This is a genomic window from Sphingomonas morindae (genome assembly GCF_023822065.1).
GTDB classification, from domain to species: domain Bacteria; phylum Pseudomonadota; class Alphaproteobacteria; order Sphingomonadales; family Sphingomonadaceae; genus Solisphingomonas; species Solisphingomonas morindae.
In genome coordinates this window covers 459075-516745 of sequence record NZ_CP084931.1, presented here as the reverse complement: position 1 = coordinate 516745, position 57671 = coordinate 459075, and the positions used below count along the sequence as shown (strand labels likewise).

The window sequence follows — 57671 nt, the reverse complement described above, 5'->3', positions numbered from 1 at the left end:
CTTCCCAGTCGCTATGCGTGCTGTTCTTGGGCAGCATCACCTCGTCGTTCGGCCCGGTCAGGCTCGACAGCGCCTTCATGAACATCACCGGCTCGGTGGGAATGGGGAGGCCGGACTCCTTGGCATGGTCCGCATAGTTGAGGCCGATGGCGACGATCTTGCCGATGCCCTTCACCGGCACGCCCAGGCGCGGCGTGCCCTCCACCAGCGGCAGCGTCGCGGGATCGGCGCCGCGCGCGGCGGCCAGCGTCGCGGGGGTGATGTCCTCGACCAGCGCCGAAAGATCGCGCAGCCGGCCCTCGCCGTCGATCAGACCGGGCCGTTCGGCACCACGCGATCCGTAGCGGCAGAATTTCATGCGATATCGTCCTTGGCTGGGAGCGGAAAACCGAGCCAGCGCAGGAAAATAGCGCGCTTGCCGGGGCGGTGCGCCGGTTCTAGGAACCCCCTGTGATGACGTCAACGGCGACCCTCGCTCCGTCCGGCGCGCTCCGCGCCCGCCCGATCCCGCGCGCATGAAGGCCGCCTCGGCGCTGGATTATCGGGCGCTCGCCCGGCGCCGCCTGCCGCCCTTCCTGTTCGAATATATCGATGGCGGCTCCTATGCCGAGGTGACGCTGCGGCGGAACGTGGCCGAGCTGGAGCGGATCGCGCTGCGCCAGCGCGTGCTCACCGATGTCTCGACGATCGATCTCTCCACCAGCCTGTTCGGCGAGGCGATGGCGATGCCCGTCGGGCTCGGGCCGATCGGCCTGGCGGGGATGAACGCGCGGCGCGGCGAGCGCCAGGCGGTGCGCGCGGCCGAGGCGGCGGCCATCCCTTTCGCGCTCTCCACCGTCTCCTGCTGCCCGCTGGCCGAGGTCGCCGCCGCCGCGACGCGGCCCTTCTGGTTCCAGCTCTACATGATCCGCGATCGCGGCTTCATGGAGAGCCTGCTCGACGCGGCGCGGGCGGCGGGCTGCACCACGCTGATCTTCACCGTCGACATGCCGCTGCCCGGCGCGCGCTATCGCGACGTGCATTCGGGGCTTGCCGGCGCGCCCGGGCTGCGGGGCGATCTGCGCCGCGTCTGGCAGGGCGTCACCCATCCGCGCTGGGCCTGGGATGTCGGCGTGCGCGGCCGGCCGCACCAGCTCGGCAATGTCGCGCCGGTGCTCGGCCGCGATAGCGGGCTCGAGGATTTCCTCGGCTGGATGAAGGCCAATTTCGATCCCTCGGTGACCTGGCGCGATCTGGAGTTCATCCGCGCGCGCTGGGACGGGCCGCTGCTCATCAAGGGCATTCTGGATGCCGAGGATGCACGCGCGGCGGTGGCGCTGGGGGCGGACGGGATCATCGTCTCCAACCATGGCGGCCGCCAGCTTGATGGCGTGCCCGCCACCGTCACCGCGCTGCCGGCGATCGTCGAGGCGGTGGCCGGGCGGATCGCGGTGCTGGCGGATGGCGGGGTGCGTTCGGGGCTGGACGTGGTGCGCATGCTCGCGCTCGGCGCGCAGGCGGTGCTGCTCGGGCGCGCCTGGGTCTATGCGCTGGCGGCGGCGGGCGAGGCGGGGGTCGCGCATATGCTGCGCATCATCGAGGCGGAGATGCGCATCGCCATGGCGCTGACCGGGCGCACGCGCATCGCCGATATCGATCGCACCTGCCTGGTGGAAGGCTGAGCGCCGCCGCGCCCCGCCGGTCCGCCGGCGCGACGACCTGACCGAAACGACCGTCGCCTCCGCACGTTACCCGGCAAAAGCGGAGGAGCGCGCCATGGCCCGATATTTGGTAGCCGATCAGATCGCCGACACGCTGCACGCGCTGGGCGTGCGCCGCATCTACGGGGTGGTGGGCGATTCGCTGAACGGCCTCACCGACGCGCTGCGGCGCAAGGGCCAGATCGAGTGGATCCATGTCCGCAACGAGGAGGCGGCCGCCTTCGCCGCCGGTGCCGAGGCGCATCTCACCGGCAGCATCGCCGTTTGCGCGGGCAGTTGCGGGCCGGGCAATCTCCACCTCATCAACGGCCTCTATGATTGCCATCGCAGCCGCGTGCCGGTGCTGGCGATCGCCGCCCATATCCCCACCGCCGAGCTGGGCAGCGGCTATTTCCAGGAGACCGATCCCAACCACCTGTTCGCGCAATGCAGCCATTATGTCGGCCCGGTCGCCACCGTGTCGCAGATCGGCCGCACGCTCGACATCGCGCTCCGCGAGGCGATCGGCAAGCGCGGCGTGTCGGTGGTGGTGATCCCCGGCGATGTCGCGCTGGCCGAAACCGAGCCGCGTAGCGAGACGCGCTGGATCGCCCCCGCCGCGCCGGTGGTGCGCCCCGCCGAGCCCGAGCTGGACGCGCTCGCCGCGCTGCTCGCGGGGGGCAAGAAGGTGGCGATGCTGTGCGGCGCGGGGTGCGCGGGCGCGCATGACGAGATCGTCGCCCTGGCGGACCGGCTGAAGGCGCCGGTGATCCATGCCATGCGCGGCAAGGAGCATGTCGAATACGACAATCCCTTCGATGTCGGCATGACCGGGCTGATCGGCTTTTCCTCCGGCTACCACGCGATGATGGCGTGCGACACGCTGCTGATGCTGGGCACGGACTTCCCCTATCGCCAATTCTACCCGACCGAGGCCAAGGTGGCGCAGGTCGATCTGCGGCCCGAAAATCTCGGCCGGCGCACGCGGCTGGACCTGGGTCTGGTGGGCGACGTCAAGGCGACGGTGGCGGCGCTGTTGCCGCGCCTGCGCCCGAACGAGGATCGCGCCTTTCTCGACAAGGCGCTCGACCATTACCGCAAGGCGCGGGGCGAGCTGGACGCGCTCGCCACGGGCACGCCGGGGCGGCGGCCGATCCACCCGCAATATCTGGCCCATGTGCTGGACGAGGTGGCCGCCGACGACGCCATCTTCACCGTCGATGTGGGCACGCCCGTGGTGTGGGCGGCGCGCTATCTGCGCATGAACGGTCGTCGCCGGCTGCTGGGCTCCTTCACCCATGGCTCGATGGCCAACGCGCTGCCGCAGGCGATCGGCGCGCAGGCGGCGCACCCCGGGCGGCAGGTGATCTCTTTCTCGGGCGATGGCGGCTTCGCCATGCTGATGGGCGAGTTCCTCACCCTCACCCAGATGCGGCTGCCGGTGAAGCTGGTGGTGCTGAACAATGGCACGCTCGGCTTTGTCGAGCTGGAGATGAAGGCGGGCGGCTTTCTGGATACGGGCACGGCGCTCACCAATCCCGATTTCGCCGCCATGGCGCGGGCCGCGGGCGTGCATGGAACGCGGGTGGAGGATCCCGCCGATCTCGCCCCCGCGCTGCGCGCCGCGCTGGCGCATGACGGGCCGGCGCTGGTCGATGTCGTCACCAACCGCATGGAGCTGGCGATGCCGCCCAAGACGACGCTCGATCAGGCCAAGGGCTTCGGCATCTACATGGCCAAGGCGATCATGAACCATCGCGGCGACGAGATCGTCGAGCTGGCGCACAGCAATCTCTGGCGGTGAGCGGCGGCGCGGTTCAATCGGTGAAGAGCGTGGCGTGCACCGGCAGCAGCGCCGCGCCGATCGTGGTGGCGAGGCCGCCCAGCTCCGAGACGAGGATCTGGGGCGGGCCCTTGCGATGGCCACCGATCCGCATCGCGCGCGGCTCGATCGCGGCGGCGAGCCGGTGGAGGATGGGGCGCGGCAGCGGACTGGAGAGGACGAAGGCGCCTGGATCGATCCAGGCCAGGCCCCAGCTCATGATCCGCGCCAGCTGCCGCCCCGCGCGCGCCACCCAGGCGTCGATCGTCGCCTGATAGGCGTCCAGCCGCTCGTCGAGATCGATCAGGCTGTCGACCGGGCAGCCGGCGGCGCGCAGCGTCGCGAGCAGGTCCAGCGTCGAGGGGCGCGGCCGCTCGATCGGATAGAGCGTGCCGATCTCGCCCGCGCTCGCCATCTCGCCGCGCATCAGCCGGCCCTCGTTGATGATGCCGGCGCCGATGCCGTGGCCGAGCAGGATCACCACCGCCGTTTCGCAGCGCTGCATCAGCCCGCCGCGGTAGAACTCCGCCAGCGCCGCCGCATTGGCGTCATTCTCGATCCACACCGGATGGCCGAAGGCTTCCTCGAACAGGGCGGCGAGTTCGATCCCGCGCCAGCCCGCAAGGCTGTCCACGGTGGAGCGGCGGCTGCCGTCGCGCGAGAGGGACGGCCCCGGCACCCCGACGCCGATGCCGAGCAGCCGGTTGCGCTCCGCCATGCGGTGCAGCTGGCGTCGCACGGTCCGCGCGAAGACGAGCGGATCGGGGCTGTCGAACGGCTCGGCGGCCTGGTCGATGAGTCCGCCCGCATAATCCACCAGCGCCACCTCGATCAGCCCGCGATGCACGGTGGCGCCCAGCGCATAGCCGGCGCCGGCGGCGATCCTCAGCGGCGTCGCCGGCCGGCCGCGCTGGCCGGGCGCGTCGCTCGTGGCTTCCTCGATCAGGCCATGGGCGATGAGATGCGCCGAGAGCCGCGTGAGCCGCGCGTTGCTGGCGCCCAGCGCATCCGCCAACCGGCCTCGGGGCAGCGGGCCATGGCGGCGCAGATGGCGCAGCAGCCGCTTCTCATCCTCTTCCAACTGGATCATCCGCCGCCGGCCCGCCTTTCTGCAAGGTTCTGATAAGCGGATTTATTTTCACCGAAAAGAATAAAAACCGTCATCCCCGGCGGGCAGAGGGCGCGCACCACAGGGCTAATCAGGGGGCAGGGCATGAACACGGTCTGGATGCGGGCGGGATGCGCGGTGCTGGCGCTGACGGCGGCGGCGACGCAGGCGCAGGCGCAGGCGCAGGGGAGCGCCCCCGAAGCCGGCGACGCGGCGGCGGCGCCCAGCGCCGCGCGCGACACGCCGGGCACCGCCGGTGCCGCGCCGGGCGACATCATCGTCACCGGCTCGGCGCGCGCGCAGCGCCGCTTCGATGTCTCCTATGCGGTCAATTCGCTGGGGCAGAACGACGTCCAGAAGCTGGCCCCGATCAACTTCGCCGATCTGCTCGGCCAGCTGCCCGGCTTCCAGGTGGAATCGACCGGCGGCGAGGTGCAGAACATCTATCGCCTCCGTGGCCTGCCGAGCGATGGCGGCCTCGTCACCTTCCAGCAGGACGGCCTGCCGCTGTTCCACGAGAATGACGGCAATTTCTTCCGGGGCGACGATCTCAACCGCTTCGACCTGATGACCGACCGGATCGAGGTGGTGCGCGGCGGCCCGGCGCCGGTCTATGCCAGCTATGCGGCGGCGATCGTCAACTCCATCACCGTCAGCGGCACCGATACGCCGCGCGGCAAGGCGCAGATCACGCTCGGCGATACCGGCCTCTACCGGCTCGATGCCTATCAGGCCGGCCCGCTCGGCGGGGATACCTATTATGCGATCGGCGGCTTCATCCGCCAGCATGACGGCTATCGCGACAATGGCTTCCCCAATGATCGCGGCGGGCAGATCCGCGCCAATATCCGCCATCAGTTCAGCAATGGCTCGCTCCGGATCACGGCGAACTACCTAAACGATCACAACGTCTTCTATCTGCCGATCCCGACCGCGGATCCGCGCGACCCGAGCCGCTCGCTCAATCCCTACATCAACTATTTCGACGGCACGCTGAACAGCCCGGCGCTGCGCGACGCGACGATCAAATATCGCGACGGCGCCGGCGTGCTGCAGAGCCGTCAGGCCGATCTCGCCAATGGCCGCCACACCGAATATGGCAATATCGGGCTGCAATATGATATCGATCTGGATGGCTGGAAGATCGCGGTGAAGGGCGGCTACACCAAGGGCCGGCTGCACTTCAACGCCTTCTACTCCACCTCCAACCCGGTCGACGCGACGAGCTTTGCCGCCTCCTATCTCACCGCCGCCCGCGCCGCCTTCGGCGCCGGCGTCACGCGGCTCGGCTATGCCATCGCCGGGGGCGGCGCCGCCTATGATCCGGCCAGCGCCTCGGGGCTGGTCCTGTCCGGCCAGTTCCGCGATGTCAGCTCGCGCTTCTATTCGGGTCAGGGCGATATCAGCGTGACGCGCTCGGCGGTGACGGGCTTCGGCACGCACGATCTCCGCGTCGGCCTCTATGCCAGCGCCTATGGCGAGAGCAATTTCGCGGCCTATCAGGATTATCTGATCGAGCTGGCGGGCAAGCCGCGCACGCTGGACCTGATCGCCTATGGCGCCGGCGGGCAGGCGCTGGGCCGCGTCACCGACAATGGCGTGCTGCGCTACACCACCACGCTCAACCAGGGCGATACCGACGCGACGATGATCGCCTTCTACGCCAATGACAGCTGGGAGGTGGTGCGCGGACTGCGCATCGATGCCGGCATCCGCCACGAACGCTACAGCTTCAAGGGCTATGCGCTGCCCACCACCCAGCTCAATCTTGGCGATCCCACCACGCTCGCCGACGATACCACCCGCGCCTTCACCGGCCAGGTGATCAACGCCAAGCTCAAGCCCGACATCACCAACTGGACGGCGGGCGTCAATTACGACCTGACGCGGCATCTCGGCATCTATGGCCGCGCGTCGCATCTCGAGACGCCGCCCTCGACCCAGGTGACCTATACGATCGCGCCGACCATCCTCACCACCAAGGCCAATCAGTATGAAGTGGGGCTCAAGGCCGCGTTCGGCCGTTCCTATCTGTACCTGATCGGCTTCTACACAAAATATGATCCGCTCAACGCCTCGTTCGTGGCCTTCAACCCGACCACGGGCCGCAACGACCAGTCGGTGCCCTTTATCGGCCAAGCCAGCATCAAGGGGGTGGAGATCGACGGCAATGTCCAGCTGACGCGCGGCCTGTCGATCACCGGCGCGCTGACGCTCAGCGATCCCAAGTACAAGAATCTCGCCAACAGCGCGGGCGCCGATCCTTCCGCCGTCAACGGCAACCAGATCGTGCGCGAACCCAAGATCTACGGCAATGTCCGCCCCAGCTACAGCTTCGCGCTGGGCGCCAACCGGATCGAGATCTATGGCCGCTACGATTATATGGGCAAACGCTATGTCGACCTGTTCAACAACACCGCGCTGCCGGCCTTCGGCACGGTCGGCGCGGGTGTGACGGCGCGGCGCGGCGGCTGGCAGCTCCAGATCGTGGGCGACAATCTGTTCGACGCCCATGGCCTGACCGAGGGCAATACGCGCACCGACCAGCTCAGCGGGCAGGGCAGCGCCAACGCCATCTACGGCCGCCCCATTTTCGGCCGCAATCTGCGCTTCGTGCTCGGCTACGCCTGGTGAGGGCGCGGCGTGGCGTGACGGCGGCGGCGCTGGCGCTGGCGCTGATGGCCATGGCGGCGACAAATGCGGCGGCGGCGGAGACGCCGCTTTCCCCTTCGGCGCCGCTCGCCGACCGCCAGGCCGAGGAGATGGGGCAGGCGCTCTATCCGCGCGTGCGGGCGCTGGCCCGGCCGCCGGCGGCGGCGCGGCTGGCGCAGGCGGCCCCGCTCGCGACGCTGTTCGCCGGCCGCAGCGCGCGGCTGGCGGCGTGCGCGGCGACGGACGCGGCCTGCCGGATCGCCGCCGCGCGCTGGCCCGAGGCGGAGCGGGCGGCGCTGGCCCAGGCATCGGGCCAGGGCGCGCCGCTGGCCCGCGAACTGGAAGCGCTGGACGGCGTGCTCGCCGTCTATGGCCTGGGCGCGGCGTCGCGCTATCCCAAGATCGACGGCCCCGTCTTCGCGGCCGACAGCGCCGATTTCGCCGACAGCCGCGCGATCGCGCTCATGACGGCACAGGCGGCGGGCTGGGGGGCGCCGGATACGCTGTCGGGCAGCCTCGGCCTCGCGCTCGCGCTGCTCGACGCCAATGGTCGAGACGAGGCGATCCGCTTCGCGCCGCTCGACGCGCGCGAGAATGCCGGCGCCGCGGCGCGTGCGCGCCAGACCGCCTGGTCACGCTATCGCTTCACCGCGCTGATCGTGCCCGGCGTCGGCCCGGAGGACATGGCGAGCGCGATCAGTTCGCGCAGCCTGTTCCACGCCACCTTGGCGGCGCAGCGCTTCAAGGCGGGCTGGGCGCCGCTGATCGTGGTGAGCGGCGCCGCCGTGCATCCGCGCGGCACGCGCTTCGTGGAGGCGGTGGAATTGCGGCGCGTGCTGGTGGAGCGGTTCGGCGTGCCCGCCTCGGCGATCGTGCTCGAGCCCTATGCCCGCCACACCACCACCAATTTGCGCAACGCCAGCCGCCGCCTCGCCGCGCTCGGCGTGCCGCTGGACCGGCCGGCGCTGATCGTCACCGATGCCGAACAGAGCGCCTATATCGAAGGCCCGCGCTTCGTCGCGCGCAATGCGGAGGAGCTTGGCTACCAACCGGGCGCGATCGGGCGGCGCCTGTCGCGCTTCGATCTCGAATTCCGGCCGAGCGCCGCGTCGCTCGCCGCCGATCCGCGCGACCCGCTCGATCCGTGAGGCGGCTGCGCCCGCTCGCCGCGCTGGCCTTGCTGTCGGCCGCACCCGGGCGCGCCGCGCCCGCCGATCTGGTCGATCCGCTGTTCGGCACGCTGGCCGATTTCGGGCAGCTTTCGCCGGCGGCGACCTCGCCCTTCGGCATGGTCGCGCTCGGGCCCGATACCGCGCCCGCCAATCATGCCGGCTATGACTATGCCGCCACGCGCCTGATCGGCTTCTCGCATACGCGCGGGGTAGGGGTCGGCTGCGGCGGGGCGGGGGGCGATCTGCTGGTGTCGCTCGACTATCAGGGCGCGCCCGCGCCGGCGGTGATGGACAAGGCCAGCGAGCGCGCGGCGGCGGGGCGCTACGCCATCCGCTATGGCGACGGCATCGCGGCGCAGATGACGGCGACGCGCGGCGCCGGCCTGCTCCGCTTCACCCTGCCGCATGCCGGGCGCGTGACGCTGCGGCTCGATCCCCGCCACAGCTATGCCCGGCGGCGATCCGCGCGCTGGCTGAGCGACGGCGCCGACGATCTCCGCGCCATGCTGGTGGCGGGCACGGTGTGCGACGCGGGCGCCTACCGGCTGTTCAGCGCCACCCGCATCCTGCACGACGGCCATGTCCTTGCGGCGGCGCTGACCGGCGAGGAGGAGGGGGTGCGGAGCGCCAGCTTCGCGGTGCGCGCGGGCGATACGGTGGAGCTGCGCACCGGTCTTTCCACCGTGGACGCGGCAGGGGCGGCGGCGGTGCGCGACGCCGAGCTTGGCCAGAGTCCGCTCGCCACGATCGCCGCCGGAACCCGCGCCGCGTGGAACGCCGCGCTCGGCCGGGTGCGGCCGGAGGGGCCCAAAGCGGCGCGCGCGCTCTTCTATTCGGCGCTGGCGCGGGTGTTCCAGAGCCCCGCCGCGATCGACGATCCCGATCGTCGCCATCGCGGCAGCGACGGCCGGATCGGCCGCTCCGCGCCCGGCGAGACGCGCTATGCCGGCTGGTCGCTATGGGACAATTATCGCACACAAATGCCGCTGCTGGCGCTGCTTCAGCCCGAACGCAGCGCCGATATCGCGCGGTCGCTCGTCGCCCTCTACGCCGCCGGCAAGCCGCGCTGGGCGACCGACAGCGAGCCCTTCCTCACCGTGCGCACCGAACATGCCGGCGTCGCGCTGCTGGACATGCGCCGCAAGGGCATCACCGGCTTCGATGCCGGCGCGGCGCTGGCCGGCATGGCGGCGGAGAGCGATCGCCTCGCCCGCGCCACGCCGGACGAGGCGATCGAGGCCGCCTATGACGATTGGGCGACCGCCGGCCTCGCCGCCGATCTGGGCGATACGGCGCTGGCGGCGCGCTTCGCGGCGCGGGCGCGCGCCTATCGGCCCGTCTGGCGCGCGGTGTTCGAGCGGCCGGGCGACGACGGCGATGTCGTCAAGGCCCGCGGCCTCTACCAGGGCACGGTGTGGCAATATCGCTGGGCGCCGGTGTTCGACCTGCCCTGGCTAACCGACACGCTGGGCCGCCCCCGGCTGCGCGCCGAGCTTGACCATTTCTTCGACGCCAATCTCTTCAACATGACCAACGAGCCCGACATGCAGGTGCCCTGGCTCTATGCCGGGCTCGGCGACGCGCAGCCGACCGCCGATCTGGTGCGGACCATCCTCACCCGGCCGATCGCGCATCCCTATACCAATGCCGGCAAGCGACCCCGCGCCTTTGTCGGGCCGAGCTTCGCGCTCGCGCCCCAGGGCATGGCGGACGGCATGGACGATGATGCCGGCGGCATGACGGGCTGGTACGTGTTCGCGACGCTCGGCCTCTATCCGCTGTTGCCCGGCGAACCCGATTATGTGGTGACGGTGCCCGCCTTCCGCCGCACGGTGCTGACGCTGGCGGGCGGCCGACGCCTCGTCATCCGCCGGCAGGGCCGGTACGATGGCGCGATCCTCGGCATGGATCTGAACGGCCGGCCGCTCGACGGCCCGCGCGTCTCGCATGCGGCGCTGCTGCGGGGCGGCGTTCTGACGGTGCGGACCGGCGCGGCGCGCCCCGCTGTCGCGCGATTGCAAGACATACCTGCTAGGGCTGGCAAGGATGAGCTCCCCTCCCCGACGCGCTGACGGACTGGCGCTGCTGGCCTATGCCAGCGGCAATTTCGGCAAGAATGTCCTCGCGTCCACCTTCGATTTCTTCCTTCTCTACCTGCTCACCGCGCGCTGGTCGGTGGCGCCGGCGGCGGCGGGGCTGGTGGTGATGCTCGGGCTGGTCTGGGACGGCGCCGCCAACCCGCTGCTCGGCCGGCTGATGGACCGCGCCGGCGGGGGGATCGACGGCTATCGCCGCGCGCTGCTGCTCGGCGCGCCGGCGGTGGGGCTGGCCTTCGCCATCTTCTTCCTCGCGCCCGACTGGCCGGCGGGGGCCATGCTCGCCTGGGCGCTGCTGCTGACGCTCGCCTTCCGCACCGCCTTCTCCTGGTGCGATGTCGCGCACAACGCGCTGATCGTGCCGGTGGCGCGGGGCCATCGCGCAACGCTCGTGTCGGGGCTACGCTACCTGTTCAGCTGCCTTGGCGCGCTCGCCATCGCGCGCGTGGCCACGCCCTTCCTCCAGACCGATCATCACGCCACGCGCGCCACGCTGGGGATCGCGGCGCTGGCGGCGCTGGCCTATGTCGGCACGCTGTGGCTTTCGGTGCTGTTCGTCCGCGCCGCGCCCATCGACACCGCGCCGCCGCACCCGGCGCTGGCGGCGACGATCGCACCGGGACGCGGCGGCGACGCGGCGCTGATCAGCCTGCTCGCGCTCGCCTTTCTCCAGGCGCTGACGCTGCCGCTCTTCGTCCGATCGCTCGCCTTCATCGCCGCCGATCTGCTCCACCGCCCCGCCTGGCTCGGGCTCGCGCTGACGCTCTTCTCCTTGGCGCAGGCGGCGGCGCTGCCGGGCTGGATGCTGCTGGCCCGCCGCCTCGCCACCCCGGCGGCGCTGGCGCTGGCCTTCGCGATCGCCGCGCTCGCCTTTGCCGTGGCGATGGTGGCGCCGGCCGCGCTGCTGCTCGCGATCGGCCTGTTCGGCATCGGCAATGCCGGGATCCAGATGCTGATCTGGGCGCTGCTGCCGGCGGCGGTGGAGCGGGCCGGCCCGCGACGCGAGGCTTTCTCGGTGGCGCTTTTCCTGTTGGCGCTCAAGGCCGGCGGCGGGCTGAGCGGCGCGCTGCTCGGGCTGGTGCTGAGCGTGCTCGGCTGGCGCGCCGCGGGCGGCTTCGCGGCGGGCGCGGGCGGTCTCTTCCTCGCCATCACCTGTCTCGTCCCGCTCACCGGCGCGCTGCTCTGCCTGCCGCTGCTGCGGCTGCATGCACGGATCGGCGCGGCACCGGCCCGGCGGCAGGCCGCCCCCGCCGGCCGCGTGCCCCACCCGCTCGCCGCGCGCGCCTGATCGCCGCACCGGTCCGGTCGCCCGGGCGCGGCACGCGCCGCCATGCGACGTTTTGCCGCCGCTCGCGTTCTCCGCCCCGCATGGTCATCACGACAGGAAGGACAGGTTCATGATCCGATCGCTGCTCATCGGCGCGCTGGCCGGCGCGCGTGCGCTCACCCCGCTCGCGGCGGTGGCGCAGGCGGCGCGGCGCGGTGCGCTGCCGCTGGATCATGGCGGCCCGGCGCTGCTCGCGCGCGGCCCGTTCGCCTGGGGCGCGCTGGCGCTGGCGGCGGGCGAGCTGGCGGGCGACAAGCTGCGCGACGCGCCCGACCGCGTGATCGCGCCCGGCCTCGCCGCGCGCATGACGACGGCGGCGCTCGCCGGTGCTGCGCTCGCGCCGCGGCGTCAGCGTGGCCCGGCCGCGCTCGCGAGCGCCGCCACCGCGCTGGGCGCCGCCTGGCTGACCTGGCGCCTGCGCCAGGCGGCGATGCGCCGCTTCGGCCAGGGAGTGACGGGGCTGATCGAGGATGGGCTGACGGTGGCCGGGAGCGCGCTGCTCGTGCGGAGCGCGCGCCGCTTATGATCGCTGACGGGGGGGCGCCGGTGCTGGCCGTATCGGGGCTGGCCAAGGCGCTGCCCGGCGGCCGGCGGCTGTTCGACGGGCTCGACCTCAATGTGCGGGCGGGCGAGCTGGTCGCGGTGATCGGCGAATCCGGGGCGGGCAAATCGACGCTGCTCAACATTCTCGCCGGGCTGGACGAGGCCGATCAGGGCGCGGTGGCGATCGCCGGCACCCCCCTCGGCCCGCTCGACGAGGCCGCGCGCACCCGCTTGCGGCGCGAACGCATCGGCTTCGTCTTCCAGGCCTTCCACATTCTGCCCTATCTCACGCTCGGGCAGAATGTGGCGCTGCCGCTGGCGCTGACCAATCCCGATGCGCGCCACGCCGCCGCCGCCGCGCGGGCGATGCTGGCGGCGGTCGGGCTCGAGGGGCGCGCCGAGGATTATGCGCGCGACCTGTCCGGCGGCGAGCTGCAGCGGGTCGCGATCGCGCGCGCGCTGGTGCATCGCCCGGCGCTGATCCTTGCCGACGAGCCGACCGGCAATCTCGATCCCGAAACCGCCGGGCGCGTGCTCGCACTGTTCGCCGGGGCGGTGCATGACGGCGAGGCGGCGGCGGTGATGGTGACGCACTCGCCCGCCACCGCCGCGATCGCGGACCGCGTGCTGACACTCACCGCGCGCGGCCTGGTGGACAAGAATGGCGGCTGAGCCGGGGATCGTCTCGGGCCGGCTGGCGCTGCGCTGGCTGATCCTGGGCGCCTGGCGCGCGCATCCCGCGCGGCTGGCGCTGACCGCGCTGGCGATCGCGGTGGGCGTGGCGCTGGGCTTCGCGGTCCATCTCGTCAATGGCTCGGCGCTCGCCTCGTTCGAGGGCGCGGTGACGGGCGTCAACGGCGCCGCCGCGCTCCAGATCCGCGCCGCGACGCCGCTCGGCTTCGACGAGACGCTCTACCCGCGCATCGCCACAGCGCCCGGCGTCGCGGATGCGAGCCCGGTGGTGCGGCTCGACGCGCAAATCGGCGCGGCGCGGCTCACCCTGCTCGGCCTCGACGTGATGCGCGCCGGCCCGATCACGCCCAGCCTGATCGGCGCGCACCCGACCGGGCCCGATGCGCGCGGCGACGGCCTGTTCGCGCCCGATGCGCTGTTCCTCTCGCGCGGGGTGCTGCGCGCCGCCGGCGTGCGCCTGGGCCAGCGGGTGACGGTGCGCGCGCGCGGCCGCGCCGTGCCGTTCCGCGTCGTCGGCACGCTGCCGGGGCAGGGCGAGCAGGCCATCGGCACGATCGACATCGCCGCCGCGCAGAGCCGCTTCGATCGACTGGGCCGGCTCGACCGGCTCGATCTCGCGCTGAGCGATCGCGCGCTGGCGGAGCGGGCGCTGCCGCCGCGTCTGCCGCCGGGGGTGATGCTGACGAGCGGCGCCACCCAGGCCGCGCAGGGCAGCGCGCTGTCGCGCGCCTATCGCGTCAATCTCGACATGCTCGCGCTCGTCGCCTTGCTCACCGGCGGTTTTCTCGTCTTCTCGGCGCAATCGCTGGCGGTCGCGCGCCGCCTGCGCGAATTCGCGCTGCTCCGCACGCTCGGCCTGCCGGCGCGACACATCATCGCCGCGGTGGTCGCGGAGGGGCTGGCGATCGGGCTGGTCGGCGGGCTGGCGGGGCTGGCCGCCGGCGCGGGGCTCGCCCGGCTGGCGCTGCGCTGGTTCGGCGGCGATCTCGGCGCGGGCTATTTCAGCGGCCAGACGGTGCGGCTGGTGGCGCAGCCGGGCGCGGCGGCCGGCTTCTTCGCGCTCGGCCTCGCGGCGGCGGCGCTCGGCAGCCTGTTGCCGGCGCGGATCGCGGCGCGCGCCGCCCCCGCCGCCGCGCTCAAAAATGCCGGCGATCTGATCGATCCGCGCGCGCCGGTGGCGTGGAAGCCGGCGCTGCTGCTGCTCCTCGCCGGCGCCGGGGTGGCGCTGCTGCCGCCGCTCTACGGCCTGCCCTGGTCCGGCTTTGCGAGCATGGCGCTGCTGCTGGCGGGCGGCGTGGCGGGGGTGCCCTGGCTGGCGCGGCGGCTGCTCGCGCCGTGGCGCGGCTCGGAGCGGCTCGGCGTCGCGCCCGGCCTCGCCTTGCGCCACCTCGCGGGCGCGCCTTCCGAGGCGGCGACCGCGCTGTGCGGCATCGTCGCCTCGACCGCGCTGACGATCGCCATGGCGACGATGGTGACGAGCTTCCGCGGCGCGGTCGACAGCTGGCTGGGCGATGTGCTGGCCGCCGATCTGTTCGTGCGTGCCGATCCCGCCTCCGGCTTCGACGCGGCGACGCGCGCGCGGCTGGCGACGATTCCCGGCGTGCGGCGGATCGCCTTCAGCCGCCAGCTGCCGCTTAGCCTGCGCCCCGATCGGCCGCCCGTCACGCTGATCGCCCGGCCGCTGGCCGGGGGCGCCGATCCGCTGCTGGTGCCGCTTGGGCAGCGCGTGCCGCCGGCGCCGGGCACCGCGCCGCTCTGGGTGTCGGAACCGGCGGCGCGTCTCTATGGCTGGCGGGCCGGCGATCGGGTGACGCTGCCGCTCGGCCCGGCGGCGCGCTTCACGGTGGTCGGCCTGTGGCGCGATTATGCGCGCCAGTCGGGCGCGCTGGTGATCGACGCCGATCGCTACCAGGCGCTGACCGGCGATGCGCTGCGCGACGAGGCGGCGATCCTGCTGGCGCCCGGCGCGCAGCCCGATCGCGTCGGCCAGGCGCTGCGGGCGCGGCTCGATCCCGCCACCCGCGACCAGATCGAGCTGAGCCGCCCGGCGGCGCTGCGCGGCTATGCGCTGGCGCTGTTCGACCGCAGCTTCGCCGTCACCTATGCGCTGGAAGCGGTGGCGATCCTGGTGGGGCTGGCGGGGGTGGCGGCCACCATGTCCGGCCAGACGGCGGCGCGGGCGCGCGAATTCGGGATGCTGCGCCATCTCGGCCTCGCCAAGCGCCAGATCCTGGCGATGCTGGCGCTGGAGGGGGCGCTGCTCGGCGCGGTGGGCGGGCTGGCGGGGATCGGGCTCGGCCTGGTGCTGGCGCAGGTGCTGATCCACGTCATCAACCCGCAGAGCTTCCACTGGACGATGGCGACGCGGCTGCCGGGCGGCACCATCGCGGGCATCGCGGCGGCGCTGATCGCGGCGGCGGCGGCGACGGCGGTGCTGGCGGGGCGACGCGCCACCGCGCGCGACGCGCTGCTCGCGGTACGGGAGGATTGGTGATGGCCCCGCGTCCGCGTCGCCACGCCCGGCTGCTCGCGCTCGCCGGCTTGCTGCTGGGCGCCGCAGCGCCTGCGCCCGCGCCCTATCCGGTGGTGCGGCCTGGCGCCGCCTTCGTCTTCCCCCGCGATCATGGCGCGCACCCCGCCTTCCGCACCGAATGGTGGTATGTCACGGGCACGCTCGCGCCCGAGCGCGGCGGTGCGCCGCTCGGCTTCCAGATCACCTTCTTCCGCGTCCGCCCCCGCATCGGCGAGGATCAGCCGAGCCGTTTCGCGCCGCGCCAGATCCTGCTGGCGCACGCCGCCTTGTCCGATCCCGCGCTGGGCCGGTTGCGCCATGCCGAGCGCGCGGCGCGCGCCGGCTTCGGGCTGGCCGGCGCCGCCTTGGGCGATGCCGATGTGCGGCTGCGCGACTGGCGGCTGCGGCGGCTGCCCGATGGGCGCTTCGTCGCCCATGTCGCGGGCGAGGGGTTCGCGCTCGATCTCGCCTTCCGCCCGCGCCAGCCGGTGCTGCTCGAGGGCGAGGGCGGCTATAGCCGCAAGGGGCCGCGGCCCGAGCAGGCGAGCTATTATTATTCGCTGCCCCAGCTGGCCGCCAGCGGCACCGTGACGCGCGACGGGCGCGCCACCGCCGTGACCGGCCGCGCCTGGCTGGATCGCGAATGGTCGTCGGACTATCTGGCCGGCGACGCGGCGGGCTGGGACTGGACCGGCCTCAACTTCGACGATGGCGGCGCGCTGATGGCCTTCCGCATCCGCCGGCGCGATGGCGGCGTGCTGTGGGCGGGCGGCAGCTATCGCGCGCGCGACGGCCGCGTCGCCCGGCTCGGACCCGGCGATCTCCGCTTCGATCCGCTGCGCCGCTGGCGCTCGCCGCGCAGCGGGGCCGTCTATCCGGTGGCGCAGCGCCTCTCGGTGCGGCTGCCGGGCGGGGTGCGACGCTGGGTGCTGACCCCCTTTTTCCCCGACCAGGAGCTGGACGCCCGCGCCGCCGGCATGCCCGTCTACTGGGAGGGCGCGGTAGCCACCCAGGGTGGCAGCGGCTATCTCGAGCTGACCGGCTATGTGGACCCGCTGCGGCTGTAGCGCCGGCCGGGACGGGCGCCGCTACGTAGTAAGGACAATTGCCGGCCGCCCTCCACCCCGCTAATGCGAATAAGTCGCACAAGCGGGGGAAGCTTGACATGTCGATCGGAACTCGGCTGCGCGCCGCCGCCCTTTCGCTCATCCTTATTCTGGCGGGAACGACGCGCGCCTGGGCGGGCGAGGGCATGTTTTCGCGCGCCTACACCACGGATCTCACGCCGGCCGGCCATTTCGAGCTGGAGCAGGTGGTGCGCACGCGCGAGGGGCGCGCCTTCGGCCAGTACGACGCCACCGATTTCCGCTCCGAGTTCGAATATGGCGTGACGGACAATTTCCAGGCCTCGCTCTATCTCAACACCAACCGTATGCATGCCACACGCACGTCGGACGATGACGACGAGCTTGGCCAGACCGGCTTCACCCGGCACAACTTCACCGTGCAGAGCGTATCGGCGGAGTTCGTCTACCGTCTGCTTAGCCCGTACAAGAACAGGCATGGCTGGGGCCTCGCCGTCTATCTCGAGCCCGAATATGATTTCCACGATCTTCATAACGGACTGCGCTACGCGCCCGGCACCTTCGCGCTGGAAACGCGCGTGATCGTCCAAAAGAACTTCATGGATGACCGGCTGATCATGGCCTATAATCTGGTGCTCGAGGCGGAGTCCATCCGTTTCGCGCATCAGCCAGACACAAATAGCGAACTCGACTGGAACAACGAGCTGGGCGTCACCTATCGTGTCGCGCCCAAGCTGTTCGTCGGGGCGGAGTTCCGGAATCATAACGAATACGGAAACTTCACCACGCATGAACATTCCGTCTTCTGGGCGGGCCCGGCTATCCATTATGCGAGCCGGAATTGTTGGGCGACGCTGGGCTGGCTGCGGCAGTTCGCGGGCAACCCCGGCCATGACGAGGAGGGCCGGGATATTGGCAACACCCTCTTCCTGCGCAGCCATGAGCGCAATGAGGTGACGTTCAAGCTCGGCCTGCCTTTCTGAGGAGCGATGATGCACGCGCGCTTTTTCCTGCTCGCCACCATCCCCGCTTCGATCGGCGCGCCCGCCTGGAGCGAAGTCTATCTCACCGTGGCGCAGGCACAGGCGACGCTGTTTCCGCAACAGACCCTCACGCCCGATGATCGACTTCTCACCCCGGCGCAGATGGCGGCGATCCGCACGCGCTCGGGCGTCGCGCCGCTGTCGCGGCGAGTGCGCAGCTGGCGCGCGCGCGATGGCGGCCGGCTGTTCGTCGACGAAGTGCTGGGTAAACATGAATTCATCACCCTCGCGCTCGCGCTCGATCCCGGCGGCGCGGTGCGTGCGCTGGAAATCCTGGAATATCGCGAAAGCTATGGCGGCGAGGTCCGGGCACCGGCCTGGCGGCAGCAATTCCTCGGCAAACGCGACGGCGCGCCGCTGGTGCTCGACAAGGACATTCGCAACAATTCCGGCGGCACGCTGTCGGCGCGTCATGTCACCGATGGCGTGCGCCGTCTGCTTGCGACGAACAGTCTTGTCTTCGCCGGCTCTTGAGCGCGCGCAACCATGGCTGGGGACGCGCGTGTCGATCCGGGTGGCAAGCCCGGACGCGGTCAAGGCGGCGGCCGCCATCGCGCACGCCTTCGCCGCCATCGCCCACATCCATAGCCGCATGAGCGCCCAGTCGCCGCGCAGCGACCTGGCGGCGATCGCCCGTCTCGCGCCCGGTGAGACGGCGACGCTCGATCCCGAAACCGCCGCCTGCCTCGCGGAGGCGCTGGCGCTTGCCGATGCGAGCCGAGGTGTGTTCGATCCCGTGCTTCCGGAGGCGGGCGGCGCGGACTGGCGCGATCTGGTGCTGCAAGGCGGGCAGGTGCGGGTGCGCCGCCGCCTGCGGATCGATCTGTCCGGGATCGCCAAGGGCTATGCGGTGGACCGCGCCTGCACCCTGCTCCAGGAGGCCGGGCTCGCTTCGGCCCTGGTCAATGCCGGCGGCGATCTGCGCTGCTTCGGGCCGGCCGAAATCGTGGCCCTGCGGCCTTATGCGCCGGCGCCACCGGCGGCGATCGAAATCGAAAACGGCGCGCTGGCGAGCAGCGACGTGGCGGGGAGCCTCGCCGAATATGGCGCGGCCTGCCATCGCCACGGCCGCACGGCCCGGCCCATGCCGCCCGGCTTCGTCAGCGTCGTCGCGCCGCGCTGCGTGGATGCCGATGGCCTGACCAAGCTTGTGCTGGCGGAGAGCGAAGCCGCCATCCCGCTTCTGCAGAGCCGCGCGGCGATCGCCTATCTGCATCGACCGGACGGAGATTGGCGCGTGATCGGCGCCGCGACCCCTGCGGCCGGTGCGCCATGCGGTTGAGACCCGGCCGCCGCCATATGCTCCAGGCGGTGCTGCTGATGCTTTGGACGAGCGGCCTGCTCTGGCTCGTCGCGCATCACTGGCTCGTCCGGCCGGGCGATTATGGGCCGCAGCCCAGTCCGCTCGAACCCTGGTGTTTGCGGGCGCACGGTCTCGCGGCGCTCGGCACCACCGGCTTTATCGGCCTGCTCTGGGCGGTGCATATCGAGCCGGGCTGGGCGCTTCGCCGGCGCCGATGGTCCGGCGGGCTGGTCTTCGCGAGCGCGCTGCTGCTGATCGCGAGCGGCTACCTCCTCTATTATGTGGGCGACGAGGCGACACGCGCCACGCTGTCGCTGGCGCATTGGAGCCTCGGCCTGGCGGCGCTGCCGCTCTTCCTGCTGCACCGTGTCGCCCCGCGCCGGCGCCGCCGACGCTAGTCCGCCACGGCGATCACCCGGCCGGCGAGATGCGCGGCATAGAGGGCGGCGCCGATATCGGCGCCGTGGCGCGGCGGGGTGACGCGGTAGCGGCCGTCGCGCGCGAGCGCGGCGGTCAACGCCTCGCGGACCGCCGGCTGGTGCGCCAGCACGCCGCCCGACCAGGAGATCGGCGCCGGCTCCGAGTCCGGGAAGCCGAGCGCGTGCCGCAGCGCATGCGCGATCCGGGCGAGTTCCGCGCCCGCATCGGCGAGGATGGCGCCGGCGACGCTGTCGCCCGCCGCCGCCGCCTGGCTGACCAGCGGCGCGAGCGCGGCGATGCCGTCGCGTCCCAGGCCGGAGGGGCCCATCACCCGCGCGCACAGATCGAGATCGGCCTCGACGCCCAGCGCCTCGTGCACCACGCGGCGGAGCGGGCCCGGCCGCAACCGTCCGTCGCTCATGCGCGAGACCGCGTTGAGCCCCTGGACCGCGATCCAATAGGCCGAGCCCTCGTCGCCGAACAGCTCGCCCCATCCGCCGACGCGCGCGGCGCGGCCCCGGCGCTGGCCATAGCCGATCGAGCCGGTGCCGGCGACGAGGTTGAGCCCGTCGCCGCACGCCAGCGAGCCGGCCCAGCCGCAGACCATGTCATTGTCGCAGCGATACCGGTCATGGCCGAGCAGCTGGCCGCACGCGGCCGCCAGAAGGGGATCGATCACCGCATCCTCGCCATAGGCGGGGAGGCCGAAAAAGGCGAAGTCGAACGCATCCGCCGAGCGGCCGAGCTGCGCGCAGATCGCCTCCACGCCCGTCTTGAGCCGCGCCACCGCCTCGTCCAGCCCGATCTGGAGATGATAGCTGGTGCCGGTCACGGCGCGCGCCAGCACCGCGCCGCCCTCGTCCATGCAGACAAAGGCGGTCTTGGTGCCGCCGCCATCGACGCCGAGAAACATGCTCACGCCGCCGGCATGTGGATGCGCACGCCCTGCACCACGCGGTTGACGGTGCCGCTGGCATTGGGCTGGTCCGGGGTCAGCCCCGCGCGCCGCGAACAGGCGAGGGCGAAGAGCTGGGCGGGGACGATATAGGGGAAGAGCAGCCCGGCATCGTCGAGCGCCGCGCCGCCCGGCACGACCAGAGTCTCCCCGGGCGCGTCGTGCGCCTCGCCTTCGGCCGTCACCGCCAGCACCGCGCCCGAGCGGCCATCACCGCGCAGCTCCGCGAGCATGTCGAGATCATAGAGGCGGGTCAGCGGATCGCTGGAGACGAACACGCAGATCAGCGTGCGATCGGTGACGATCGTCTTCGGCCCATGGCGGAAGCCGAGCGCCGAATCGAACGCGGTCGGGATGGCGCCGTCGGTCAGCTCCAGCAGTTTGAGCGCGGCCTCGCGCGCCAGCCCCTGGAAGACACCGCTGCCGAGATAGACCACGCGATCGAACCGCCGGGCCGCCAGCGCCTCCGCCACGGGCTCGGCCGCGGCGAGCGTCGCCGCCACGGCGCCCGCGATCGCCTCGATCCGCGCGTCCATCGCCGCGATCCCGCCGAGGATCGACAGGGCCGCGAGCGTCATGGCGCTGAAGCTCGAGGTCATGGCGAAGGCGCGGTCGTGCGTCGCCTCGGGCAGCACCACGACATGGCAGCGACTGCCCGCCCGCCGCGCCAGCGCGCCCTCGGCGTTGCAGGTGATGACGAGGTGGTGGACGCTGGGCAGGTGCCGGTCCGCCAGCTCGACCGCCGTCACGCTTTCGGGGCTGCTCCCCGACCGGCCGAAGGACAGCATCAGCGTGGGCCGCGCCGGATCGAGATACAGGCCGGGCGCGGAGACGATGTCGGTGGTCGCCACCGCCTCGACGCAGCGGCCGAGCCGCGCCGACAGCCAGGGCGCGAGGCAGGTGCCGATAAAGGCCGAGGTGCCGGCGCCGCACAGCAGGATGCGCAGATCGGGCCGCGCCAGCAGCGGCGCGACAAAGGCTTCGATCTCGGCGCGATCCCGCGCGAGCAGCGCCTGGGTGGCGCGCAGCGTATCGGGCTGTTGGAAGATCTCGCGGCGGGTCCAGCTCTCGTCCGGGGCGGCGGCCGCCGGGGCGGGCGCGGTGAGCGTGTCAGACATTGGCGGTGCAGGCTCCATGATAGGCATCGAGCGTCGCTCCGATATGGGCGACGACGAGATCGACGGGATCGCGCGTGGCCTCGCCGGCGCGGACGGCGGCGTAGGCGATCGGCAGATATTGGCTGAGCAGCGGCAGGGCGGGCGGATGCGCGCGCAGATTGTCGAACAGCCGCGCCTGCGCGGCGGCGATCGCGGGATCCGGCCAATAATAGCGGATGCGGTCGCTGAGGCTATATTGGAGCTGGAGTTCCAGCGCGGCGCCGCGCTCGTGATAATAGCGCCGCCAATGCTCCGGCGCCTCCATCATGCGGGCAAGCGCGACCTGGCGCAGCCCTGCGCGATCCGGCGCGGCGATGGTTTCCGCCTCGATCCGGTCCAGCGCCCAGAGCGCCTCGCGCAGCGCGAAGGTGACGCCGGGCCCGACCTTGAGGATGGCGAAATGATCGCGCACCAGCGCCGCCAGCGCGGCGGGGGACTGGTAATCGGTGGAATGCGCCTCGTAGACGATCCGCTCGACGGGCGCGATCGCGGCGCTGAGCGCCGCCGCCGCCGCCGGCCGATAATCCACCACCTTCATGTGATCGAATTCGACCCCCGGCTGCACCACGGTGGCGATCACCCGCGTCCAGGCGTCGCCGAGCCCCTGTTCGGCGAAGAGCGTGCGGTGCATCTCCAGCGTCGCCAGCGCGGCTTCGGGGCTCGTCACGGCGAGCGTGTCGAGATCCTCGGCGGCGCCGCCGGGCACGGGCACCTCGGTGCCGATGACATAGACGGGCGCGGCTTCGGCGTCGCCGTCAAAGGCCTGTTCGGCGGCGCGGCAGAGGCGCGCGGCGCGCTCGGCGATCACCCGCTCGGGCAGCGGCACCGGATCGTCGGCGCAGCTCATCGAGCAATCGAGATGGATTTTGGCGAAGCCGGCGCGAACATAGTCGGCCACCAAAATCTCGGCTTTGGCCATGGCAGCCTCGGCGGGCAGCGCGGTCCAGGCATTGGGGCCGAGATGATCGCCGCCCAGCACCAGCCGGTCGAGCGGAAAGCCCGCCGCCCGCGCGATCGTCTCGACAAAGGTCCGGAAGGCGGCCGGCACCATGCCGGTATAGCCGCCATCCTGGTTCACCTGGTTGGACGTCGCCTCGATCAGCACGAGCGGCGCGCCGGTGCGCAGCGCGTGGCGGAAGCCGGCCTCGATCACCAGCGGATGCGCCGAGCAGATCGATGGGACGCCGACGCGCTCGCCGCGCTTGTGGCGCTCGATAAGGGTTCGAATCAGATGCACTTTACGGTCCTCTTTGGACGGTCCTAGCAGGCGCCTTGTACAGCCGCAACGAACCGAAGCAAAACGAAACTACGCTGCGAGCGAGGTGCTTTCGTCCGCGGGCGCGGGCGCGGGCGCGGCGTCGGCGTCCTGTCCGTCGGGTTCGATCGCCAGCAGCAGCGACGCGGCCAGCGCGAGGCCGATGCCGATCGCCTTGACCGGCCCCGGCATCACCCCCAGCGCGACCAGCGAGATGAGCGCGGTGGCGAGCGGCGCGCCGGCATTGGCGAGCGGCGCGACGATGATCGCCTTGCCATAGCGAAAGGCGAAGACGAGCGTGAGCGCGCCGATCGCGTTGAGGATCTGGATCGCCGCCGCCAAGCCCGGGCCACGCAGCCCGAGCGGGATGGGGCGGTGGAAATCGGTCATCGCCAGCGCCACCGGGATCAGCGCGAGGCCGCTCAGCATCATGTAGAAGAAGATGCTTTCGGCCGACATGATGCGGTTGGCCGATTTCATGAAAAAGGCCTGGAGCCCCCAACAGGCCATCACCAGCAGCGCCAGCCCCAGCCAGGCGCCGCCATGGCCGCCGCCGCCGGGGGCGAAATCGAAGGTCGGCAACGCCAGCAGCGCGAGCAGGATGCCGAACGCGCCCAGCCGCCCGGTCCGCTCGCCGATCAGCAGGAAGGACAGGGCGATGGTGACGACGGGCGAGAGCGAGATCACGGGGAAGATGAGATAGGGCGGCCCGCGCGTCACCGCGTAGAAGAGCAGCATCTGCCCACCCGCGCCCAGCAGACCCACCGCCAGCCCCTGCGCGATCGCCGCGCCGCCGCGATCCAAGGCCCAGCCGCGCTGCGCCAGCATCACCAGCGCCGGCGGGATCATGGTCAGCGCCCAGACGCAATAGACCAGGGTCTCGGGAAAGCCCTGCCCGGCCGAGAGGCCCGAAAAGGCGCCCCATATGCCCCAGAGCACGACGGTGGCGAGCGCGTTGAACAGCCAGGCGCGGCCGCCGGCCTGCGGCGCCGCGCTCATGCCGAGGCCCCCGGCGCGAGCGGGCTGGCCTCGATCATCAGCGCATGCTCGAAGCGCGCCGCCAGCGTCGCGTCCGGCCCCTGCACCGTGCCCAGAGGCGCGCCGGTCAGGCTGTTCGTCAGCCGCCAGGCGCCGGACGGCAGGCCGCGCAGCGGCAGCGTACCGGCGAAGCGGTCGGCATAGAAGGCGTAATGCATCCGGCCGCCGGCGCGGATCGCATGGCCTTCGGGGCGATCAAAGCCGATATCGTAGAGTTCGCCCAGATACTCGCCCTTGGGCAGCATATTGCGCCGATAGAGGCCGATCCAGCGGCGCCACTCGGCCTCCTTCTCGGCGGTAAGCCGGATGCCGCCGGGGGGCAGCGGATCGGTGGTGTCGACCGGATCGTCCGGCCAGGTGAATTTGGTCGAGAGCACCGCGCCGATGCCATAGCTCGAGGCGAAATCGCGATGGCCGTCGCTCAGCTCCACATGATCGCCCGCAAACGGTGCCGAACGCCCCATCATCGCCTTGAAGCTCTTGCCCTTCAGCCGGATCTGCCAGGAGGAGGTGGGGTCCGAGGCGGGCGTGTGGTTCATCCCGGCGATATTGTGAAAGGCGAAGCTGTCGCCGCAGGGGCAGATTTCCATCACCGCCTCGGGATTGACGGCCATCGCCTCCTCGTACAGCGCGCGCCAGAAATCCTGCAGCTTCTCGAAGCTCTCCTCGGGCCGCTGGTGGTTGTGCGCGGGATTGTGGCAGGGCGCGACACCGTTGAGATGCTGGCCGTCCAGCTTGAGCCCGGCATAGCCCCAATCGCCCAGGATGCGGCGCACCTGCCCGCGGAAATAGTCGACCACGGGCGGATAGGCGGGGCACAGGGTGAAGGCATCCCAGAAGCTGACATTCTGCGCCGCGCCATCGCGGTCCAGCAGCAGCATGTCGGGATGGTCGCGCAGCAGATCGGTGCCGGGATCGGCGGCGAGCGGCGCCAGCCAGAGCCGCGGCCGCATGCCGGCCGCCTTCACCCGATCCGCGAACGCCTTCATATCGGCGTCGCCGCGCGGGAACTTGGTCCGGTTGAGCTTCCAGTCGCCCTCCGATGTCTGCCAGCCATCGTCCAGCACCACCCATTCCAGCCCGATCGCCTTGGCCTTGGGCATGGCGGTGAAGATTTCGGGCAGGGTGAAGCGGCGGCCATAGCCCCAGGCGCACCAGATCGGCGCGTAGCTCGGCTCGGGAACCGCCGGCGCGGCGAGCCCGCGCTCGGCCATGAGGCGGCGATAGGCGTCGAGCGGCCGGAAATGATCGCCCTCATGCACCATCAGGAAGAGCGGGGGCAGGTCCAGCGTGGCGCCCGGCGCCAGCAGCACGGGCTCGTCGCCGTCGATGGCGATGCGCGTGCCATCGGGCTGCGCCGCCACCGGCAGCGCCACCAGCCGGGGCACGCGATCGATATGGCCGACCGCCAGCCCCGCATCGGGCCGCCACACCACCGCCACCGGCGTGCCGCCGCCATAATCGGATGCATTCATGCCCATGAAGTTGCGCTGGCCGAAGCCTGGGGTGACGGGCTGGATCCAGTCCCGCCGATCGGGATAGGAGGCGCCGGCGAAGCTCCAGGCGCCGCGCGCGTGCGGCAGCAGCGTGTGGCGCGCCGCGCTCCAGCCGGTGATCTCGAGCGGCGCCGTGCCGCCATTGCGATAGCGGATGTCGAGCAGGGCGAGCCCGGGATAGCGATCGAGAAAGGTGATGCGGATCTGCTTGACTAGGCCGGCCGCGCCCGCGCCTTCCAGCTGATGCGCGCGCCCCGGGCCGTGCGGACCATCGACCGGCGCCTCGCTGTGCGCGGTGCGGAGGAAGCGATCCACCGCGCGGCCGTCCGCCAGGCGCACAACCTCGCTCGGGGCGAAGTGGGTGAGCGGCACGGTACCGCGGCTCAGCCGCGTGGCGAGCCCCGAGTCGATCTCGATCGTGAGCCGCGCATCGCCTAGGCGGAGCCTGTCGCCGACGCTGGTCGCGCCGGCGCGCACGGGGGATGCGAGGGTGAGCGCGGCGGTGCCGCCCAGCAGGCCGGCCAGGGTAGCGCGCCGCGAAAGCAGGGGATGGGCCATGAACATGCCTCTCCAGGACAGATGCCGGTGCAGTGGATCGCCGGCCTTGCTGCGGATGTGCACCAAGCTTCGGGCTTGCGCAAACCAAAACGCAACATAGACTGAGTTTCGTTACGTTTCTGTTGGAGAGAGATATGCGTGCGATCCGGACCTTGCTGCCGCTGACGCTGGCGACGCTGCTGATCGGCGCGCGCGCCGCGCCGCCCGGCTATTCCGAGGCCGATTTCACGCGCGTGCCCAAGCTCGACGCGCATGTGCACGCCAATCGCGACGCGCCCGATTTCCTCCGCATCGCCACCAAGGACGGCTTCGAGCTGCTGTCGATCAATGTCGACTATCCCGATTTCCCGCCGCTGCCGGTGCAGGCGGCGATCGCCTATAAGATGCACGCGGCGGCGCCGAACCGCTTCCACTTCGCCACCACCTTCTCGATGCACGGCTTCGGCGCGCCCGATTGGACCGCGCGCGCCGAGCGCCAGGTCGATGCCGGCCTCGCCCATGGCGCGGTGGCAGTGAAAGTGTGGAAGAATATCGGCATGATCGCGCGCGACACGGCGGGCAAGCGCGTGTTCCTCGACGATCCGCGCTTCGATCCGATCATGGCGCATCTGCAGCAGCGCGGCGTGCCGCTGATCGCGCACCAGGGCGAGCCGAAAAATTGCTGGCTGCCGCTCGACCAGATGACGACCGACAATGACCGCACCTATTTTCGCGATCACCCCGAATATTACATGTACAAGCACCCGAATGAGCCGCGCTACGAGCAGCTGATGGCGGCGCGCGATCGCTTCGTCGCCCGGCATCCCAAATTGGCGTTCGACGGCGCGCATATGGCGAGCCTGGAATGGAGCGTCGACGAACTCGCGCGCTTTCTCGATCGCTATCCCAATGCCGTGGTCGATCTCGCCGCGCGCATGACGCAGGTGCAGGTCCAGTCCAACGCGAACCGCGCCAAGGTGCGCGCCTTCTTCCTGCGCTATCAGGACCGGCTGATGTACGGCACCGACCTCACCGACAGCCCGCCCGATCCGCATGCCCGTGCGCAGAACCCGCCCGCCACGAACGATTTCGCGGGCGAGGCGGATCGCACCTGGCGGTCCGACTGGCGCTACCTGGCGACGCCGCTCAGCCAGCATGTCGGCGCGATCCGCGCCGATGCGCCGGGGCTCGCGCTGCCCCGGCCGGTGATCGACAAGATCTATTATCGGAACGCCCGCCGCTTCTTCCACCTCGGCGGGTGAGGCGGGCGGCGGTTAGGCGGCGTGGATGCGGAAGCCCAGCCGCCCCGCCGCCGCGCCGATATCCGCCGGCACGGTGCCGTCCGTCACCAGATCGTGGATATCCTCGATATCGATGATGCGGTGCAGGCAGACGCGGCCGAATTTGGAGCCGTCGGTCACCGCGATCACCTGGCTGGCGGCTTCCACCATCTTCCGGTTGAGCATCGCCTCGGGCTCGAAATGGGTGGTGATGCCCCGCTCGATATCGAAGCCGTCGACGCCCAGGAACAGCTTGTCGACGCGCAGATCGTCGAGCGCGGCCACCGTCTGGGCGCCGTAGAAGGCGCGGTTCTTCCGGCGCAGCATCCCGCCCAGCATCACGATCGTCAGCCGCTCCTTGGCGGCGAGCACCGAGAGGATGTCGATATCGTTGGTGAGGACGGTGATGTCCTCGTCATCGGGCAGGAAGCGCGCGATCTGCAGCGTGGTGGTGCCGGAATCGAGCACCACCGACTCGCCGGGCCGCACCATGGCGGCGGCGCGCCGGCCGATGCGCGCCTTTTCGTCGGCATGGCTGGAGCGTTTGGTTTCGACCGCAAGCTCGGTGGTGACATTCACCGCGTCCGCGCTGATCGCCCCGCCATAGGAGCGCTCCATCACGCCGCGCAGCGCGAGGAAGCGCAGATCCTTTCGGATGGTCTGCATCGAGACGCCGAAGCGCTGGGCGAGCGGCGCGACCTGCACGCTCCCGCGCTCGCGCACCAGCGAACTGATCTGCTGCCGCCTCTCACTGGTATCGCGCGCCATGCGGCCATCTTTCCCCGGATCAACCGGCGGGCTGATATCAGCCCGCCGTCGGCGCTTCAATCGCGCCGATATTTCGATATCTTTCCCTCGTCGCGCGCGCCGGATCAGCGCAGCAGCCGCGCGCCGACCCAGCCGACCATCGGCGGCCGGCCATCGCCCGGCGCATCCGCCGCCGCGACCAGCTCGACCACCTTGGCGCCGCCGATCGCCGCCTCAAGCGCGGGCGCGGGCGCACCGGGAGCGATGCGGCGCTCGGCCACCAGCCGGCGATCGGCATAGATGCGAAAGGTAACGGCACCACCGCCCGGTCGCACCAGCGGCGTGGCGACGAAGCGCCCGAACCCGCCCTCGGCGCGGAGCGCGAGCCGCGAATTGGCGAACAGGCCGATGCCATGGGCGGCGCCGTCGGGGCCGGGGGGAAGCGGCGCGTCGTCCGGCGTCATCCCGATCCGCGCGGCGAAGCGGCCCAGCGGCAGCGCGGTCTGCCGGCTCAGCCCGTCCGCCGCCACGGTGACGCGCGCGGGCATGGCATCGAGATAGGCGTCCGATCCCGGCGCCGGTCGTCCGGTTACGCGCAGTAGCGCCGCGCCGTGCGGCGGCAGGCGGAGCGCGATGGCGTCGCGCGCCGGCGTCCGATCGCGCCGCGCCCAGAGATCGCGCACCCGCGCCGTGCTGCCGGGCGCGAGGCCGAGCTGGCGCCAATCGACCCGCGCCAGCGCCGGCCGGTCCGATCGGTTGAGCAGCGCCACCGCGCGCGCGCCCGGCGCGGCGAGCCTTTTCACCACCGCCAGCGTGGCGCCGCTGCGATAGGGCACGCCCTGGTTGCCGGCGGCATCCTGATCCACCGCGATCACCTCGGCATTGCCCACCAGATCGAGCAGCGCCGGCGGGGCATGGCGCAGATCGAAGCCCAGCAGCAGCGGCGCGGCCATGATCGCCCACATGGTGAAATGCGCGCGCGCCTCGGTGAGATGCGCGGCATCGAACGGCGCATGGCCGATCGCGAGCATGTCGGGATCGTTCCAATGGCCCGGTCCGGCATAGAGCGCGCCATCCAGCGCGCTGTCCATATTGGCGAGCATGCTGGCCCAGCTGAACTCGATATCGGGGCTGGTGCGCCACAGATTGCCGTGCCTGGGCGCCCAGGCGGCGGCATCCGCCTCGCCCCAGTCGCAGATGGAATAGACCGCGTTCGGGCCGCCCCAGCGGCGGATCGCCGCGCCCAGATCGGCATAGAGGCGCTCCACCTCGGCCGGATCGGAGCCGGGCACGTCGCCGCGCCGGATCAGCGGCGGAAAGGCGCGATAGCTGCCGTCGCGCACCACGGGAGAATCGGCGCCGTAATCGGCGACGCCGCAGGCATCGATCTTGATATAGTCGAAGCCCCAATCGGCGAAGATGGTGCGCATGTCCGCCGCGGCATGGCCATAGCTGCCGACCTCGCGCTCGGCGACGCTGCCGATCGGATGATTGGGGCTCTTGTTATTGTCCCAGCGCTGCGCGCAGGTGTTGCGCCCGATATCGGTATAGAGGCCGGCCTTGAGCCCGAGCCGGTGAATATAGCCGACAAAGGGGCGGAAGCTGCCGGTGGCGGCGGGCGCGGTGGCAGCGGAGGGGAACATGCTGGTGCGGATTTGCAGCCGGCCATCGGCCAGCCGCCGCAACACCCAGCCATCGTCGATATTGACGAAGCGATAGCCCTTGGCGGCAAGGCCGGTGCGCACCAGCGCCTCGGCCGAGCTGCGGATCTTCGCCTCGTCGACATCGGTGCGGAAGGCGTTCCACGGGTTCCAGCCCATGGGCGGCGTGGGGGAGGCCGCGGCGGGCGGCGCGTCGATCCGGCCGGTCGGCGCGAGCGGATCCGGTGCGGCGCGCGCGGGCGCGGCGAGCGCCGCCGCGAGGGCAAGGCCGGCGAGGAGGGCGGATCGGATCGGCATGACGGGCTCCTGCACCGGCGGAAAGGGCGGCAGCGTCGCGCATCCCGGCGGGCGCGTCAACCGAGGTAGAAGGAAAACGAAACTTGCCGGCTGTCTCCGTCCTGCCCCAGCGGCGTGCCGCGACGCTCTGTTTTTTCGACGCGCGCCGAGGCTTCTGCGTGGCGCAAAGGCCACGGTGCGGCCCGTGTGACAAGATTTTGCAGCGTCCGCGAAACTTTCGTTTCTAAACGTTTGACAATGGCGTGACGCTAAAGTTAGCAAAGCGCAATAAAGCGCGCGCAGATCGCGTCACGACCTAAGATTCGGCAACAAGGGAGGCGGGCGATGCTCGGATTGAATCGGTTTCGGCAGGCGGCTTGGGCGGGGATCAGCCTCGCGGCGCTTGCGGCCGGCGGCGCCGCGGGGGCGCAGACCGCCGTATCGCCCACCGACCAGCCCAATCCCGGCACGCCGGTCCAGTCCGGTCCGGGCCAGAGCGGCGATCCGGCGGAGATCAGCGGCGATCAGGGCGCCATCGTGGTGCGCGGCGTGCGCGGCAGCCTGCTGCGCTCGATCGACACCAAGCGCGATGCGACCACCATCGTCGATGCCATCTCGGCCGAGGAACTCGGCAAGTTTCCCAATCGCAACGTCGCCGAGGCGCTCGCCAACATCCCGGGCGTGACCGTGGGCCGCGACGGGCGCGGCGAGGGGCGCAGCGTCACCGTGCGCGGCCTGGGCGAGGATTTCGCGCTCACCACGCTCAACGGCCGCATCCTCCCCACCGACGGCCCGGACCGCGCCTTCGCCTTCGACGTGCTGCCCTCCGAAGTGATTTCGGGCGCCGAGATCCAGAAGGCGGCGCAGGCCTCGCAGCTGGAAGGCAGCATCGGCGGCAATATCGATCTGCGCACGGCGCGGCCCTTCGATCACAAGGGCTTCCACGCCGCCGGCGCGGTCGAGGGCCAGTATAACCAGTTCGCGGAGAAGGGCGGGATCAAGGTCTCGGGCGTGGTCAGCACCACCTTCGCCAACGATACGATGGGTTTCCTCGTGTCGGGCACCTATAACCGCTACAAGTTCCGCACCGACAATCTCGGCGAATATTCGAGCACCGACACTTTCGACATCGCCACCGCCGCCGATGGGTCGCGGTCGATCGTCTCGAGGCCGAGCGGCGGCGTGATCGTGCCCTATTTCTACAGCGTCGGCTATGTCGTGGGCGAGCGCACACGCTGGGGCGGATCGGCCGCCTATCAGTGGAAGCCGTCCAGCAATTTCGAGTTCCGGCTCGACGGCATCTACAGCAACTATACCGACACCGAGCACAACCACCGCGTCTCGGTGGGGCTCACGCCGCTGGCCGATGATGGCAGTGTGCGCTGGGATCTGAACAATATCCAGGTCGATCAGAACAAGGTCGTCACCAATTACGCGGTGCAGCCCGCCACGGTGGACATTCTCGCTACCGACGAGCCGCGCAACTCGATCACCTATCAGCTGGGCGGCCATATCGACTGGACGCCCGCGTCGCGGCTCAAAGTCTCGGCCGATGCCTATTTCGGCCGCGCCGTGAACGATACCGGCGGCCAGAACCGCTTCGTGGTGGCGGGCATTCCGGGCTCGCGCGCGGTGGTGGCAACGCGCGACGGCGGTCTGCCGGATCTCTCCATCACCATCCCCAATGCCGATGGCACCGTCACCGATCGCGGGCTCGACCAGGCCGGCAATGATGATCTGCGCGCCCATTATATCGGCATCCAAGGCCAGAACATCTCGGACAAGACGCGCGGCGCCAAGCTGGATCTGAAATACGATGCCGATCTCGGGCCGCTGCGCTCGATCAGCTTCGGCGGCGCCTTCACGCACCGCCGCAAGGATGTCGACGTGATCGACAACCAATATACGACGGCCGAGAATTTCGCCGGCTATCCCTTCTCCTTCGGGCAGATCGGCGCCAATGTCGTGCAGTCGCCGGTGTACGACAACATCCTGCCGCGCCTCTCGGGCAATTTCCCGCGCGCCATCCCCACCTTCGATATCAACACCTATCTCGCCTCGCTCTCGGCGGCCGAGAATAATCCGAACGTGCTCAACCCCAATACTGGCGCGCCCTATCCCACCGGCTATGCCGCGCAGCAGGTGGTGCCCGATCTGCTCGCCTCTTACGCGATCCGCGAGCGGACCTGGAACGCCTATGCCCAGTTCAATTTCGGCGGCAGCCGGTGGAAGGGCGATATCGGCGTGCGCTACGTCAACACCTCGGTCGGCTCGCTCGGCTATGGCGCGACGGTGCGCAGCTATCAGGTGATCGGCGTCGGCACCGCCAATGTCGTGTTCAACCCGATCGCGCCGATCACCGGCGGCGGCGACTACAAGCGCTTCCTCCCCTCCGCCAATTTCTCCTATGATCTGGCGGATGGCCTGCGGGTGCGGCTGGCGGCGTCCAAGGCGCTGTCCCGTCCCACCTTTGGCCAGCTCTCCTCGGCCAAGGATTATTCGGCCGCCCAGTCCAACACGCCGGTCGTCACCGATGCGGGCAACCCCAATCTCAAGCCCGTCTCGGCCGACCAGGCGGACATTTCGCTCGAATATTACCCGACTACGCGCCTCGCCCTGACCCTGGCGGGCTTCTACAAGCATCTCACCAACTTCGTCACGACGCGCGCGGTGCCCTTCACGCTGGTGCCGACCGACCAGGTGGCCGGCGCCCCGGCGAGCTTCCCCTTCACCGAACTCACCTATGTCAATGGCGACAGCGCCAAGGTCTATGGTGTCGAGGCGGGCGGCCAATATTTTCTGGATAACGGCCTCGGCATCCAGGCCAACGCCACCTTCAACCACAGCCGCGCCAAGCGCGAGGGGCGGCCCACCACCGCGCTGCAGGATGCCGTGCCCTTCTCGGCCAATGCCAAGATCTTCTACGAGAAGCACGGCATCAATGCCTCGGTATCCTACCAATATCAGGGCAAGTTCACCTCGTCGCAATATAGCTATATCGATACCCTGGCGATCAAGCAGGATCCCTATCACGAGCTGGCCGCGAGTATTTCCTACGACATCCTGCCGCAGCTCACCATCTATGCGCAGGGCTCGAATCTTCTCGACCAAGCGATTCGACGCTATTCCACCTACAAGAATGTGCCGGCTTTCTACGAATATACGGGCCGCGCCTTCTTCTTCGGCGTCCGGGCGCGAATTTGAGCCAAAAAGGGCGGAAATTATTTCCGTACGCATTAGGCACATGGCGGGCTGCGGCCTGCGCGAGGTGTCCTGCTAGGGTAAGTCCATAATAGGAACGAGTCGGCACCCCCTCCTATAAGCCGCCCGGCGCGCGCCGCGACGGCGCCGGGACGGGGGGTCGTTTCGTGACAGAACAAAGAAAGCAGAACTTTACCCTGTCGCGCGCGCGGCAGGGGCGGCGGCGGGCGGCCATGCTGCTGGCGGGCGCGGCCCCCATGTGGAGCGCGCCCGCCGCGCTGATCCTGCTCGGCACGGCGGCGCCGGTGCTGGCGCAGGAATGGACGAGCGGCCGGGGCGGCGATGGCGGCGCCTATCGGGGCAACCAGGCCAAGGGCGGCGTCGCCACACGGGGCGCCGGCGCCGCTGGCGAGAATGTGCCGGTTGCCGATGGCCTGCTCCGCGGCGCGGGCGGCGGTTCGGCCGGCGCGCCGGGTGGCGCGGGCGGCAATGTCCTAGCCGACCATGTACCGATTTCGGGGGGCGCCGGCGGCAGCGCCAGTGACAGGCGCGGGCGCCCGGGCACGGTCTTCCTGCAAGCCGGCGGCGCCGGCGGCGGCGGCGGCGCGCACGGTTATTCGGACGGCACCCAGGCCTTCTCCACCGCGATCGGCGGCATGGGCGGCGCCGGCGGGGATAGCGAGGTCGGCACCGGTGGCGGTGGTGGCGGCGGTGGCTTTGGTGTCCTGCTCGGCGTGAACCAGGGCAGCACGGACTTCAACTTCGCGAGCGTGACGGTAGCCGGCGGCGCAGGGGGCGCGGGCGGCGCGGCCTTGCGGACCGATGCGGGGTTTGTGGGAGGCGATGGCGGCGGCGGCGGCGCCGGGCTGGCCTTATTCGAGCGATACCGCTTTGGTCCGGGGGCGGTCATCCAGAATCTCGTGGCGACGGGGGGCGCCGGCGGGGCGGGCGGCCGCTCGGACGCCGAGCGGGGCGGGCGCGGCGGCGCCGGGGGCGACGGCGTCGAAATCGGTTCTGATTTCACCGGGCTTGTCACATTGCAGGCGACGCAGATCACCGGCGGCACCGGTGGTGACGGTGTCGGCGAGGAAGCGCGCAAGGGTGCGGGCGGCGATGGCGGCGCCGGCCTGCGCGGGGCTGGCCTGGCGCAGCTGGAGGTCCGCGCGGGTAGCGCGATCCTGGGTGGCTGGGGCGGCGTGGGCGGCGCCAACGCAGCCAGCGGCATGGGCGGGGCGGGCATAGCCGCCGCCGATGGCGAAGTGGTGCGGATCGAAGGTCAGGTGTCGGGCGGCGTGGGCGGCGCCAATGCCGATACCGCGCTGGGCGGCAAGGGCGGCGCGGGCGTTGAGGGGAAGAATCTTTCGATCGAGATCGGACATCTCGGCAATGTTTCGGGCGGGGTCGGCCGTGATGGCCGCGCCCCGGCGATCCGCTTCACCGGCGGTCGGAACACGCTCACGATCAATTCCGACGCTGATGGCGCCTTCACGCGGCTAGACGGCGGTGTGCGCGGCGCCAGTGCCGAAGACACGCTCGTCCTCAAAACCACGACGCGGACTGGCAGCCAGTTCGATCTCAACACGCTCGTCCCGGATTATGGCGGTTTCGGCGAGATCCAGAAAGCCGGCGACGATAGCCTGCTGCTGTTCGGCCGGACCGACAGCACCGCAAGCTGGCGGATTACGGCCGGTACGCTCAAGCTCGATGCCGGCGCATCGCTGGAAACGGCTAATGCCCTGTACCTCGCCGGTGAAGCGGAATCCGGCAACGTCACGCTCGACATCAGCGCGACGGGGGATCCCGCGCGCAACGCCACGCCGGGCACGACCATCCCCACGCTGAGCGGCGTGGGCGTGATCGAGATGGGCGCCGCGCCGCTCACCATTCTCCAAAAGGAAGACTATGAGCTCATAGGCACGGTCCGCGGCAGCGGCACGCTGCGCAAGGCGGGCGACGGCACGCTGTCGCTCGTTCAGGACAATGACGAAGGGCTGGACAATTTCGCCGGCGGTATCGTCGTCGATGCGGGCGAGTTGGTGTTGAACGGCGTGAACCGCGCCGGCACGAGCATGGCGGTCAACGCCAAGCTCACACTCAAGGGCCGGCTGCCCGAGCTTGCCAATCTGAGCGGGAGCGAGGCCGGCATCCTCACCATCGCGACACCCGGTGATCCGCTCACGGTCAAGCAGAATGCGGACGGCATCTTCAAGGGGGCGATCGTCGGCGGCAGCGATGTCGCGCTGGCCAAGCTGGGCGACGCCAGCCTCACCTTGACGGGCGACCTGTCCAACTATGCGGGCGCGGTGACGATCGCGGACGGCACGCTGGCGCTTGAGGGCAGTGCCTCGCTCGAGGCGGCCAAGAAGACGGTTCTGACCGGCGGGGTGCTGGACATGTCCGGCTCCAGCGGGGCGATCATCACCAATATCACAAGCTCGCTGGGCCAGAGCGAGCTGCGCGTCGGTGGTGCCTCGATCGCGATCAACCAGACGAGTTCCGACCGTTTCGGCGGCAAGATCACGGGCAGCGGCGAAATCCGGAAGACGGGCGACCAGATCCTGTCCCTGCGCGGCGATCTTTCGGACTGGTCCGGCCTGATCGCGGTCGAGAAGGGCGGCCTGCAGATCACCGACCTCGCCAGCGATATGCGGAAGGGCCGGTTCGCCATCAGCGACGGGACGCTCGATCTCTCGACTGCGACCCTGGGCGCCACCCGCATCCAGGGCCTGTCCGGCAGCGGCGGCACCATCACGCTCGGCGGGAAAAGCCTGATCATCACCGGCGCCGATCCTGCCCAACGCACCCTGGCGCAAGGGAGCGCGATCACGCTCGCCGCCGCCGAAGCGCCGCAGGACACGGTTTTCGCCGGAAAACTCAGCGGCTCGGTTTTCTCGCTGATCGCGCTCAATAACAGTCGGCTGGGGATCGCGGGTGACGCCCGCCAATTCTTCGGCACGATCAGACTCGGCAGCGGCGCCACGCTGGACCTGCTCGAGGGGGGCGTGTTCGGCCCCAGCGCCGGCATCGATGTGGGCGAGAACGCCACGATCCAGGGGGGCGGCGGCACGGGCGGCATCGTCACCGTCTATCGCGGCGGCATCTTGTCCGGCGGGCAGAATGGCGGCACGATGAAGCTCGGTACGCTGACGCTGCGAGAGGGCGCCGAAACGCGCGTGACGCTCGGCGAGCCCGGCGGGGGCGGGGACGCCATCTTCGACGTCAGCAATGCCCTCACTTTGGCCGGCCGCCTCACCATCGTGAACCAGCCCGGCTATGGCGCCGGCGTCTACCACCTGTTCAAGACCGACGGATCGCTGGTCAACCGCGATATCACGCTGACCAACTATCTGATCGACGGCAATAGCGCGCGCCTCCAGCCGCTGGAGAAAGGCCTCGATCTCGCGGTGGCCGACGAGCGCCTGCAATATTGGAGCGGGGACGGCGTCAACCGGGGTGGCGACGGCGTGTGGGATGACACCAAGACCGTGCTCAACGGCGCCTCCTCCGCCACGCCTTGGGCGGGCGACACGCTGGTGTTCGACGGCACGCCGGGCACGATCACGGTCAAAGGGCGGCAAAGCTTCAAAACGCTGGAATTCCTCACATCGGACTATCGCCTCATCGCCGCGGAGCCGCAGAACGCGACGCCTCCGCATGCACTGGATCTCGGTGCGGGCGGCCGGCTCTGGGCGGAGGGCGCCGATACATTGGCGACGATCGACGTGCCGATCATCGGCAGCGGGGCGCTTGAGAAAATCGGCGCTGGCACGATCCGCCTGACCGGCACCAACAGCTATGCGGGCGGCACCAAGATCAGTGCGGGGACGCTCGAAGTGGGCGCGGACACGGCGCTCGGCGCGCCCGAGGGCGGCATCACCCTGGCGGGCGGCACGCTGCGCGTCACCGACGACATAGTCTCGGCGCGCCCCGTAACGATCGAGAGCGACAGCATCATTTCGGTGGACGCGGACAAGCGGCTGCAACTCATCAACAGCCTGTCCGGCGCCGGCGCGCTGGTCCTTCGCGGGGCCGGCGCGCTCCGGCTGGAGGCTGTCAACAGCTATGCGGGCGGCACGCGGATCGAGTCGGGAACGCTCGAAGTGGGCGCGGATACGGCGCTGGGCGACCAGTATAGCCGCGTCATCCTCATGCATGAAGCCATCCTGCACGCCACAATAGGTTTCGTCTCGGCGCGCGCCATAACGCTCGAGGGCGCAAGCGGCATTTCGGCGCGCGCCATGACGCTCGGAGGTGCAAGCGGCATTTCGGCACGCGCCCAATCGCTCGATAGCAACAGCGGCATTTCGGTGGCGGCGGGCGAGCGGCTGCAACTCACCAACACATTGTCCGGCGCGGGCGGGCTGACCGTTCTTGGGGACGGCGTGCTCCGGCTGGATGGTGTCAACAACTATGCCGGCGGAACGCGGATCGCCGCCGGCACGCTCGAAGTGGGCGCGGATACGGCGTTGGGTGCGCCCGAGGGCGGCGTCACCCTGGCGGGTGGCACGCTGCGCGCGCTTGACGATTTCGTCTCGGCGCGCCCCATATCGATCGAGAGCGATAGCGGCATCGCGGTGGAGGCGGGCAAAAGGCTCCAATTGACCAACAATCTGTCCGGCGCGGGCGGGCTGACGGTTAGCGGGGACGGCGTGCTCCGGCTGGATGGCGTCAACAGCTATGCGGGCGGTACGCGGGTCGCCGCCGGCACGCTCGAAGTGGGTGCGGACACGGCGCTGGGTGCGCCCGAAGGCGGCGTCACCCTGGCGGGCGGTACGCTGCGCGCCACCGACGACATAGTCTCGGCGCGGACCGTAACGATCGACAGCACCAGCGGCATTTCGGTGGACGCGGACAAGCGACTGCAACTCACCAACAGCCTGTCCGGCGCGGGCGGGCTGACTGTCGGCGGCGACGGCGTGCTCCGGCTGGACGGCCTCAACAGCTATGCGGGCGGCACCAAGATCAGCGCCGGCACGCTCGAAGTGGGCGCGGATACGGCGCTCGGTGCGCCTGAGGGCGGCATCACCCTGGCGGGCGGTACGCTGCGCGCCACCGACGACATAGTCTCGGCGCGGACCGTAACGATCGACAGCACCAGCGGCATTTCGGTCGATGCGGGCAAAAGGCTGCAACTCACCAACAGCCTGTCCGGCGCGGGCGGGCTGACTGTCGGCGGCGACGGCGTGCTCCGGCTCGACGGCGTCAACAGCTATGCGGGCGGCACCAAGATCAGCGCCGGCACGCTCGAACTGGGTGCGGACACGGCGCTCGGTGCGCCTGAGGGCGGCATCACCCTGGCGGGCGGTACGCTGCGCGCCACCGACGACATAATCTCGGCGCGGACCGTAACGATCGACAGCACCAGCGGCATTTCGGTCGATGCGGGCAAACGGCTGCAACTCACCAACAGCCTGTCCGGCGCGGGCGGGCTGACTGTCGGCGGCGACGGCGTGCTCCGGCTGGACGGCGTCAACAGCTATGCGGGCGGCACCAAGATCAGTGCGGGTACGCTCGAACTGGGCGCGGACACGGCGCTCGGCGCGCCCGAGGGCGGCATCACCCTGGCGGGCGGTACGCTGCGCGCGCTTGAGGATTTCGTCTCGGCGCGGGCCATAGTGATCGAGAGCGACAGCGGAATTTCGGTGGAGGCGGGCAAAAGGCTGCAATTGACCAACAGCCTGTCCGGCGCGGGCGCGCTGACCGTCGGCGGGGACGGCGTGCTCCGGCTGGACGGTATCAACAGTCATGCAGGCGGCACGCGGATCAGCGCGGGCACGCTTGAAGTGAGCGCGGATACGGCGCTTGGCGCGCCGGATATTGGCATCACCCTGGCAGGTGGCACGCTGCGCGCGCTTGAGGATTTCGTCTCGGCACGCCCCGTAACGATCGAGAGCGATAGTGGTATCGCGGTTGAGGCGGGCAAAAGGCTCCAGTTGACCAACACCCTGTCCGGCGCGGGCGGGCTGACCGTTAGCGGGGACGGCGTGCTCCGGCTCGATGGTATCAACAGTCATGCGGGCGGCACGCGGATCAGCGCGGGCACGCTCGAAGTCGGCGCGGACACGGCGTTAGGCGCGCCCGAGGGCGGCATCACCCTAGCGGGGGGCACGCTGAGCGTCACCGAGGACATAGTCTTGGCGCGCCCCATAGCGATCGAGAGCAACAGCGGCATTTCGGTGGACGCGGGCAAAAGGCTGCAACTCACCAACAGCCTGTCCGGCGCGGGCGGGCTGACCGTCGGCGGGGATGGCGTGGTCCGGCTGGATGGCGTCAACAGCTATGCGGGCGGAACGCGGATCGCCACCGGCACGCTCGAAGTGGGCGCGGATACGGCGCTGGGTGCGCCCGAGGGCGGCATCACCCTGGCGGGCGGCACGCTAGACGTCACCGAAGATATGGTCACGGCACGCGCCATCACGCTGGAGAGCGACAGCACCCTGTTGGTGGAGTCGGACAAGACACTGGAAGTGACCAACAGCCTGTCCGGCGAAGGTGGTCTCAACCTAAGTGGCTCCGGCACGCTGCGCATCACCGGCCGGGCTGATTATGCCGGGCTGACGCAGTTCGGCTACGGCGCCACGCTCGAGCTGGCGGGCGCGGAGAGCTACCGGTTGGGCGGCAGCTGGACCGGTTTCGGCGGCACCGTCGCGATGACGGGCGGCGGCCGGCTTATGCTCGCGGGCAGCGGCGACTTCGCCGGCACGCTGGATATCGCCAAGGGCACGGCCGCGCTCGGCGATGCGCAGCTCGGCTCGATGGTGGCGAAGGTCGGCGCGCTGGGTCGGCTCGAGGGGAGCGGCACGGTCGGCAGGCTGAGGATGGGCGCGGGCGGCGTGGTGGCGCCCGGCGGACCCGGCGGGTTCGGCACGATCACCGCGAAAACCGATATCCTGCTCGGCGCAGGGTCGCGGCACCTCATCCGGGTGAACGAGGCGGGCGAAAGCGACAGGCTGACCACCAAGGGCCGGATGGTGATCGAGGGCAATGTCATGCTCGAGATCACCGACATCCAGGGGGCGCGGACCGGGTATAAGAAAGCGGTGCCCTATAATTTCGTCCATGCCGATGGCGGCATTTACGGCACCTATGCCGGGGTGAAGCAGGATTATGCCTATCTCACCGCCAAGGTCACGCCCAGCGCCGACTTCAAGGATCTGACGCTGCTCCTGGTCCGAAACGATCGGGCGGGGGGCAGCTTCGCCGAGGGGGTCCGCTCCGGCAATGCCCGCGCGGCGGCGCGCGCCGTGGACCGGCTGCCGCAGACACACCCGATCGCCGACGCCGCGCTCTTCCTGCGCGACGCCGAGCCCGAGCGCGCTTTCTCGCAACTTTCGGGCGAGATCCACGCCCAGGCCAATGCCGCGCTGATCGAGCGCGGGCGCATGGTGCGCGACACGGTGGCCGATCATGCGCGCGATCTGTCCGACCGGCTGGCGGACGCCGGGCAGGGTGGCCCGCGCGTGTGGATGACGGGCTTTGGCGGGTGGAGCCGCTATCGCGGCGACGCCACCGCCTATGGCGCGCGCGTCTCGGGCGGCGGTCTGCTCGTCGGCTGGGACGTGCCGCTGTCCGGCACGGCGAGCCTGGGCCTGGTGGGGGGCTATGGCCGCGACCGCGTGGAGGATCGCGCGCTCGCCGCCAGCGCGCGGATCGAGAGCGTCCACCTCGGCGCCTATGGCACCGCGCGGCTGGGCGCGCTGGTGCTGCGCGGCGGCGCGATGACGGCGCTGCAATCGATCGACACCGATCGCGTGCTCGCCGTCTCGACGCTGCAGGGCCAGCCCTCGACCAGTGCGGGCGCGATGACGAGCCAGGGCTTTGTCGAAGCCGGGTGGCGGCTGGCCTCAGGCCCGATCCGGATCGAGCCCTATGGCCAGCTCGCGCTCGGCCAGGCGTGGCGCCGCCGCTTCACCGAGCAGGGCGGCCCCGGCGCGCTGGTCTCGCCCGGCGACACCCGGCTTCAGACCAGTGTCACGCTCGGCGCGCGCGCGACCGCGGACCTGGCGGCCTTGGGCCTGCCCGTGCGGATCGGCGGCGGACTGGGGTGGCAGCATGGCTTCGGCCCGCTCGCGGGGCGCAGCCGCGTCGCCTTCGCGGATGGCGCGCCCTTCACCATCCGCAGCGCCGCGCTGCCGCGCGACGGTGCCAGCACCAATGTCACGGTGGATGTCGCGGTGGCGCGCGGCGCCAGCCTGACGCTGCGCCACGCCGCGACGCTCCGCGCCGGCGCGACCGACCATAATGCCACCGCCCGGCTCGCCTTCCGCTTCTGATCGGCGGGCGCGACCGGGGCGTCGGCGAGTGGGCGCGCGCGGCGGCTCGGGCGCGCCCCGCGGCGGATGATTATGGCGGAGAGGGGCGAACGGAGACGGGCGGCGGGCCGCGCCGAGGCGCGTTGCGATTGTGTCGCGTCTTGGGAGGCTGGCGGTTCGCGGCCATGCCACGCGCTCTGCAATTGGCCCCGCCGGCCGGGGGGGAGGACCGGCGGGGCCGTAGCTTTGCGAGATCCGGCGAGCGGGGGGGCATTGGTGCCGGGTCTCGAAGGGCATAACGGCGTGACGGGTGAAAAGCTCCCGCGCCGCCGGTGATTTTCTTGCGCCGGAATGGCGGTGGTGGCGGCGGCCTCGGTCATTCCCCAAGCGCGAACCGTGCCATGCGCCGCCGGATGGGACGCGGTGACCGCGCAAGCCTGGGTCTGGTGCGGCCTTCGTCCCTGCGCTGTGCGGCGCTTTCTCCTGTCCGCGCGTCCCGCGATCCGGGGCGTCCGGATCGGCTGGGCCGGTGGTGCAAGCGCGGCGCGTGTCACTCCGCTGCTCGAGCAAAGCCACTATCCGCGTGTGTTAGGTCGTGAACTCATAAACGGCCGCTCTTCGCGAAGCGGCGGAAGCGCGTATCTTGGTGGATAGCGCTCGGGCTGCTTTCGGGATCGGTAAGCGGACGTTCAAGCAGCCGCTTGGCGAAATCCCACGCCATCACAATGGTGAGCTATGGTCGCTCGCGCCGTTCAATAACAACGCGACCAAGCCGACTGCGTGCTCTTTCCAATTTGGTCCGGGCCTTATGGTCCCGACGCCGACGATTGCGCGCAATAGGTCGAGTGGAGGGATCGTGATGCGGAGCGTGGCGTCATGGTTCACCGCCTCGACGAGCTTAGTGATCGGCGGCGAGAGCAGGGCCGGTGTGCCGCTATAGAGCGGCTCCGGACCTCCGATCAGTGTTCCCAGCGCTTCTCCGATGTCGTGCTTGGTCTCGACGAAATCGATAAAAAGGTGAAGCCAAGCCCGCAAGGCGGGGACCGGCTCCATAGTTTCAGCGAACCTCGTTCCGGCCTGAGCCAAGGCGTCAATTTCTTGCCTATAAACGGCTTCGATCAGGGCGTCACGCGTGGGATAGTGACGGTATAGCGTCCCTATTCCGACGCCCGCTTGGCGGGCGATGTGTTCAAGGCTTGCGGAGGCGCCAGCCTCGGTAAAAACCTGCTTGGCGACCGCAAGGAGCCGCTCCCTGTTTCTCTCGCCATCGGCCCGAGGCCGGCGTTTCTGAGCAGTGGCGCGGTCTTCTGTCACATCACACCTTGATATCCGGAGGCAACCTCCGTAAATGAACCGGAGGCCCCCTCCATCTAGCGATCATCGAGGGCGTTTCAATCTGTTTGCTCGTTTCCGCAGGAGATCAACGCATGTTCAGCGATACCGCCGCCCAGCTTGTTCATGTGCGCAGCGCCGGCCTTGACGAGAAGGTCGCGTACCTTCTGGACTATATCGCTATCTCCGACCTCGTGCAGCGCTATGGCCAATCAACGGACGCACACGATTTTGAGAAGCTTCGGACCTGCTATGGCGACACGATCGAAGTCGATCACGAACCGACGATTGGCATGGGACGCATGACGGTCTCGGCAGACAAGTGGTGCAAGCTGGCTGACAAGTTTCACAGTCAGCTAGACGGCGACGAACATATCATGATCCCACAGAGCATAGTTATCGACGGCGACACTGCGTCATGCCATGTGTTGATGCACGCCAGCCACTATTATCGCGCGGCGAATGGTAGCCCGAACCAGACACTCATTGGCGGGTACGATCTTAAGTTCCATCGTACTGGCTCGGGGTGGAAGATCGCTGAGTCTGTTCAGACGGTTGGGTGGGCCGAGGGGAACTGGCAGTTTCATCATGAGATCGCCGCATCGCTCGGCGAACCAGATCTGAGCTAGGCGCTAATCGCTTCATCTAGCCCTCGCTCTCGCATCACGGTGGCCTGTCGCCTATCGGGACGAGTTCGCTTTAGCTTCTATGTCCACTTGTGGGGCGGTAGCGGTCCGTCCGCTTTATGAGTCTACGGCCTCGTACAGAAGGCGGCCAGCACGCCGCTCTCCGCCGCGCGCCGGCGCGGATCGGTGGGTCGATGGTGCTGGTCCGCTAGGCATCCCAGGCGCGGCTCGTCCGCAAGGGCTGTGCCGGAGGTGCAAGCGCGGCTCGTGTCGCTCCGCTGCTCCAGCCGGCCGGCTGTCACCAGCGGGGGGGCAGAGCCCGACCAGCGCGCGCCCATCCTGTCGCCGCCCCCCGCGTGCAGGCGCCCATCGATGGTCCGCCGCTTGGCCTGGGCTGGTGCGGCGCCGTCATCACCGAAGCGCGGGGATGGCAGGGTTCGGCACAGTCTCCGTCTCGAGATGCGCGCCCGACGCCGGCCGGCGCGTCGCGACCGCCGTCCGCGCCTGGCCAGGGGATCGACCATCGGCAAGGCTCTGTCACGCGCGACGGACTGGATGGCGGAGGCCGCGCCCGACGCCAGCACGCCAGCGTGGCGGCGCGCCACGGTGCGGGCGCCGCCGCCGCGTCGCGGCGACCGCCCGGTCGCCCCCTCGTCTCGAACGCGGATCGCGTGGCGGCGCGTCGCGTCGCGTGACTGCGCGCGCCGCCACGCCTTGCCGGCCATGTCGCGCGCCGGTCGAGGCGCGGGCGGCCGGCGTCGTGAAAGGCGATGCCGGGGACCGCAACGGCTGGCCAGCAGGCCCCGGCTTGATTAGGGTTATGGCTGCGAAACGATAGGCTTAGCTGGTGGGCCAGCGGCCTGTCGCGTCGCGCACGCCGCAGGGTCGAAAGGAATCGCGATGAGCACCATCACCACCACCGACGGCATCACCCTCTTCTACAAGGATTGGGGGCCGCGCGAGGCGCAGCCGATCATGTTCCATCATGGCTGGCCGCTCAGCGCCGACGATTGGGACGCGCAGATGCTCTTCTTCCTGGGCGAGGGCTATCGCGTGATCGCGCATGATCGGCGCGGCCATGGCCGCTCCAGTCAGACGGATACGGGCAATGAGATGGACAGCTACGCCGCCGACGTGGCCGCGCTCGCCGCGCATCTCGATCTCAAGAACGCCGTGCATATCGGCCACTCCACCGGCGGCGGCGAGGTCGCGCATTATGTCGCGCGCGCCACGCCGGGCCGGGTCGCCAAGGCGGTGCTGATCGGCGCGGTGCCGCCGGTGATGGTCAAGAGCGAGGCCAATCCCGGCGGCCTGCCGATCGAGGTGTTCGACGGCTTCCGCGCGGCGCTCGCCGCCGATCGCGCGCAATTCTTCCTCGATGTGCCGAGCGGGCCCTTTTACGGCTTCAACCGCCCGGGCACGCCGCTCATCGAAGGCGTGGTGCGCAACTGGTGGCGCCAGGGCATGATGGGCGGCGCCAAGGCCCATTATGATTGCATCAAGGCCTTTTCCGAAACCGACTTCACCGAGGATCTCAAGGCGATCGACGTGCCCGTGCTGGTGCTGCACGGCGAGGACGACCAGATCGTGCCGATCGACGATTCGGCGCGCATCGCCATCACCCTGCTCAAGCACGGCACGATCAAGACCTATCCGGGCTTCCCCCATGGCATGGCGACCACCCATGCCGATGTCATCAACGCCGATCTGCTCGCCTTCATCCGCGGCTGAGCATCAGGGGCCGGCGCGCGGCCGCGTCGGCCCCTGATCCACCGTCCCGCCGCGCGCCAGAACCGCCGCCAGCATGGGCGCGGCGTGAGTCCCCCTGTCTAGACTTGGCGGGCCAGATCGCGCGCCGCCTCCGCGCCCCGCCCCGGCGCCGCTTCCCGCGTACCTTATGCGAAACATATGCGATCGTCGGGAATCGCTCTCGCAATCCAATCCGGCGCGGCTCTACTTGAGCCTCCTCGCGAGGCGGGCCGTCGAGGGTCGGCGGCCGCGCTCGCCGGGGGTACAAGATGAAGCGTCTCTTCCTTGCCGCGTCCGCGCTCACGGCCTTGGCCGCGCCGGGCGCCGCCACCGCCGCCGATGCCGGCCCCTTCACCATCAGCGGCTCGGCCGCGCTGGTGAGCGACTATCGTCTGCGCGGCGTCTCCCAGTCCGACAATCATGCCGCCGTCCAGGGCGGCATCACCGTGGCGCATCAAAGCGGGCTCTATGCCGGCTTCTGGAGCTCCAGCCTGGCCGGCTGGGGCAGCTTCGGCGGCGCCAATATGGAGCTGGACCTGATCGGCGGCTATCGCCGCGCCTTGTCCGATGCCGCGACGCTCGATGTCGGGCTGACCTGGTATCTCTATCCCGGCGGCGCGGACCGGAGCGACTATGCCGAGCCCTATGTGAAGCTCGGCGGCACGCGCGGGCCGCTCACGCTCACCGGCAGCGTCGCCTATGCGCCGCCGCAGCAGGCGCTCGGGCGCTGGTATCGCACCGGCGCCGAGGCCGCCGCCGGCGTCTACAGCCATCCCGGGGACAAGAAGGACAATCTCTACCTCGCCGCCGACGGCGCGCTGGCGCTGCCGAACCTGCCGATCACCGCCAAGGCGCATATCGGCCACAGCCACGGCAATGACGGGCTCGGCCCCAACGCCACCAGCGCCGCGCCGACGGGCGACTATTGGGACTGGTCGCTCGGCGGCGAGGCGCATTGGAAGCAGCTGACGCTCGGCCTCGCCTGGATCGACACCGATATCAGCCGCCGCGACTCCGCCTATCTCCAGCCCGCCTTCAGCCAGGGCCAGGATGGCCGCGGCAGCATCGCCGGCAGCCGCGTGGTCGGCACGCTCACCGCCGGTTTCTGATCGCCCCGCAATGGCCAGCAAAGGAAACGCTTATGCAGGATCTGCTCTGGCTCGCCGTGATGGCGGGCCTCACCGCCGCCACGCTCGCCTATGTCCGCCTCTGCGACCATGCCTGAGGAGGCCGGCATGACCCTCGATCTCTGGCTCGCCGCGCTCGTCGCGCTCGGCCTCATCGCCTATCTCGTCGCCGTGCTGATGCGGCCCGAGCGCTTCTGAAGGAGCGGACGCATGACCATTCAGGGCTGGCTGCTCATCGCCGCCTTTCTCGCCATCCTGCTCGCCCTCACCAAGCCGGTGGGGCTGTGGCTGTTCGCGCTGTACGAGGGGCGGCGGACGCCGCTCCACGCGCTGCTCGGCCCGGTCGAGCGGGGCTTCTACCGGCTCGCCGGGATCGATCCGGACGCCGAGCAGGGCTGGCGCCGCTACGCCATTCACATGCTGCTTTTCAACGCGGCGCTGATGCTCTTCACCTATGCCGTGCTGCGCGGCCAGGCGCTGTTGCCGGGCAATCCGCTCGGGCTCGCCGCCGTACCCGGGCATCTCGCCGCCAACACCGCGATCAGCTTCACCACCAACACCAACTGGCAGAGCTATGCGGGGGAATCGACCATGTCGAACCTGTCGCAGATGCTGGGGCTGACGCTGCACAATTTCCTGTCGGCGGCGACGGGTATCGCGCTGGCCTTTGCGCTGTTCCGCGGCTTCGCCCGGCGCGAGGCCGCGACGATCGGCAATTTCTGGGCCGATTGCACGCGCATCACCCTGTATCTGCTGCTGCCCGTCTCGATCGTCTACGCGCTGTTCCTGATCGCCTGCGGCGTGCCGCAAACGCTCGCGGGCGCGATCGACCTCACCACGCTGGAAGGCGCCAAGCAGAGCCTCGCGCTCGGCCCGGTGGCCAGCCAGGAGGCGATCAAGATGCTGGGCACCAATGGCGGCGGCTTCTTCAACGCCAATAGCGCGCACCCGTTCGAGAACCCGACCGGCCTCACCAACTTCGTGCAGATGCTGTCGATCTTCGTGCTCGGCTTCGGGCTCACCTTCACCTTCGGCAAGGCGGTGAAGGACACGCGCCAGGGCTGGGCGATCCTGGCGGCGATGGTGCTGCTCTTCCTCGCCGGCGTGGCCGTCGCCTATTGGCAGGAAGCGGCGGGCAATCCCGTGCTCCACGGCCTGGGCGTCGCGGGCGGCAATATGGAAGGCAAGGAGGTGCGCTTCGGCGTCGCCGCCTCGGCGCTGTTCGCGGTCGTCACCACCGCCGCCTCGTGCGGCGCGGTCAACGCCATGCACGACAGTTTCACCGCGCTCGGCGGCCTGGTGCCGCTGTTCAACATGCAGCTCGGCGAGGTGGTGGTGGGCGGCGTCGGCGCCGGCATCTACGGCTTTCTGCTGTTCGCGCTGCTGGCGGTGTTCGTCGCCGGCCTGATGGTGGGCCGCACGCCCGAATATGTCGGCAAGAAGATCGAAAGCCGCGAGGTGAAGCTGGCGGTGCTGGCGATCGCGGTGCTGCCGCTCGCCATTCTCGGCCTCACCGCCCTGTCCTCGGTGGTCGCGCCCGGGCTTGCCGGCCCGCTCAACAAGGGTCCGCACGGCTTTGGCGAGATCCTCTACGCCTTCACCAGCGCGGTGGCCAATAACGGCTCGGCCTTTGCGGGGCTCACCGCGAGCACGCCCTATTATGACGGGCTGCTGGGCGTCGCCATGTGGGTGGGGCGCTTCTTCATCATCGTGCCGATGCTGGCGATCGCGGGCGGGCTGGCGGCGAAGAAGCCCGTGCCGCCCTCGGCCGGCTCCTTCCCCACCACCGGCCCGCTCTGGGTCGGCCTGCTGGTCGGCATCATCCTCATTCTCGGCGGCCTTACCTTCCTGCCGAGCCTCGCCCTTGGCCCGATCGCCGATCATCTCGCGATGATCCGCGGCCAGCTGTTCTGACCGGAGCGCCTGTCATGGCCCGCACGTCCCAATCTCTGTTCACCTCGGCGCTGATGCTGCCGGCGGCGGCCGATGCCGTCCGCAAGCTCGATCCGCGCCAGCTCGTCCGCAACCCGGTGATGTTCACCACCGCCGTGGTGGCGGCCTTGCTCACCCTGCTGCTGCTCGTCGGCCATGACGGGCTGGGCACCGGCTTCAAGCTCCAGCTGGTGATCTGGCTGTGGCTGACGGTGCTGTTCGGCACCTTCGCCGAGGCGCTCGCCGAGGGGCGGGGCAAGGCGCAGGCCGCCTCGCTGCGCGCCACCAAGGCCGAGCTTTCGGCCAAGAGGCTGCGGGCCTCGGGCGGGCTCGAGCCGGTGCCCGCCAGCGCGCTGCGGCTGGGCGATGTGGTGCTGGTGGAAACCGGCGATCTCATCCCCTCGGACGGCGAGGTGATCGAGGGCGTCGCCTCGGTCAACGAGGCGGCGATCACCGGCGAAAGCGCGCCCGTGATCCGCGAGGCCGGCGGCGACCGCTCGGCGGTGACGGCGGGCACGCGCGTGCTGTCGGATCAGATCAAGGTCCGCGTCACCGTCAATCCCGGCCAGGGCTTTCTCGATCGCATGATCGCGCTGGTCGAGGGCGCGGAGCGGCAGAAGACGCCCAACGAGATCGCGCTCACCCTGTTGCTGGTGGGACTGACGATCATCTTCCTGATCGCGGTGGCGACGGTGCCGGGCTTCGCCGCCTATGCCGGCGGCAGCATCCCGGTGGCGATCCTGGCGGCGCTGCTCATCACCCTCATCCCCACCACGATCGCCGCGCTGCTCTCGGCGATCGGCATCGCCGGCATGGACCGGCTGGTGCGCTTCAACGTGCTCGCCAAATCGGGCCGCGCGGTGGAGGCGGCGGGCGATGTCGATGTGCTGCTGCTCGACAAGACCGGCACGATCACGATCGGCGATCGCCAGGCGTCGCTGTTCCGGCCGGTGGACGGCACGCTCGAGGCCGAGCTGGCCGAGGCGGCGCTGCTCGCCAGCCTCGCCGACGAGACGCCCGAGGGCCGCTCGATCGTGGCGCTGGCGCGCCAGCAGCATCTCGTGCAGACCACGGTGCTGCCGGCGGGGAGCGAGATCATCCCCTTCACCGCGCAGACGCGCATTTCCGGCGTGCGCGCCGGCGGCGTGCTGATCCAGAAGGGCGCGGTGGATTCGATCCTGCGCGCGCATCCGGGCCTCGGCCAGACCGCCGCCGCCACCGAGCTGCGCCGGATCACGGACGAGATCGCGCGCGCCGGCGGCACGCCACTCGCGGTGGCGCGCGACGGCCGGCTGCTCGGCGCGATCTTCCTCAAGGATGTCGTCAAGGCGGGCATTCGCGAGCGGTTCGGCGCGCTGCGCCAGATGGGCATCCGCACGGTTATGATCACCGGCGACAATCCGCTCACCGCCGCGGCGATCGCCGCCGAGGCGGGGGTTGACGATTTCCTCGCCCAGGCCACCCCGGAGGACAAGTTGGCGCTGATCCGCGACGAGCAGCGCGGCGGCCGGCTGGTGGCGATGTGCGGCGACGGCACCAACGACGCGCCCGCGCTCGCCCAGGCGGATGTCGGCGTGGCGATGAACACCGGCACCCAGGCCGCGCGCGAGGCCGGCAACATGGTGGATCTCGACAGCGACCCGACCAAGCTGATCGAGATCGTGGGGCTCGGCAAACAGCTGCTGATGACGCGCGGCGCGCTCACCACCTTCTCGGTGGCCAATGACGTCGCCAAATATTTCGCCATCATCCCGGCGATGTTCGTGGCCCTGTATCCCGGCCTGGCGGTGCTCAACGTGATGCGGCTGGCCACGCCCGAGAGCGCGATCCTGTCCGCGATCATCTTCAACGCGCTCATCATCCCGCTGCTGGTGCCGCTGGCGCTGCGCGGCGTCGCCTATCGGCCGATGGGGGCGGGGCCGCTGCTGGCGCGCAATCTCGCCGTCTACGGCCTGGGCGGACTCATCGCGCCGTTTGTCGGCATCAAGCTCATCGACCTCGCCGTCACCGGCCTCGGTCTCGCCTGAGGAACGCCATCATGACCAAGGATATCGTCTCCGCTCTGCGGCCCGCGCTGGTGCTCACGCTGCTGTTCGCCTTGCTGCTCGGCATCGTCTATCCTCTCCTGATGACGGGGATCGGACAGACGCTGCTGCCGCGCCAGGCCAATGGCAGCCTGGTGTTCGCGGGCAGCCGCCCGATCGGCTCGGCGCTGATCGGCCAGAGCTTCACCAGCGACCGCTACTTCCACGGCCGGCCCTCGGCGGCGGGCAAGGGCTATGACGGCATGGCCTCGGGCGGCTCCAATCTCGGCCCGGCGGCGCAGGCGCTGGCCGACAGGGTGCGCGGCGATGTCGCGGCGCTGCGGCGCGCGGGCGTGGCCGGCGCCATTCCGGCCGATCTCGTCACCGCCTCGGGCTCGGGCCTCGATCCCGATCTTTCGCCGGATGCGGCGCGCGCCCAGATCGCGCGCGTGGCGCGGGCGCGCGGCCTCGCCCCGGCGCGGCTCGATGCGCTCGTCGCCGCGCAGACCGAGGCGCCGCTCGCCGCGATCCTCGGCGAGCCCCGCGTCAATGTGCTGGCGCTCAACCGCGCGCTCGATCAGCTCGGCCGCGCGCCCTGATGCCGGGCGGCGCCGCGCCCTCGCCCGAGGCCTTGCTGCGCCAGGCGGCGCAGGAGGGCCGCGGGCGGCTCAAAATCTTCCTCGGCGCGGCGCCGGGGGTCGGCAAGACCTATGAGATGCTGACGGACGGACGCGCCCGTCGCCTCGGCGGCGCGGACGTGGTGATCGGCGTGGTGGAGACGCACGGCCGCGCCGAGACCGAGGCGCTGACGCGCGGCTACGAGATCGTGCCGCGTCGCGAGATCGCCTATGAAGGGCAGACGCTGTTCGAGATGGATCTCGACGCCATTCTCGCGCGCGCGCCCCGGCTGGTGCTGGTGGACGAGCTGGCGCACAGCAACGCGCCCGGCAGCCGCCACGCCAAGCGGTACCAGGATGTGGAGGAATTGCTGGACGCGGGGATCGACGTCTATTCCACGGTCAATATCCAGCATGTCGAGAGCCTCAACGACGTGGTCGCCTCCTTCACCCGCGTGCGGGTGCGCGAGACGGTGCCGGATTCGATCCTCGAGGCCGCCGAGATCGAGGTGGTCGACATTCCGCCCGACGAGCTGATCGAGCGGCTCCGCGCCGGCAAGGTCTATCTGCCCGAGGAGGCGACCCGGGCGCTGGCGCATTTCTTCTCCAAGTCCAACCTCTCGGCGTTGCGCGAGCTGGCGCTGCGCCGCGCGGCGCAGGCGGTGGACGCGCAGATGCTCGATCATGTCCGCGCGCTCGGCGTCGGCGGCACCTGGGCGGGCGGCGAACGCATCGTCGTGGCGGTGAGCGAGCAGCCGGGCGGCGAGGGGCTGGTGCGCGCCGCCAAGCGCATCGCCGATGCGCTCCACGCGCCCTGGACGGCGGTCTATGTCGAGACGCCGCGCGCCCAGAGCTTCGATGCCGAGGCGCATCGCCGCATCGCTCAGGCGCTTGCGCTCGCCACCCAGCTCGGCGGGGCGGTGGCGAGCGTCCCCGCGACCCATGTCGTGGAAGGGCTCAAGGCCTTCGCGGCCGAGGCCCGCGCGACCCAGCTGGTGGTGGGCAAATCGGCGCGGTCGCGCTGGTTCGAGCTGCGCCACGGCTCGGTGGTGGACCAGCTGGTGCGCGAGACGCCCGACATGGCGGTGCATGTGCTGCCGATCGCCGCGCCCGCCCCGACGCGCCGCCGCCGGCCGGCCGCGGGCTTGGGCGCCGGCTGGGGCGCGCCGGCGGGCTATGGCTGGACGGCGGCGATGGTGGCGGCGGTGACGGGGGTCGCCACCACGCTCTTCCACATCCTCCAGCTCGGCAATGTCGCGCTGCTCTATCTGCTGCCGGTGATGGCGGCCGCCAGCCTGTTCGGGCTGCGCGCGGGGCTGTTCGCGGGCGTCGCCTCGTCGCTCGCCTATAACTTCTTCTTCCTCCCGCCGACCTGGACGCTGACGATCAGCAATCCCGAGAATGTCGTCTCGGTGTGCGTGCTGCTCGGCGTGGCGGTGGCGACCAGCCAGCTGACCGCGCGGGTGCGCGCCCAGGCCGATCTCGCGGCGGCCAGCGCGCGCGCCAATGCCGCGCTGGCGGGTTTTCTCGGCCGGCTCGGCCCGCTCAACGACAGCCAGGCGCTGGCGCGCGCGATCTGCGAGGAGATCGGGCGGCTGCTCGGCGTCCGCGCGGTGCTGCTCGGCCCCGCGCCCACCGGCGGCGGGCTGGTGGTGGTGGCGGCCAATGTCGCCGATGCGCGGATCGAACCGATGGAGATGGCGGCCGCGCAATGGGCGCTGGACAGCGGCGCGCCGGCCGGGCGCGGATCGGGCACGCTCGCCGCCTCGGAATGGCTGTTCCGGCCGCTGCGCGCGGGCGAGCGCACGCTCGGCGTGATCGGCCTCGCCCGCGAGGATGGCGCCGAGCCGATCCGGTCCGATCAATGGCCGCTGCTCGCCAGCCTGATCGACCAGGCGGCGCTGCTGCTGGAGCGGCTGCGGCTGGAGCGCGACATGCGCGATGTCGACCGGCTGCGCGAGCGCGACCGGCTGCGCGCGGCGCTGCTCTCCTCGGTGAGCCATGATCTGCGCACGCCGCTCACCGCCATTCTCGCCGCCGCCGCCGAACTGGCCCGCGCGCCGAGCCCGGCGCTGATCGGCACCATCACCAGCGAGGCCAACCGCCTCAACCGCTTCGTCGCCAATCTGCTCGACATGGCGCGGGTCGAGGCGGGGGCGCTGACGCTGCGGCTGGAGCCGGTGGATCTGAGCGACGCGGTGGCCGGCGCGGCGCAGGACGCACGCCGCGCGCTCGAGGGCCATGCCATTCGCCTCGAGGTGCCGCCCAATCTGCCGCTGGTGCGGGTCGATCCCCAGCTGCTCCACCATTGCCTGCTCAACCTGCTGGACAATGCCGGCATCTATGGCGCGCCGGGCACGCCGATCGTGGTGCGCGGCACGCACCGTGCCGATCGGCTCATCCTGTCGGTGCTGGACCAGGGGCCGGGCATTCCGCCCGGGCGCGAGGCGGACGTGTTCGAGACTTTCCGCCGACTGGAGGGATCGGACCGCAAGATCGGCGGCACCGGGCTCGGCCTCGCGATCGTCAAGGCCTTTGCCGAAGCGATGGGCATGACGGTGCGCGCCGGCAACCGCGCCGAGGGCGACGGCGCGGAGTTCAGCCTCATCTTCCCCCGCGCGCTGCTGGTGCGCGACGCCGACGGCACCCTGCTGCTGTGACAGCTTGTGTCGCGGGGCGTGTCATCCCTGTAACATAGTTGCTACACCTTTCCGCAATACGCAATATGCCGTCGGAACTCCATTGCGGTGCAGCAATGACTCCGGAAAGTTGCCTCCCGAGTTCACGTCGCATTGGGGGACAAAATGGCGACCAAGGCACTTTTGCACGCAACGATCTGCCTCGCCGCGCTGGCCTTGCCGGCGGCGCTCTCCGCGCAGGCGGTGGATGTCGGGCCGGCGGCGGGCGCGGCGGCGGCGGGCAATGGCGCCGATCCGGGCGAGGCGATCATCGTCACCGGCTCGCGCATCCGGCGCGACCCGCTCGACAATAGCAGCCCCGTGGTGACGCTGGACCAATCCAGCCTCGCCCAGACCGGCCTGAGTTCGGTGGCCGACATTCTCCAGCGTCTGCCCAGCGCGGCGGGCGGTCTCAACACCAAGGCCAATAACAGCGGCAATATCGGCAATCCGCAGGATGGCGGCGGCGTCGGCGCCGGCACCGCCGAAATCGATCTGCGCTACCTGCTGGCCAAGCGCACGCTCGTGCTGGTCGACGGGCTGCGCTATGTTCCGGCGACGGCGGGCAGCGGCATTCCCTCCACCGTCGATCTCAACACCATACCCAACAGCCAGATCGAGCGGATCGAGGTGCTGCAATCGGGCCAGTCGCCGCTCTATGGCTCGGACGCGATCGCGGGCGTGGTAAACATCATCACCAAGGCGAGCCAGACCGGGCTCCGCGCCTCCGCCCAGTTCGGGACCTTCCGCCAGGGCGACGGCCACACCCAGGATTACGATATCAGCTACGGCCTGAAGCATGGCGGCACCACGCTGGTGGCGGGCTTCAGCTATGTGAAGCAGAACAAGGTTTCCACCGCCGACCGGAAGGAATCGCAATTCCCCAATCCCTTCCAGACGAGCTGCACCGATCCGATCGGCGGCTGCTCGTCGGCCTCGGTGAATGGCCGCTTCCTGTTCAACCCCGGCAACCCCACGCTGCCCGCGGGCGGCGCGCTGACCGTGCGCAACCCGCCGCTCACCAGCCGCGGCGTCTATGATCCGACAGGCGTGGGCGGCGATTATCGCACATTCACCAATGCCGACCGCTTCAACTTCTCGCCCTATAACTACTATCTCACGCCGTCGGAGCGGATTGGCGGTTTCGTCAGCCTTAAGCAGGAAGTCGCCTCCAACGTGAACCTGCGTGTCAAGGCGGTGTATAATCGCCGCAACTCGCAGAACCAGGCGGCCTTCCTGCCGTTGTTCGTGGGGCCGGACGCGGGCAATGGCACCTTGCTCGATACCGTCTCGATCGACGCGACCAATCCGTATAATCCGTTCGGCATCACGCTGTCGGCCGGCGGCAACGGCCAGCCCGCCACCTACAGCTATGTCGCGCGACGTCTGGTGGAGGCGGGGCAGCGCACCTACACGCAGCGTGTCGATACCTGGTCGGTCACGACCACGCTCGATGGCAATTTCGATCTGTTCGGGCGCAAATTCTACTGGGACGCCAACGCGGTGTTCGGCCTGAACGATGCCCGTCAGATCTTCACGGGCAATGTCAACGCGGCCAAGGTGCAGCGCGCGCTCGGCCCGCTCGCGCAATGCACCGACGATTGCGTGCCGCTCAACCTGTTCGGCGGACTGGGCTCGATCACGCCGGCGATGCTCAACTACATTTCCTTCGTCGAGAAGGACAAGAGCAGCCAGACCCTGTATGACTATACCGCCAACATCACCGGCGATCTGTTCAAATTGCCCGCCGGCAATGTCGGCATCGCGGTCGGCTATGAGCATCGCATCCAGCGCGGCTCCTTCACCCCCGATCCGCTGATCCAGGCCGGGCTCGGCGCCGATATCCCCGCGCAGGCGGCCAGCGGCAAATATAATAGCGACGAAGTCTATGGTGAGCTGCGCGTGCCGCTGCTCAAGGATGTGCCCGTCTTCCATATGCTGGAGGCGGATGGCGCGGTGCGCCACGCCAGCTATTCCACCAGCGGCAGCAGCACCACCTTCACCGGCACCGGCCTGTGGAAGCCGGCGGAGGATCTGCTGCTCCGCGCCTCCTATGCGGAAGGCTTCCGCGCGCCGGGCCTGGGCGAATTGTTCGGCGCCCAAAGCCGCGCGGACGCGCCGATCAACGATCCCTGCACCAATGTCGCCGGCGCGCGCTGGCAGGCTTCGGAGACGGTGCGCAACAACTGCATCGCCAATGGCGTGCCCGCGAGCGGCAGCTATCAGGAGCCGCAGGGCGGCCAGATCGGCACGCTCACCGGCGGTAATCGCAGCCTCAAGCCGGAAACCTCGCGCACCTGGCTGTTCGGCGGCGTGTTCAGCCCGCACTGGGTGCGCGACAGCGGCTTCGCCAGCCAGCTGAGCCTCGAGGTCAATTATTACGACATCAAGGTGAAGGGCGCGATCGCCGCGATCAACCCGCAGGTGACGCTGAGCCGCTGCGCGGAGCTGGGCGATCCCAGCGCCTGCGCCAATGTGATCCGGACGCCGAGCGGCATCATCTCGCGCGTGATCGGCCTGTTGCAGAATATCGGCAGCATCCGCACCAAGGGCGTGGACCTGACGCTCACCTATCGCTCGCCCCAGACCGGCGTCGGCGCCTTCGGCTTCACGCTCAACGGCAATTATCTCGCCAAATATACCGAGAGCTTCCCCACCGCCGACGGCGCCGCCACGATCAGCTATCGCGGCACCACGCGCGGCTTCCCCGATCAGTCCTATCCCAAGTTCAAGGGCACGGGCGTGCTGAGCTGGTCGCTGGGCGAGTTCGATACGTCCTTCACGGGCCGCTATATTCACCATGTCACCGAGCTGAACGGGGATACGGTGCATGAGCTGAAGGAGCGCTTCTACGGCGACGTGCAGCTCGTCTACACGCCCGGCTTTCTCGACAAGCGCTTCGCCTTCACGCTCGGCGTGATCAACGTGTTCAACACCAAGCCGCCGGCCTGCTATACCTGCACCGGTCCTAATTACGATCCCACCACCTATGACGTGCCGGGCCAGTTCGGGTACGCGCGTATCTCCTTCAAGATGTAGCCTGATGGGCGGCGATCGTGGCCGGGGCCGGTTGCGATCGCCGCCAGCGGCGGGCTATGGCGGGGCCACGGCGCCCGCGCGCGGAGGCGTCGCCCATCCCTCCAGCGCGAGTGCGCCGCATGCAACGCAAGACCTTGACCCGCTTCCTGATCGAGCAGCAGCAGGGGCCCCGGGCCATGCCGCCGCAGCTGCGCCTGCTGATCGAGACGGTGGCGCGCGCCTGCAAGACGATCAGCCACGCCATCTCCAAGGGCGCGCTGGGCGACGTGCTGGGCGAACTCAGCCGCGAGAATATCCAGGGCGAGGTGCAGAAGAAGCTCGACGTGCTCGCCAACGAGCTGCTGCTCGAGGCCAATGAATGGGGCGGCCACCTCGCCGCCATGGCGTCCGAGGAGATGGAGACGCTCCACCGCGTGCCCAACCGCTATCCCAAGGGCGAATATCTGCTGCTGTTCGATCCGATCGACGGCTCCAGCAATATCGATGTCGATATTTCGGTCGGCACCATCTTCTCGGTGCTGAAGGCGCCGGAAAGCGCCAGCGGGCGCGACGTGACCGAGGCCGATTTCCTCCAGCCCGGCGCGCGCCAGATCGCTGCAGGCTATGCCATCTACGGCCCGCAGACGCTGCTGGTGCTGAGCGTCGGCACCGGCGTGTACGAGTTCACGCTGGATCGCGAGATCGGTTCGTGGAAGCTCACCGACGGGCCGATGACCATCCCCGAGCAATATCCCGAATTCGCGATCAACATGTCCAACCGGCGGCAATGGTCGCCCGCCGTGGCGCGCTATGTCGAGGAGCGGGTGACGGGGGCGGCGGGCCCGTGCGGGCGCGACTATAATATGCGCTGGACGGGCTCGATGGTCGCGGACGTGCATCGCATCCTCAAGCGCGGCGGCGTCTTCCTCTATCCCGCCGATCATCGCCAGCCGGGCAAGGCGCGGCTGCGGCTGATGTACGAGGCCAATCCCATGGCCTTTCTGGTCGAGCAGGCGGGCGGCGCCGCCACCGACGGGCGGGTGCGGCTGATGGAGATGGAGCCGGCCGCGCTGCACCAGCGCGTGGGCGTGGTGCTGGGCGATCGCGGCGAGGTGGCGGCGGTCACAGAGGCCGCCATCCTCGCCGAACCGGCCTGACCGGCGATTCGACTCCGACCCCTCGAAATCGTGTCCCGAGGGTCACACCACCGCAAATTTGCGGCGTTGAAAATGCGCGCCATGTAACGAAACATTTCACA

37 protein-coding genes (1 of these 37 only partly in view) are annotated in these 57671 nt (G+C 70.2%); 27 read left to right on the top strand and 10 right to left on the bottom strand.

What is annotated here, in order from left to right; all coding sequences use genetic code 11:
- On the bottom strand, nucleotides 1-358 hold the 5' end (the start) of the coding sequence (locus tag LHA26_RS18895; protein WP_252168637.1) for a 2,4-didehydro-3-deoxy-L-rhamnonate hydrolase. The gene continues 500 nt to the left of window position 1, outside the view; only the first 358 of its 858 coding nucleotides appear in the window; it begins with the start codon at nucleotides 356-358; the stop codon falls past the left edge of the window.
- A 157-nt stretch (nucleotides 359-515) separates the two neighbouring features.
- On the opposite strand from LHA26_RS18895, the gene lldD reads away from it, so the two are divergent.
- Both lldD and poxB read left to right on the top strand, forming a co-directional pair.
- Nucleotides 516-1661: an FMN-dependent L-lactate dehydrogenase LldD gene (gene lldD / locus LHA26_RS18890; RefSeq protein ID WP_252168636.1), complete on the top strand. Its 1146-nt coding sequence runs from the start codon at nucleotides 516-518 to the stop codon at nucleotides 1659-1661.
- 94 nt (nucleotides 1662-1755) lie between these two features.
- Nucleotides 1756-3483 carry a ubiquinone-dependent pyruvate dehydrogenase gene (poxB, locus tag LHA26_RS18885; protein ID WP_252168635.1) on the top strand — a complete coding sequence of 576 codons (1728 nt, stop codon included), beginning with the start codon at nucleotides 1756-1758 and terminating at the stop codon, nucleotides 3481-3483.
- Between the two features lie 13 nt (nucleotides 3484-3496).
- On the opposite strand, the gene LHA26_RS18880 is transcribed toward poxB, so the two are convergent.
- Nucleotides 3497-4591 (bottom strand): ROK family transcriptional regulator, encoded by a 1095-nt coding sequence (locus LHA26_RS18880; protein ID WP_252168634.1) that lies wholly within the window; start codon nucleotides 4589-4591, stop codon nucleotides 3497-3499.
- Between the two features lie 123 nt (nucleotides 4592-4714).
- Between LHA26_RS18880 and LHA26_RS18875 the strand changes: the two genes are divergently transcribed.
- The 12 genes from LHA26_RS18875 (at nucleotide 4715) to LHA26_RS18820 (ending at nucleotide 19433) form a co-directional block, all read left to right on the top strand.
- Nucleotides 4715-7243 (top strand): TonB-dependent receptor, encoded by a 2529-nt coding sequence (locus tag LHA26_RS18875; protein WP_252168633.1) that lies wholly within the window; start codon nucleotides 4715-4717, stop codon nucleotides 7241-7243.
- On the top strand, nucleotides 7240-8409 hold the full coding sequence (locus tag LHA26_RS18870) for a YdcF family protein (RefSeq protein WP_252168632.1): 1170 nt from the start codon (nucleotides 7240-7242) through the stop codon (nucleotides 8407-8409). The genes LHA26_RS18875 and LHA26_RS18870 overlap by 4 nt, the downstream gene beginning before the upstream one ends.
- Complete coding sequence (locus LHA26_RS18865) at nucleotides 8406-10505, top strand: glycoside hydrolase domain-containing protein (RefSeq protein WP_252168631.1); 2100 nt, start codon at nucleotides 8406-8408, stop codon at nucleotides 10503-10505. The genes LHA26_RS18870 and LHA26_RS18865 overlap by 4 nt, the downstream gene beginning before the upstream one ends.
- A complete protein-coding gene (locus tag LHA26_RS18860) occupies nucleotides 10480-11817 on the top strand; it encodes an MFS transporter (RefSeq protein ID WP_252168630.1) in 1338 nt (445 codons plus the stop codon). The genes LHA26_RS18865 and LHA26_RS18860 overlap by 26 nt, the downstream gene beginning before the upstream one ends.
- A gap of 109 nt (nucleotides 11818-11926) precedes the next feature.
- Nucleotides 11927-12382 (top strand): DUF4126 domain-containing protein, encoded by a 456-nt coding sequence (locus LHA26_RS18855; protein ID WP_252168629.1) that lies wholly within the window; start codon nucleotides 11927-11929, stop codon nucleotides 12380-12382.
- On the top strand, nucleotides 12379-13071 hold the full coding sequence (locus LHA26_RS18850; RefSeq protein ID WP_252168628.1) for an ABC transporter ATP-binding protein: 693 nt from the start codon (nucleotides 12379-12381) through the stop codon (nucleotides 13069-13071). Before LHA26_RS18855 ends, LHA26_RS18850 begins: the two co-directional genes overlap by 4 nt.
- Complete coding sequence (locus LHA26_RS18845; protein WP_252168627.1) at nucleotides 13061-15586, top strand: FtsX-like permease family protein; 2526 nt, start codon at nucleotides 13061-13063, stop codon at nucleotides 15584-15586. Before LHA26_RS18850 ends, LHA26_RS18845 begins: the two co-directional genes overlap by 11 nt.
- Entirely contained in the window at nucleotides 15586-16671 is a 1086-nt protein-coding gene (locus LHA26_RS18840; protein ID WP_252168626.1) for a lipocalin-like domain-containing protein, read from the top strand. Before LHA26_RS18845 ends, LHA26_RS18840 begins: the two co-directional genes overlap by 1 nt.
- 98 nt (nucleotides 16672-16769) lie before the next feature.
- A complete protein-coding gene (locus LHA26_RS18835) occupies nucleotides 16770-17672 on the top strand; it encodes a DUF6662 family protein (RefSeq protein ID WP_252168625.1) in 903 nt (300 codons plus the stop codon).
- Nucleotides 17673-17681: 9 nt separating this feature from the next.
- Complete coding sequence (locus LHA26_RS18830; protein WP_252168624.1) at nucleotides 17682-18206, top strand: FMN-binding protein; 525 nt, start codon at nucleotides 17682-17684, stop codon at nucleotides 18204-18206.
- Complete coding sequence (locus tag LHA26_RS18825; protein WP_252168623.1) at nucleotides 18145-19014, top strand: FAD:protein FMN transferase; 870 nt, start codon at nucleotides 18145-18147, stop codon at nucleotides 19012-19014. The genes LHA26_RS18830 and LHA26_RS18825 overlap by 62 nt, the downstream gene beginning before the upstream one ends.
- Entirely contained in the window at nucleotides 19005-19433 is a 429-nt protein-coding gene (locus LHA26_RS18820; RefSeq protein WP_252168622.1) for a hypothetical protein, read from the top strand. Before LHA26_RS18825 ends, LHA26_RS18820 begins: the two co-directional genes overlap by 10 nt.
- On the opposite strand, the gene LHA26_RS18815 is transcribed toward LHA26_RS18820, so the two are convergent.
- The 5 genes from LHA26_RS18815 to LHA26_RS18795 form a co-directional block, all read right to left on the bottom strand.
- Nucleotides 19430-20368 (bottom strand): N-acetylglucosamine kinase, encoded by a 939-nt coding sequence (locus tag LHA26_RS18815; protein ID WP_252168875.1) that lies wholly within the window; start codon nucleotides 20366-20368, stop codon nucleotides 19430-19432. The genes LHA26_RS18820 and LHA26_RS18815 overlap by 4 nt on opposite strands.
- A 2-nt stretch (nucleotides 20369-20370) precedes the next feature.
- A complete protein-coding gene (locus LHA26_RS18810) occupies nucleotides 20371-21528 on the bottom strand; it encodes an SIS domain-containing protein (protein WP_252168621.1) in 1158 nt (385 codons plus the stop codon).
- Complete coding sequence (locus tag LHA26_RS18805; RefSeq protein ID WP_252168620.1) at nucleotides 21521-22804, bottom strand: D-tagatose-bisphosphate aldolase, class II, non-catalytic subunit; 1284 nt, start codon at nucleotides 22802-22804, stop codon at nucleotides 21521-21523. Before LHA26_RS18805 ends, LHA26_RS18810 begins: the two co-directional genes overlap by 8 nt.
- A gap of 69 nt (nucleotides 22805-22873) precedes the next feature.
- Nucleotides 22874-23821: a DMT family transporter gene (locus tag LHA26_RS18800; RefSeq protein ID WP_252168619.1), complete on the bottom strand. Its 948-nt coding sequence runs from the start codon at nucleotides 23819-23821 to the stop codon at nucleotides 22874-22876.
- Nucleotides 23818-25914, bottom strand: coding sequence for a glycoside hydrolase family 36 protein (locus LHA26_RS18795; RefSeq protein WP_252168618.1), 2097 nt, complete (start codon nucleotides 25912-25914; stop codon nucleotides 23818-23820). The genes LHA26_RS18800 and LHA26_RS18795 overlap by 4 nt, the downstream gene beginning before the upstream one ends.
- A gap of 134 nt (nucleotides 25915-26048) precedes the next feature.
- Here LHA26_RS18795 and LHA26_RS18790 point away from each other — a divergent pair, with 134 nt between their 5' ends.
- On the top strand, nucleotides 26049-27155 hold the full coding sequence (locus LHA26_RS18790) for an amidohydrolase family protein (protein WP_252168617.1): 1107 nt from the start codon (nucleotides 26049-26051) through the stop codon (nucleotides 27153-27155).
- Between the two features lie 12 nt (nucleotides 27156-27167).
- On the opposite strand, the gene agaR is transcribed toward LHA26_RS18790, so the two are convergent.
- Together agaR and LHA26_RS18780 are read right to left on the bottom strand one after the other, a co-directional pair.
- Nucleotides 27168-27941 carry a transcriptional repressor AgaR gene (gene agaR, locus LHA26_RS18785; RefSeq protein ID WP_252168616.1) on the bottom strand — a complete coding sequence of 258 codons (774 nt, stop codon included), beginning with the start codon at nucleotides 27939-27941 and terminating at the stop codon, nucleotides 27168-27170.
- A 104-nt stretch (nucleotides 27942-28045) separates the two neighbouring features.
- A complete protein-coding gene (locus LHA26_RS18780; RefSeq protein ID WP_252168615.1) occupies nucleotides 28046-29878 on the bottom strand; it encodes an NPCBM/NEW2 domain-containing protein in 1833 nt (610 codons plus the stop codon).
- Between the two features lie 324 nt (nucleotides 29879-30202).
- Here LHA26_RS18780 and LHA26_RS18775 point away from each other — a divergent pair, with 324 nt between their 5' ends.
- On the top strand, nucleotides 30203-33061 hold the full coding sequence (locus LHA26_RS18775) for a TonB-dependent receptor (RefSeq protein ID WP_252168614.1): 2859 nt from the start codon (nucleotides 30203-30205) through the stop codon (nucleotides 33059-33061).
- 164 nt (nucleotides 33062-33225) lie between these two features.
- A complete protein-coding gene (locus LHA26_RS18770) occupies nucleotides 33226-41331 on the top strand; it encodes an autotransporter-associated beta strand repeat-containing protein (protein WP_252168613.1) in 8106 nt (2701 codons plus the stop codon).
- Nucleotides 41332-42030: 699 nt separating this feature from the next.
- On the opposite strand, the gene LHA26_RS18765 is transcribed toward LHA26_RS18770, so the two are convergent.
- Nucleotides 42031-42624, bottom strand: coding sequence for a TetR/AcrR family transcriptional regulator (locus LHA26_RS18765; RefSeq protein WP_252168612.1), 594 nt, complete (start codon nucleotides 42622-42624; stop codon nucleotides 42031-42033).
- A 113-nt stretch (nucleotides 42625-42737) separates the two neighbouring features.
- Between LHA26_RS18765 and LHA26_RS18760 the strand changes: the two genes are divergently transcribed.
- The 10 genes from LHA26_RS18760 (at nucleotide 42738) to LHA26_RS18710 (ending at nucleotide 57570) form a co-directional block, all read left to right on the top strand.
- On the top strand, nucleotides 42738-43271 hold the full coding sequence (locus LHA26_RS18760) for a nuclear transport factor 2 family protein (protein WP_252168611.1): 534 nt from the start codon (nucleotides 42738-42740) through the stop codon (nucleotides 43269-43271).
- An 897-nt stretch (nucleotides 43272-44168) separates the two neighbouring features.
- Nucleotides 44169-44999: an alpha/beta fold hydrolase gene (locus LHA26_RS18755; protein ID WP_252168610.1), complete on the top strand. Its 831-nt coding sequence runs from the start codon at nucleotides 44169-44171 to the stop codon at nucleotides 44997-44999.
- A gap of 287 nt (nucleotides 45000-45286) precedes the next feature.
- Entirely contained in the window at nucleotides 45287-46126 is an 840-nt protein-coding gene (locus tag LHA26_RS18750; protein WP_252168609.1) for a TorF family putative porin, read from the top strand.
- Nucleotides 46127-46252: 126 nt separating this feature from the next.
- Nucleotides 46253-46342 carry a K(+)-transporting ATPase subunit F gene (kdpF, locus tag LHA26_RS18745; RefSeq protein ID WP_252168608.1) on the top strand — a complete coding sequence of 30 codons (90 nt, stop codon included), beginning with the start codon at nucleotides 46253-46255 and terminating at the stop codon, nucleotides 46340-46342.
- A 12-nt stretch (nucleotides 46343-46354) separates the two neighbouring features.
- Complete coding sequence (kdpA, locus tag LHA26_RS18740; protein ID WP_252168607.1) at nucleotides 46355-48058, top strand: potassium-transporting ATPase subunit KdpA; 1704 nt, start codon at nucleotides 46355-46357, stop codon at nucleotides 48056-48058.
- A 14-nt stretch (nucleotides 48059-48072) separates the two neighbouring features.
- Nucleotides 48073-50103, top strand: a complete 2031-nt coding sequence (kdpB, locus tag LHA26_RS18735) for a potassium-transporting ATPase subunit KdpB (RefSeq protein ID WP_252168606.1) — start codon at nucleotides 48073-48075, stop codon at nucleotides 50101-50103.
- Nucleotides 50104-50114: 11 nt separating this feature from the next.
- On the top strand, nucleotides 50115-50699 hold the full coding sequence (gene kdpC / locus LHA26_RS18730; protein WP_252168605.1) for a potassium-transporting ATPase subunit KdpC: 585 nt from the start codon (nucleotides 50115-50117) through the stop codon (nucleotides 50697-50699).
- Entirely contained in the window at nucleotides 50699-53377 is a 2679-nt protein-coding gene (locus tag LHA26_RS18725) for a DUF4118 domain-containing protein (RefSeq protein WP_252168604.1), read from the top strand. The genes kdpC and LHA26_RS18725 overlap by 1 nt, the downstream gene beginning before the upstream one ends.
- 144 nt (nucleotides 53378-53521) lie before the next feature.
- Entirely contained in the window at nucleotides 53522-56434 is a 2913-nt protein-coding gene (locus LHA26_RS18715; protein WP_302898086.1) for a TonB-dependent receptor domain-containing protein, read from the top strand.
- Between the two features lie 119 nt (nucleotides 56435-56553).
- Complete coding sequence (locus LHA26_RS18710) at nucleotides 56554-57570, top strand: class 1 fructose-bisphosphatase (protein ID WP_252168603.1); 1017 nt, start codon at nucleotides 56554-56556, stop codon at nucleotides 57568-57570.
- Nucleotides 57571-57671 lie beyond the last annotated feature (101 nt).

Bases quoted from the DNA above. Each gene is read 5' to 3' on its own strand.
- LHA26_RS18875 (WP_252168633.1), top strand. From the start codon at position 4,715: ATGAACACGGTCTGGATGCGGGCGGGATGCGCGGTGCTGGCGCTGACG.
- LHA26_RS18715 (WP_302898086.1), top strand. From the start codon at position 53,522: ATGGCGACCAAGGCACTTTTGCACGCAACGATCTGCCTCGCCGCGCTG.
- LHA26_RS18750 (WP_252168609.1), top strand. From the start codon at position 45,287: ATGAAGCGTCTCTTCCTTGCCGCGTCCGCGCTCACGGCCTTGGCCGCG.
- LHA26_RS18825 (WP_252168623.1), top strand. From the start codon at position 18,145: ATGTCACCGATGGCGTGCGCCGTCTGCTTGCGACGAACAGTCTTGTCT.
- LHA26_RS18840 (WP_252168626.1), top strand. From the start codon at position 15,586: ATGGCCCCGCGTCCGCGTCGCCACGCCCGGCTGCTCGCGCTCGCCGGC.
- LHA26_RS18880 (WP_252168634.1), bottom strand. From the start codon at position 4,591: ATGATCCAGTTGGAAGAGGATGAGAAGCGGCTGCTGCGCCATCTGCGC.
- LHA26_RS18790 (WP_252168617.1), top strand. From the start codon at position 26,049: ATGCGTGCGATCCGGACCTTGCTGCCGCTGACGCTGGCGACGCTGCTG.
- LHA26_RS18845 (WP_252168627.1), top strand. From the start codon at position 13,061: ATGGCGGCTGAGCCGGGGATCGTCTCGGGCCGGCTGGCGCTGCGCTGG.
- LHA26_RS18755 (WP_252168610.1), top strand. From the start codon at position 44,169: ATGAGCACCATCACCACCACCGACGGCATCACCCTCTTCTACAAGGAT.
- LHA26_RS18800 (WP_252168619.1), bottom strand. From the start codon at position 23,821: ATGAGCGCGGCGCCGCAGGCCGGCGGCCGCGCCTGGCTGTTCAACGCG.
- LHA26_RS18710 (WP_252168603.1), top strand. From the start codon at position 56,554: ATGCAACGCAAGACCTTGACCCGCTTCCTGATCGAGCAGCAGCAGGGG.
- LHA26_RS18795 (WP_252168618.1), bottom strand. From the start codon at position 25,914: ATGGCCCATCCCCTGCTTTCGCGGCGCGCTACCCTGGCCGGCCTGCTG.
- kdpF (WP_252168608.1), top strand. From the start codon at position 46,253: ATGACCCTCGATCTCTGGCTCGCCGCGCTCGTCGCGCTCGGCCTCATC.
- LHA26_RS18780 (WP_252168615.1), bottom strand. From the start codon at position 29,878: ATGCCGATCCGATCCGCCCTCCTCGCCGGCCTTGCCCTCGCGGCGGCG.
- LHA26_RS18855 (WP_252168629.1), top strand. From the start codon at position 11,927: ATGATCCGATCGCTGCTCATCGGCGCGCTGGCCGGCGCGCGTGCGCTC.
- LHA26_RS18850 (WP_252168628.1), top strand. From the start codon at position 12,379: ATGATCGCTGACGGGGGGGCGCCGGTGCTGGCCGTATCGGGGCTGGCC.
- poxB (WP_252168635.1), top strand. From the start codon at position 1,756: ATGGCCCGATATTTGGTAGCCGATCAGATCGCCGACACGCTGCACGCG.
- kdpB (WP_252168606.1), top strand. From the start codon at position 48,073: ATGGCCCGCACGTCCCAATCTCTGTTCACCTCGGCGCTGATGCTGCCG.
- LHA26_RS18775 (WP_252168614.1), top strand. From the start codon at position 30,203: ATGCTCGGATTGAATCGGTTTCGGCAGGCGGCTTGGGCGGGGATCAGC.
- LHA26_RS18810 (WP_252168621.1), bottom strand. From the start codon at position 21,528: ATGTCTGACACGCTCACCGCGCCCGCCCCGGCGGCCGCCGCCCCGGAC.
- LHA26_RS18830 (WP_252168624.1), top strand. From the start codon at position 17,682: ATGCACGCGCGCTTTTTCCTGCTCGCCACCATCCCCGCTTCGATCGGC.
- agaR (WP_252168616.1), bottom strand. From the start codon at position 27,941: ATGGCGCGCGATACCAGTGAGAGGCGGCAGCAGATCAGTTCGCTGGTG.
- LHA26_RS18725 (WP_252168604.1), top strand. From the start codon at position 50,699: ATGCCGGGCGGCGCCGCGCCCTCGCCCGAGGCCTTGCTGCGCCAGGCG.
- kdpC (WP_252168605.1), top strand. From the start codon at position 50,115: ATGACCAAGGATATCGTCTCCGCTCTGCGGCCCGCGCTGGTGCTCACG.
- LHA26_RS18820 (WP_252168622.1), top strand. From the start codon at position 19,005: ATGCGGTTGAGACCCGGCCGCCGCCATATGCTCCAGGCGGTGCTGCTG.
- LHA26_RS18835 (WP_252168625.1), top strand. From the start codon at position 16,770: ATGTCGATCGGAACTCGGCTGCGCGCCGCCGCCCTTTCGCTCATCCTT.
- LHA26_RS18860 (WP_252168630.1), top strand. From the start codon at position 10,480: ATGAGCTCCCCTCCCCGACGCGCTGACGGACTGGCGCTGCTGGCCTAT.
- LHA26_RS18760 (WP_252168611.1), top strand. From the start codon at position 42,738: ATGTTCAGCGATACCGCCGCCCAGCTTGTTCATGTGCGCAGCGCCGGC.
- LHA26_RS18815 (WP_252168875.1), bottom strand. From the start codon at position 20,368: ATGTTTCTCGGCGTCGATGGCGGCGGCACCAAGACCGCCTTTGTCTGC.
- kdpA (WP_252168607.1), top strand. From the start codon at position 46,355: ATGACCATTCAGGGCTGGCTGCTCATCGCCGCCTTTCTCGCCATCCTG.
- lldD (WP_252168636.1), top strand. From the start codon at position 516: ATGAAGGCCGCCTCGGCGCTGGATTATCGGGCGCTCGCCCGGCGCCGC.